Origin of the sequence: Sphingomonas sp. LC-1 (assembly GCF_025371035.1) — a bacterium.
GTDB lineage: Bacteria > Pseudomonadota > Alphaproteobacteria > Sphingomonadales > Sphingomonadaceae > Sphingomonas > Sphingomonas sanguinis_E.
In genome coordinates this window covers 455,806-512,093 of sequence record NZ_JANZXB010000001.1, presented here as the reverse complement: position 1 = coordinate 512,093, position 56,288 = coordinate 455,806, and the positions used below count along the sequence as shown (strand labels likewise).

Below are 56,288 nucleotides of genomic sequence, written 5' to 3'. Positions count from 1 at the left end.
GACGCCGGGGCGTGACGTGGATGCCGCCGTCGAAGGCGACCAGGGCGAGCTGGCGGCTGCTCCGGTCGCGGGCGGACGGGGCGCATCCTTCGTCGCCGCGATGGGCGGCAGCGCCAATCTGACCGAGGTGGCGGCCTGCACCACCCGCCTGCGCCTGATCGTGTCCGATCCCGCCAAGGTCGATGAGCCCGGCCTGAAGCGTCTCGGCGCGCGGGGAATCCTGCGTCCGTCCGCCAATGGCGTCCAGGTGGTGCTGGGCCCGGTGGCCGACACGGTGGCGATGGAGATGCGCGCCGCCATCGATTCCGGACCGATCCCAGCCTCCGCCGACCGCGCCGCGCCGTCGCCGATCGTCACCAGCACGGAGCCTGCCGCCGTTGCGGCATCGGCAACCCTGCCCGATGTCTTGGTCAAGGCGGTTGGCGGCGCGGAGAATATCGTTGCGTCGGCCCATTATGCCGGGCGCTGGCGTGTCGAATTGAGGGACGAGGGCAGGTTGGCGCCCGATCTTCCGCCGGCCGTGCGTGGTCTGGCGCGCGCTGGAAAAAATGTCGTCCATCTTCTGGTCGGTTAATCGTTTAAACTCAAAGGTTAACGATATTGACCCTCTTTGAAAGATCGGAGTAAGCGGCACAAAAAGTCATTTCAGGCGATTCCGACCGATGGTCGTTCCATCGTCGTGGAGAAGTGTAGTTGAGTACGGATACGGTTGGCACCGTCGACGATAAGCGCCTTTACCGCGCGCCAGCGCTGGAAAAGGGACTCGATATCCTCGAACTGCTCTCCGCTGAGGAAAATCCGCTGACGATGAGTGCGATCGTCAATCGGCTGGGGCGCTCGACCGGCGAGTTGTTCCGGATGATTCAGGTGCTCGAACATCGCGGTTACGTGACGCAGGGGCCCGATGGTTATGTCATGACCTCGCGCCTGTTCCATCTCGGCCTGAAGCGGCCGCCGGTCCGCAGCCTGATGGAACAGGCTCTTCCGCCGATGCGGCTGCTGGCCGACCGTATCGGCCAATCCTGCTACCTCGCCATACCCTCGGGGTCTTGTTCGTCGGTGATCGCCCGTATGGAGGCGGACACGGTGGTCGGCGTTTCGGTTCGTGTCGGTTATCGCCGCGCAATGCATGAAACGCCCTCAGGGATCCTGCTTTACGCGTTTCAGCCGGAAGCGACCCGCCGCGAATGGGAAGGCCTTTTCGATCCCCCCCTGTCCGAGCGGGCTCTCGGACAATTGCGCGAGAAAGCGGACACCCTGAAGCGGCAGGGCTTTGCCCAGTCCGAAAGCGGCGAGTTGCTCGGCATGGTCGAGCTGGCCGCGCCGATCATGCGGAGCACGTGCGCCTGTGCCGTGCTGACGGTCCCCTTCGTCCGGATCGTCGATGGTCTCGCCACCCAGGAAGAGGCATTGGCCGAACTGCGCCGTATCGCCGGACAGATTTCGGAACAGCTTGTGGGCGACGACCTGCGCATCTGATCGGCGCTTGTCGCGATCCCCGTTCGCGACGATAGAGCCTCTGCCCGATTGAACCAATCCGGTGGCCCGGACTTTACCGTCCGACCGCTGGATCGCGTTGCGCGTGTCGGAAGCCATGCGGGCCGGGCGATAGATCGGGGCGTCAGCGACAGGGAGCCGTGTGTGCTGCTGAAATATTATAAGGGTTCGTTTCTCTTCACGGGGCTCTGCCTGGCGATAGCCGCCTGGCTGGGGTTCCAGAGTACGGGAAGCCTGCCCGGCACGCTGGGCGTGTTGTGGATCGTGCTGGTGCTGGGCGTGCTGGAAGTCTCGCTGTCCTTCGACAATGCGGTCGTCAACGCCACGGTCCTGCGCGACATGGACGACGAATGGCGTCACCGCTTCCTGACCTGGGGCATTTTGATCGCGGTCTTCGGCATGCGGATCGTCTTTCCGCTCGCCATCGTCGCCATCGCCGCGCATATGGGACCGGTCGAGGCGGTGAAGCTCGCCGCCGGAGACCCGGTTCGTTACGAACAGATCATCACCTCCGCCCATGTCGGCATTTCGGGCTTTGGCGGCAGCTTCCTGGCGATGGTCGGGCTCAACTTCTTCCTCGATGACGAGAAGGAAGAGCATTGGATCGGCCCGATCGAGCGTCCGCTGGCCGCACTTCGCGACATTTCGGGGCTGGCGATGGGCATCGTCCTGCTCGCGCTGTACGGTATCGGCCAATTCATTCCGGCCGAAGACGCGATGACCTTCCTGACCTCCGGTATCTTCGGCCTGCTGACCTATATCGCGGTCCATGCGATCGGCGTGCTGCTGGAAGGGGATGGCGATGCCCTGGCCGGGGCCGCCGCACGTTCGGGCTTCGCCGCCTTCCTGTATCTGGAGGTGCTGGACGCCAGCTTTTCCTTCGACGGCGTGATCGGCGCGTTCGCTCTTTCGAACAACCTGTTCATCATCGCGCTGGGCCTGGGCATCGGGGCGATGTTCGTCCGATCGATGACCATCATGCTGGTCGATAAGGGAACGCTGACCCAGTATCGCTATCTGGAGCATGGCGCCTTCTACGCGATCGTCGCGCTGGCCGCGATCATGCTGCTGTCGGTGCGGTTCCATATCCCCGAGACGATCACCGGGCTGATCGGGGCGACGCTGATCGGCCTGTCCTTCTGGGCATCGGTGCGCAGCAACCGCCATCATCCCGACCAGCCTCTGGAGGAAGCACGGCCGGTTCATCCGACGGGCAGGCCGACCGGCGGGTAATCACTCCGGAAGGGGACGGAACCCTTTGCCCTGGCCGTGGATTTGCTTTCCGTCTGCCACGGGAGGGATCGCGCCATGTCGGTGTCCGCCATCGATACGCTGAGACAGCCAAGGCCAAGTATCGATCGTCCTTCGCTGACCGGCCTGTTCCTGAAGGAACGCGGGCGCGAGGCGATGACGCCCGACGAAGTCGTGACGCTGGAGAATGGCGTCGATGAGGTGCGCGATATTCCTGCGCGCACCATCGTCGTCCGCCGGGACGAGCGGGTTCGCCAGAGCAGCCTGCTGCTCGAAGGCGTGATGTGCCGCTACATGGACGATCGACAGGGCAATCGGCAGATCGTCGCCTTTCATATACCCGGCGATTTTGTCGATCTGCACGGCTTTGCCATGCGCCACTTGGACCATGACGTTGCGACATTGACGCCGGCACGAGTAGCGCTGGTCGGCCATGACCGGCTGGAGCAGATTGTCGCACATCACCCCCGGCTGACGCGGCTATTGTGGTTCTCGACGCTGCTCGACGCGGCGATGCACCGCGAATGGGTGTTCCGGCTCGGCCGGCTGGAGGCCGATGGGCGGGTCGCGCATCTCTTTTGCGAGCTTCATGCTCGGCTCTCGATGGTCGGCTTGGTGAACGATGGTCTGTTTCGTTTTCCGGTCACCCAGATTGATCTGGCGGAGGCGGCGGGCGTGACGCCGGTCCACTTGAACCGCGTGTTGCGGTCGCTGCGCGAGCGTGGGCTAATGATCTTCCGCAGCGGGGAGGTGCATATCCGCGATATCGAGGCGCTGACCGCGTTGGCCGATTTCGATCCTGCCTATCTTTATGGGGGCGGGCCGACCCTGGAAGGGCCGGGGGCATGACGGAGACCTCGGACATGTCCAATGTGCACGAGGATGCCGGGCTGGCGACGGCCGAGTGTGGGATCGTCATGCTCGACGGTCCCAATGGCGTGGCGGTATCGATGACCCCGACGGCGGCGCGCGCGACGGGGGAGGGGCTGGTGGCCGCGGCGCTTCTGGCTGAGAAGCAGGTCAAGCGTTGACGCGCTTAGGACCGTGGCGGACTTTTACCCGACTGTTCCGTGGCTTATGGTGATGACGCGTTTGTCATGACCGGGAGTTCACTTTGCGTCACCTGTCCCTTGCCGCCGCCTTGGCGGCTCTAATGACCACATCCGCCATCGCCCAGCCGCCGCAAGCCACCCAGGCCACCGCTTCCAATCCCCTGATCGCTCCCTGGACCGGCCCCTATGGCGGGGTGCCGCCTTGGGACAAGGTGAAGCCCGAGCTGTTCCCCGCCGCTTTCGAGGCGGCGCTGGCCGAGCGGCGGGCGGAGTACGAACGGATCGCCAACGATCCCGCCAAGCCGAGCTTCGCCAACACCTTCGTGCGGATGCAGAATGCCGGACAGACTCTGAACCGCGTGATGACGCTGTTCGGGGTGATGACCGGCAACATGAACAATCCGGCCTATCAGGCGCTGGACCGCGAATGGTCGCCCAAACTGTCCAAGGCGTCGGACGAGATCACCTTCAACCCCAAGCTGTTCGCGCGGATCGAGGCGATCTACAAGGCGCGCGATACGTCCGGGCTGGACGCGCAGCAGAAGCGGCTGGTCACGCGCACCTATGACAGCTTCGTGCGGCAGGGGGCCAAGCTGACTCCCGTGCAGAAGGCCGAGCTGTCCGCCTTCAACCAGAATCTGGCGATCAATTTCAGCGAGTTCTCGCAGCGGCTGCTGGCGGACGAAGGCACCGCGATCATCGTCACCGACGAGGCGCGCCTTGCGGGCCTGCCCGACAGCGTGAAGGCGGTCGCCAAGGCGGCGGCGGCCGAGCGCGGGCAGCAGGGCTGGGCGATCGTCAACACCCGCTCGGCGGTCGATCCGGTGCTGACCTTCGCCACCGACCGGGCGCTTCGCGAGCAGGTGTGGCGCGCCTTCACCAAGCGCGGCGACAATGGCGACATCAACGATACCAAGGCGACCATCGCCCGCATCGTCCGGCTGCGCGCGAACCGTGCGCACCTGCTGGGCTTCAAGACCCATGCCGACTGGCGGATGCAGGACACCATGGCCAAGACCCCGGCCGCCGCGATGGACCTGATGATGCGCGTCTGGCCCGCCGCCAAGGCGCGCGTCGCCGAGGAAGTCCGCGACATGCAGACGATCGCGGATAAGGAAGGGGCCAAGATCACCATCGAGCCCTGGGACTATCGCTTCTATCAGGAGAAGGTCCGCAAGAGCCGCTACGATCTCGATCAGGCCGAGCTGAAGCCCTATTTCGAGCTGAACAACATCATCCAGGGTTCGCTCTATGCCGCGAACCGGCTCTACGGGCTGGAGTTCAAGGAGATCACCGGCACGGTGCCCGTCTTCGAGCCGAACATGCGTGTCTGGCATGTGACGCGCAACGGCAAGGAAGTCGGCCTGTTCTACCGCGACGATTTCGCGCGGACCGGCAAGCGTTCGGGCGCCTGGGCCAACACCTATCGCGGCCAGCGCAACCTGCCGCCGGTGCAGAATGTCCTGTCGTCCAACAACAATAATTTCGCCAAGGGCGCGCCCGGCGAGCCGGTCCTCATCAGCCTGGACGATGCCGAGACGCTGTTCCACGAATTCGGCCACGCGATCCATGCGATGCTCCAGAACGTCACCTATCCGGGGCTGGCGGGCACGCCGCGCGACTTCGTGGAATATCCCAGCCAGGTGAACGAGCATTGGCTGCTGACCCGCGACGTGCTGGACAAGTACGCCACTACAAGACCGGCCAGCCCATGCCGCAGGCGCTGCTCGACAAGATCAAGGCGTCGGAGACCTTCAACCAGGGCTTTGCGACGACCGAATATCTGTCCTCGGCGATCGTCGACATGAAGCTGCACACCGTGCCCGATGGCGTGGTCGACCCGGCGGCGTTCGAGGCGACGACGCTGCGCGAGATCGGGATGCCGAAGGAGCTGGTGATGCGGCACCGCCTGCCGCAGTTCAACCACCTGTTCTCGTCGGACAGCTATTCGGCGGGCTATTACAGCTATCTCTGGTCGGAGACGATGGACGCCGACACCTTCGCGGCGTTCGAGGAAGCGGGCAGCCCGTGGGACAAGGCGACGGCGGACCGCTTTGCGCGGGTGCTGCTGTCGACGGGGAACGAGACCGACCGCGCCGAGGCCTATCGCGCGTTCCGGGGCCGCGACCCGGATGTGAATGCGCTGCTCAAGCAGCGGGGTTTCCCGACGAAGTAACCGTACCCGTCATCCCAGCGAAGGCTGGGATCTTTTTCGACGTTGGACATCGCATCGAGGAAGGCCCCAGCCTGCGCTGGGGCGACGGTTGAGAAAGGGAGGCCCCTCTATCAAATGATGGAGGGGCCTTGCCGTGTCAAAGCGCCTTCAACCGGATCGCCTGGCCGCCGCCGGGGGCGAGGGAGAGGGTCAGCGTGTCGCCCTTCTTCACCCGCTTGGTCTCGAACGCGATCGAGTGCCGCGCATCGGTTGCATAGGTCGCGCCGGGGCCGTCCTTATAGACCTTTGCCTCATAGGACTTGCCCGGATCGAGGAAGTCGAGCGTGACGGTCAGCTCACGCGCATTCTCGTCGGTGATCGATCCGACATACCAGTCGCGGCTCTTACGATCGCGCCGCGCGAAGGTGACGTAATCGCCGACCTCGCCGTTCAGCACGCGGCTGTCCTCCCAGTCCACCGGCACGTCTGCGATGAAGCGGAACGCCTGCGGATACTTGGCATAATTCTCCGGCGTGTCGGCGGCCATCTGCACCGGCGAGTAGAGCACGACATAGAGCGCCAGCTGCTTGGCGATGGTCGACTGGATCGGGCTGTTGTCGCTGCCCGTCAGGCTCAGCACGCCGGGCGTGAAGTCCATCGGCCCTTCGAGCATCCGGGTGAAGGCCAGGTTCGCCTCATGCTCGGGCGGGTTCTTGCCGGGCCAGGCGTTATATTCCATGCCCCGCGACCCCTCGCGCGCCAGCCAGTTGGGATAGGTGCGGCGCAGACCCGTGTCCTTGACCGGCTCATGGCTGTCGATCGACACCTTGTACTTGGCGGCGGCCTGAAGAACGCGGAGATGGTGGTTCACCATCCACTGGCCCTCATGCCATTCGCGGCTGACCGAGCCGTCCGGGTTCATGCGCTCGATCTGCCCGGCATCGGCGACATAGCCGGTCTTGACGACATGCTCGCCATGATCGGCGGCGAATTTGAAGGCGGGGTCGAACTGGCTCTCATAATGGCTGACCGCGCCGCCCGTCTCGTGATGGCCGATCAGCGAGACACCCTTGGACTTGGCGTATTTTGCCAGCGCGTCCGCATCGAAGTCCTCCGCCGGGATCGCGAACTGCATCGCCGAGCCATTGCCCGCCCAGTCGCCGTCCCAGCCGATATTCCACCCCTCGACCAGCACACCGGGGATGCCGTATTTCGATGCGAAGTCGATATAGGTCTTCACATTCGCGGTCGTGGCACCGTGACGCGGCCCGCGCGCCCAGCTCCATTCGCCCTTAATCATCTTCCACCAGACGCCGACGAACTTGCCCGGCTTCACCCAGGACACGTCGCCCAGCCTGTTGGGCTCGTTCAGGTTGAGCATCAGGTGGCTCATATAGAGGCCGCCCGCATCGGGCGCGATCAGGAAGGTCCGCCACGGCGTCGTCCACGCCCCCGTCTTCACCACCTTCGGCGCGCCCGAGCCGGGGGTGAGGACCGCCTTGAACCCGTTCCCCTCGGTCTTCATCAGCGCCATGCTGGCATAGTCGACCAGCGCCGCCTCATGGATGGCGATATGGGTGCCGTCGTCCAGCTTCATGGTGATCGGCGTCGCCGCCGTGCCGACCGCGCCGATGGCCGTGCGGTTGTAGAGATATTCCTCGCGGTTCCACAGGAAGGCGGGCTTCCACCAGGCGGTACCGGTTTGCGCGATGTTGAACTCGGTCAGCTCCTCGGCGATGTTCGCCTTGGGCAAAGCCTGCTGCTCGGGAAATTCGTAGCGGAAGCCGACGCCGTCATCCTGCACCCGGAACACCACGTCATAGCGGCGATGGAGCGCGCTCGATTCCATCAGGCGGACGCGCATCTCGCGGTGATTGTCACGGATGGTGCGCCACTCGCCCCAGGGCTGGGTCCAGCTGGTGTCGGACTTGGCATGGGTGACGGCCTCGATCTTCAGCCCCCGCTCGATCTTGGGCGCGTCGGTGAACATCATGCCCAGTCGCGAGGGCGCGACGATCGCCTTGCCGTTCCGCGCGATCATATAGACTGCGCGGCCGTCATTGTCGGTCGAGACCTGCACCGTGATCTGGCCGTTCGGCGAGGTTTCGACGGCATCGGGCTGTCCGGCGGGCTTGGCGAATTTGAACGTCTCGTTGACCGCCGGATCGGCGGGGCCATTCTGGGCCTGCGCCGCTCCGGCGATCAGGCCGAGCCCCAAGGCAATGGTCGTCTTCATGCAGTCATCTCCCGGATCGCCGCCCCGAACGCACCCAGGCGTTCGTCGGTGGCGTTATTGATCTGGACCAGCACCCGCCCGCCCCGTGGCAGGGACGGGGGCAGGGCCATGGGCGTGTCGCCCAGGTTGAACAGGCAAAGCAGGCGTTGCGCCCCTTCGCGCCGCTCGAAGGCAAGTAGCTGGTCGTCGGCGTGCAACAGCGTCAAATCACCGACCGCCAGCGCAGGCGTCTTGGCCCGCAGCCGGACCAGACGGCGCGTCAGGTTCAGCAGCGAGTCCGGATCGCCATCCTGTCGGTTGACCGCCAGCGCGGCGTGATCCGGCCCGACCGGCAACCATGGTTCGGCATCCGAGAAGCCGCCGTTGATCGCATTGCTGCTCCACGGCATCGGCGTGCGCACGCCATCGCGCGACAGGGTCAGCGGCCAGTTGGCGATGGCTTCCGGGTCGACCAGCCGCTCGAAGGGGACATCCACCTGAGTCAGCCCCAGCTCCTCGCCCTGATAGACAAAGGCGTTGCCGCGCAGGGACAGGAGCAACAGCATCTTCATCCGCGCGAACGCGTCGCGATGCTCCGGCGTGGTCCAGCGCGACACGGCGCGCGGCGCGTCATGGTTCTCGAACGCCCAGCTCGGCCAGCCCACCCCGGGCTCGGCCGGCCATTTCGCGACCGCCTCGGCGACGATGCGCGGGGTCAGCCGGTCGGCATAGAGGAAGTCGAAGCCATAGGCGGTGTTCAGCCGGTGATCTCCGGCGGTGAACAGCTTCATCTCGAGTTCGGCCTCGTCACCGCCGACCTCGGCCACGGTAAAGCGGTCGCCATAGCCGTCCAGCGTGGCGCGGATCCGCTCCAGGAAGGGCACGATATCGGCATGGCTCTGGTTGTAGAGCTTTAGCTGGAAGTCGAACGGCCGGGTCCGCGTCTTGCCCGTGTCGGGTGCGGGCGGGTTATCCCGCAGGGTCGGCTCGTGCATCATGAAGTTGATCGCATCCAGCCGGAAGCCGTCCACGCCCCGGTCAAGCCAGAAACGCGCGGTTGCCAGCAATTCGGCCTGCACGTCCGGATGGTGGACGTGAAGCTGTGGCTGCTCCTTCAGGAAATTGTGCAGATAATATTGGCCGCGCCGCGCGTCCCAGGTCCAGGCGGGGCCGCCGAACACCGACTGCCAGTTGGACGGCGGCGAGCCGTCGGGCTTCGGATCGGCCCAGACATACCAGTTGGCGCGCGCATTGGTGCGGCTGGACCGGCTTTCGGTGAACCAAGGATGCTCGTCCGAGGTGTGGCTGTACACCTGGTCGATGACGACCTTCAGCTCCAGTTCGTGCGCGCGGGTAACCAGCGCGTCGAAATCGCGAAGCGTGCCGAAGATCGGATCGACGTCGCGATAATCCGCCACGTCATAGCCGAAATCCTTCATCGGCGAGGTGAAGAAGGGCGACAGCCAGATCGCATCGACGCCCAGGCTGGCGACATGGTCCAGCCGCGCGGTGATGCCGGGCAGGTCGCCGATGCCGTCGCCATTGCTGTCGGCAAAGCTGCGGGGGTAGATCTGATAGATCACCGCGCCCTTCCACCAGGGGCGCGGAGCGATGCGGGCAGTCTCGGTCATCAACGGCTCTCCGCCGCGCATACGGCATAGCCGAAGGCGGGCAATTCCAACATCAGGCTGCCGGGCGCGGCGGCCTTGGGGGCGCAGGGGCCAGCCATGGCAGTGAAACGTTGCGATGCCGTTTCGACCTGCACGGCCTGTGCGATGGGCTTGGTCGAGGTGTTGAAGGCGATCACAAATTCGCGGCCCGTATCGGGGTCGAAGCGCGAGACGGCGAACAGCCCCGGCGCATCGCCGCGCGCGCGGACCACCTGCCGCCCGCGCGTGAGGGCGGGGTTGGCGACGCGCAGCCGGGCAAGCGTCGCGATCTCCCGATAGAGCGGGTGGGAGGGGACGAAGCTGTCGGTCGCGGTCGTCTTCATCGTGCCGACCAGCGGATTATCGTTATAGCTGGCGACCTTGCTGGCGAACATGTCCTCGCGCGCGTCCTGGTCGTTGCCGTCGCCCGCGAAACCCTGTTCGTCGCCCGAATAGATGGTCGGCACCCCGCGCAGGGTCAGCAACATCGCATGGCCTAGTTCGACCCGCTTCAGCACTTCCTCGTCCGAGGCATCGGGGTTCGCCTGCCGGACGTCGCGCGCGAAGCGGCCATGATCGTGATTGCCGAGGAAGGTCGGCAATATGTCCGCCGTCGCCTCGCCCTTGGCATAGAGGACGTCGCCCTCGAACAGGCTGGCGAGCGTGCGAGTCGGCTTGTTCTCCGCGACCGTCTGGATCACCGCATTCATGAAGGCGAAGTCGAGGACCGCCGGATAATCGGCGATCTTGGTCCAGCGCGCGAGATAGCCGGGGTCCATCCCCGCCGTGACCTCACCGAAGATGTGGAAGTTCGGAATCCCTTTGGCCTTGGCACGCGCCAGCATGGCGGGGACGAAGCTGCGCCAGAATTCGGGGTTCACATGCTTGGCGGTGTCGATGCGGTAGCCGTCGATGCCGAACCGGTCGATCCAGCTGCCGTAAACGTCGATCATGCCAGCGATGACGCGCGGATTCTCGGTGTAGAGATCGTCCAGTCCTGAGAAATCGCCGGTCGTGGAGCTTTCGTCCTCGAAGGTCGTGTTCCCGCGATTGTGGTAATAGATCGGATCGTTCAGCCAGGCGGGCGTCTTGGCGTTCTTCTCGCCCGCCGGGATATACGGGGTATAGGCGTAGGTCGGGTCGGTCAGCTTCGCAAAGTTCGCCGTCGTCTGCACATCGTCACCGACAAAGCCGGAATTGATCGCCGCCCCCTTCACCCCGCCCCGCCGCTGATAGGGCCAGGTCGCGCGGTCGCGATAGGGGCAGGGCGAGCCTTCCGCACATTCGCGATACTGGATCACGTCGGCCGTGTGGTTGACGATGATATCCATATAGACCTTCATCCCCCGCGCATGCGCGGCATCGACAAAGGCGTGCAGATCGGCTTCGCTTCCCAGGTGCGGATCGACCGTGGTGAAGTCGGTGATCCAGTAGCCGTGATAGCCGGCGCTTTCCCGCCCCTTTGCGCCCTGCACGGCCTTGTTCTTGAAGATCGGCCCGAGCCAGATCGCGGTCGCGCCCAGCCCCTGAATATAGTCGAACCGCCGGGTCAGCCCTTTCAGGTCGCCGCCATGGTAGAAGCCCTTGTGCGTCGGATCGAAACCGGTGGTCAGCGGCCCGCCCCTCAGCCCGCCGCGATCATTGGCGGTGTCGCCATTCTCGAACCGGTCCGGCAGGACGAAATAGATCACTTCGTCCTGTGGCAGACGCTGGCGATAATCCTGTGCCGCCAAGGGCGTGGCGGTGGCGAGCAAGGCGAGCAGCAGCTTTTTCATGGGCAGACCTTTGGGACGGGGGCGGCGCAATGGGCGGCGAGGAAGGCGTTGTGCGCGGGGAGCCTAGCAGCCACCTGCGCGGCATGACGCCGGGTGAGGGTCAGGAAGTCGTCCAGCTCATCGGTGGACAGCGCATCGGCCAGCGCGTGATGGCTGGCGGGCAAAATGCCCTGACCAACCAGCAACTGGACCCAGGCGGGTTCGGCAAACAGCTCTTCGGCATCGCGAAGCACGCGGCCACTGGTTCGGAATAAGGCGATCCGCGCGGCCAGGCCGTCCGGGAGGGGCACCGCCCGCCGCTCGGTCCAGAAGGGCTCGGAGCGGGCATTGGCATGGTAATGGAGGATCAGCATGTCGCGGATCCCCAGCCATTCGGCCTCGGTCAGACGATTATAGGCGTCGATCTCGATGGACTGGAGCGTCGCCCCCGGCCAGAATTCCAGCAGCCGCGCGATCCCCGATTGGACGAGATGGATGCTGGTCGACTCCAGCGGCTCCAGAAATCCCGCCGCCAGCCCGAGCGCGACGCAATTGCCCACCCAGGCGCGCCGCCGCCGTCCGGTCGTAAAGTGAAGCAGGCGCGGCTCTCCCGTCGCCTCGCCGCCAAGCGCGGAGAGCAACTGGGCTGCGGCTTCGTCGTCCGACAGGTGGCGGCTGTCATAGACCAGCCCGTTGCCGGTCCGATGCTGAAGCGGAATGCGCCAGCGCCACCCCGCGCCATGCGCGATGGCACGGGTATAGGGGGGCAGGGGGGAGGCGCGTTCCCCCGCCACCGCCATCGCGCGGTCGCAGGGCAGCAGTTCGGACCAGTCGTCGAACGGCTCGGCCAGCGTCTCGCCGATCAGCAGCGCGCGAAAGCCGGTGCAGTCGACGAACAGGTCGCCCGCCTCCCGCCGGCCGCCCTCCAGAACGACATGGTCGATCCGTCCGCCCGTATCGCGTGCAACCGACCCGATCCTGCCTTCGATCCGCACCACCCCCGCCGCCTCCGCATGACGGCGGAGCAGCGCGGCATAGAGGCTGGCGTCGAAATGATAGGCCCAGGCCAGGCCGCTCGGCAGTTCGGGGCGGCCGGGATCGGGGGCGAAGCGGCCCGCCATTGCGGCTTGCGCGCTTGGCATGTGACCCCAGAGCGAGGCGGGGTTCGCCGCCCCGCCGCCCCGCAGCCAGTAATGATGGAAAGGCACCAGCCCCAGCCCGCGCCCGATGCTGCCAAAGGCATGGAGATAGCCGCTGCCCTCGCCCGACCAGCCTTCGAACCTTATGCCCAGCTTGAAGCTGCCGTTCGTTTCGCGAAGGAAGGCGGCTTCGTCCAGACCCAGCATCTGATTGAACAGGCGGATGCCGGGGATCGTCGCCTCGCCCACGCCGACCGTGCCGATCGCGTCGGATTCGATCAGGGTGATGCGGGTGGAGGCGGGCACGAACCGCGCCAGCGCCGCCGCAGCCATCCATCCGGCGGTGCCGCCGCCGACGATCACGACCCGGCGGGCGATACGGTCTGCGGAAGGGGCGGCGTCCATGGGGCGTCTCACATTCGGGCGTCCCGCGCCGGGCAGTGCCGGCGCGGGGTTCGGGGCATCAGAAGCGATAGGTAAACCCGGCCAGGAACCGGCGACCATAGCTCTGATAGTCGATCACCTGATCGCGCTGTCCGCCATTGGTGGTGACGAACGGCGTGTCGGTCAGGTTCTGGCCCTGCAGGAACAGCGACAGGCCCTTGAACGTCCCCTCCTGGAAGTCATAGCCGATCTGCCCGTCGACGATCGTCTCGTCGATGGCGCGGCGGCGGACGCGGTTGGCGCCGAAGCCCGACAACTCACCCACGAAGGTCGAGCGGTAGCGGACCGACCCACGGATATTCAGGCCCCATTTCTCGAAAAAGGCGGTGCCGTTCGCTACCCAGCGCGAATAGCCGGGAATGTCCTCGGGCTCGCCGCCCGGGGTCGGCACGATCTCCGTCTTGGTATAGGAGCCGCCGCCCGTCAGGCCGAAGCCGTCGAGGAAGCTGGCCACCTGACCCAGCGGCAAGGTGCCCGCCAGTTCGACGCCATAGATGGTGCCGCCCGTGCCGTTGATCGGCCGGGTGATGCGCCCTTGCGTCGGCGTACCGACGGGCACGGCGGCGGGCAGGGGGAGGCCGGCATAGTTGTAGGGCTGCTCAAGATTGTAAACGAAGCTCTTGAGATCCTTGTAGAAGCCCTGTGCCGCCAGATAGCCGCGCGTGCCGAAATACTTCTCGACCGTCACGTCGAACGAGTTGGAACGGATCGGGCGGAGATAGGGATTGCCGCCATTGCCCGAGATGATCCCCTGCGCCGCGTCGAAGCCATAGGACAGGGCGACGCGCATATCGTCGAAGCGCGGCCGCATCATCTGGCGCGCGGCGGCAACGCGGAACACCCAGTCGCTGGGCAAACGGAGCGACAGGTTGGCGCTGGGCAGGATGTCCCAGTAATCGTCGCCCTGGACAATGTTGGTATAGCCCGAGCCGTTATAGATCAGGCCGCGCGACTTCTGCTCGGTCCCGACCGCCTGCACGCCGATATTGCCGGTCAGCTCCGCTGCGCCGATCTGCGCGCGCAGGTCGGTCTGGAGATAGGCGGTCATCAGATGCTCGGTCGTGGTGTACGCCTTGGCGGGCACATCCGCGCTGGTATTGGGGGTCAGCGTGTAGACCCCGCCCGCCAACAGCGCACGCGGATCATAGCTGAGCATCGGTCCCAGACCCAGATAGGTCAGGTCGGTCGGCGTCTGGCGATATTGCTGGGGCAGCGGCGCGATGGTCGCCCCGTTCGGCAGCGTGACGAAGGATTCGTTGGGCGCCAGCGATTTGCTGTGGTCGGTATAGTTCAGGCCGAAGCGGATGGCGTGGATGATCGGCGTTTCGACCTCGCGTTCGATCTCGACCCGGTATTGCTTGATCTCATCGGTGATCTTGCGGTCGTTGAAATAGCCCGCCTGCCGCGTCGTGCCGCCCCAACCCAGCGGATCGGTCAGCTGGATCAGATTGGGGTCGGAATAGTTCAGCGTCGGCTTGAACACCGTGCCGTTGCGTCCGGTGGTGAAGCCGATCGTATCGGTCGCGCCATTGCCCTGGCCGTATCCGGTGCCGCTATAGGTTTCCAGCGTCACCTCGTCGCGATCGGTGCGCGAATAGCTGAGGTCGATGAACGCGCTCCAGCCGTCATCGCCCTTATACTTGCCGTTATAGCCGAAGGAATAGAGCTTGGCGGTACGCTGGAACGAGTCGTTGCGGACCACGCCCTCGACATTGTTGAACGTGCCCGAGGTGACGAGGCCGTTGCTGACGGTCGGATTGGTCAGCGTCGTGCCGCTGCCCCAGGCCAGCGGCAGTTCGATGCCGCGCTTGATCTGATCGTCGTTGAAGTCGGAATAAAAGCCGTCGAGCGTGCTGGTGAAGGTGTCGCTCATTTTCCACTGGAGCGTGCCCGAAAGGCCCAGGCGCTTCAGCGTGGTCGAGGTGACATAGGATTTGGAGCCGCCGATGACATTGGCCGAGGCGCCGTTCACCGTGACCGGCGCATAGCCCCAGGCATTGCCTTCCTGAATCTGGTACGGCTCGTTCAGATAGCTGGCGGACAGCGCCACGCCGATCGTGTCGTCGGCGAACTGGTCGACATAGGTGGCCGAGGCGCGATAGCCGAAGTCCTTCGACCCGGCATTGAGCTTGCCGATATCGGCGTAGGTGCCGCGCGCGCCGACCGAGAAGACGCGCTTGCCATAGTCGAGCGGGCGGATGGTCTTCAGGTCGACCGTGCCGGACAGGCCCTGGCCGATCAGCCCGGCATTGGCGGTCTTGTAGATCAGGACCTGGTTGACGACTTCGGCGGGGTACTGGTCATATTCGACCGCGCGATTGTCGCCGGTCGAGGTCTGCTCGCGGCCGTTGAGCAGGGTGGTCGAGAAATCGGGCGCGAAGCCGCGGATCGAGATGGCGTTGGAGCGGCCATTGACCCGCTGCGACGTGACGCCGGGCAGGCGGGCGATCGACTCCGCGATCGAGGCGTCGGGCAGCTTGCCGATATCTTCCGCCGAGACGGACTCGACGACGAGGTCGCGGTTCTTCTTCTCGGCGACGGCGTTTTCCAGCGCGGCGCGAAAGCCGGTGACGACGATGTCGCCCGAGCCCGCACCATCCTGCGCCTGCGGATCGGCGGCGGCCCCGTCATTGGGATTGGCGGCGGTGGTGCTGGCGGCCGCGTCGGGCAGCGTGGTCGAGGCCTGCGCGAATGCGGGTGCGGCGATGACCATGGCCAACGTGCTGACGCCGAGCTTCAGGAAAGAGCGCGCGGCATCGGCCGGCGCCACAAGGCGAACCGTCATGAAATCCCCTCCAGGAAACCCCGTCTCTGTTCGACGAACGGGTATGGTTGTTGCCCCTCCTGTGAAATCGATGACGGAGAAAGCCAACAAAGCCGCATACGTATTCAATGCGGCCATATCGGCCTGTTGCATTATTACGACAGGGCTCGCGCTTAACCCGGATGGACAAAGCCGGTATGCGGGGGGCGAGGAGGATGCCCTGATCTTGGTCGGCCAGCGAAAGCCCACATCGTTCGATATCGCGCAACTGGCGGGCGTTTCGCAGCCGACGGTCAGCCGTGCGCTGCGCGGCAGCCCCTCGGTCAGCGCCGCCACGCGTGCCCGGATCGAGGCGATCGCCAAGACGCTGAACTATACGGTCGATCGTGCCGCCTCCAATCTGCGCAGCGGGCAGACGCGGACGCTGGCGCTGCTGCTGTTCCGCGATCCTTCGCCGGGGCAGACGCTGATCAATCCCTTTTTCCTCGGCATGTTGGGCTCGATCATGGAGAGCTGTGCAGAGGTCGGTTACGACCTGCTCGTCTCGTTCCAGAATGGCGAGAGCGACTGGCAGGCCGAATATGAGGACAGCCACCGCGCCGACGGGCTGATCCTGCTCGGCTATGGCGACTATGCCGATTATCGCGAGCTGCTTGAGCAATTGGTCGCGCGGGGCACCCATTTCGTGCGCTGGGGCTCGGTCGCGCCGGGGCAGCCGGGGCTGACCATTGGCTGCGACAATCATGCGGGCGCGCTGGCGGCGACGCGGCATCTGGTGGCGCAAGGTCGCAAGCGGATCGCGTTTCTGGGCGATGCGACCGATCATTATCCCGAATTTCATGACCGCTATCGCGGCTATCGCGATGCGCTGGCCGAGGCCGATCTGGTCTGCGATCCCGGTTTGCAGGTCGGCGCAATCTCCAGCGAGGAAGAGGGCGAGCGGGCCGCGCGGCAATTGCTGGCGCGGGGCCACGCGTTCGACGGGATCATGGCGGCCAGCGACCTGATCGCGCTGGCGGCGATGCGGGTGCTGGCGGAGGCGGGATTGCGCGTGCCGGGCGATGTCTCGGTGGTGGGCTTCGACGATATTCCGGCGGCCAGCTTCGCGCATCCGCCGCTGACCACGGTGGTGCAGGACGCCGCGGCCGCCGGGCGGTTGCTGGTCCGCGCGCTACTCGCGGAAATTGCGGGCAAACCGCGCACCGCGATGCTGTTGCCCGCCACGCTGGTCGTACGCGGATCGAGCGTGCGGCCGTAACGACGACAATAATAATCAGAACGACGAGGAGGGGTTATGGAAAAGCCGCGTCAGGGCTTTCGGGGGCTGTGGAACACCTCCTTCGGCTTTTTCGGGATACAGATCGGCTTCGCGCTGCAGAACGCCAATGTCAGCCGCATCTTCCAGTCGCTGGGGACGGCGGAGAAGGACCTGGCGTTCCTGTGGATCGCCGCGCCGCTGACCGGGCTGCTCGTCCAGCCGGTGATCGGCCATTATAGCGACCGGACTTGGGGACGTTTCGGGCGGCGGCGGCCCTATTTTCTGGCGGGCGCGGTGCTGGCGACGCTGGCGCTGCTGGGCATGCCCAATGCGGGCGGGCTGGTCGCGGCGGCGATGCTGCTATGGCTGCTCGACGCTTCGCTCAACGTCTCGATGGAGCCGTTCCGCGCCTTTGTCGGCGATATGCTACCCAGCCGCCAGCGGACGGCGGGCTATGCCTTCCAGACCGGGTTCATCGGCGCAGGCGCGGTGCTGGGGTCGCTGGCGCCGATGGTGCTGACCGATGTCTTCCATGTCGCCAATGTCGCGGCACCGGGGGAGGTGCCGCCTTCTGTTCGCTATGGTTTCTATATCGGCGCGGCGGCGCTGTTCCTAGCGGTGCTGTGGACGGTGCTGACCACGCGCGAATATTCGCCCGAGCAGATCGCCGCCTTTGCCGATCGCGACGAAGGGCAGGCGACGCGGAGCGATGCCGTCCCCTCGGACCGGATCGGTGCTGCGCCTTTATGGATCCTCGCGGGCGTGGCGATCAGCGTGGCAGTAAGCGCGTTCGGGCTGGACAAGCCGGTCTATCTGCTCGGCGGCGGTCTGATCGCATTCGGGCTGGCGCAAATCGTCAGCGCGGCACTCGTCCGGGGTGGGCGGGGCGGCAATGCGCTCAGCCAGATTCTCGCCGATCTCGCCGCCATGCCCGCGACGATGAAGCGACTGGCGCTGGTCCAGTTCTTCACCTGGTCGGCGCTGTTCATCATGTGGATCTACACCACGCCGATCGTCGCGGCGCGGGTGTTCCATACCAGCGACCCGAGCAGCGCGGCGTTCAACGAGGGTGCGAACTGGGTGGGCGTGCTCTTCGCGGTCTATAGCGGGGTAGCGACGCTCTGGGCCTTCGCCTTGCCGCCGCTGGCTCGGGCTGTCGGGCGACGCAATACCCATGTTCTGGGGCTGCTATGCGGCGCGGCGGGGTTCGCCTCGTTCCTGTTCATCGACGATGCTTGGCTGCTGATCGGTTCGATGGTGCTGGTCGGCATCGCCTGGGCCTCGATCCTGACCATGCCCTATGCCATGCTGTCGGCGGCGCTGCCGGCCGAAAAGCTCGGTATTTACATGGGTTTGTTCAATATCTTTATCGTCCTGCCGCAACTGATCGTGTCATCGATCATGGGTGCGGTCGTCGGCCGTTTCTTCCCCGACAATCTGGTTTGGGCGATGGCGATTGCGGCGGCGGTGATGGGGCTGGCGGCGCTTGCCATGCTGCGGGTGGCGCGAGACGCCTGATCAGCGGGGGCCTGATCAACGGGGGAGGGTGATCGTCGCAGCCAGACCACCCTCGGCCCGGTTGGCGAGGCGAACGTCGCCTCCCGCCTCTCGCACGATCGAACGGGCGAGCGCCAGACCCAGCCCGATCCCGCCTGTATCGCGATTGCGCGAGTTTTCCAGGCGGATGAAGGGATCGAACACCGTCTCCAACTGATCGGGCGAAATGCCGGGGCCCTGATCGGCGACGATGATCGCGATATGATCGGCTTGGGCATCGATGCGGACATCGGCGGCATGGCCATATTTGACGGCATTCTCGATCAGGTTGCGCACCGCCCGCCGCATCAGCGACGGACGCAGCTTCAGCCGCAGACGCCCGCCCTCCTCGAAAGTCACATCCTGTCCCAGATCGTGAAAGTCCGCGACCACCGCATCGACCAGCGCGTTCAGGTCGACATCGGTCTCCGCCTCGCTGGGCCGCCCGACGCGGGCGAGCGACAGGATGTCCTCCAGCGTCTTGTTCATCTCGGCGATGGTGTCCGCCATGCGCAGCCGGTCCTGCTCGTCCTCGACCGATTCGATGCGGACGCGCAGCGCGGCGAGCGGCGTGCGCAGGTCATGGCCGATCGCGCCCAGCATCCGGTCCTTTTCCTCCAGCATCGCGCCGATCCGCAGGCGCAGCGCGTTGAACGCGGCGATCAGGCCCGACACGTCGAGCGGCCCCTGTTCGGGGATGGGTTCGCCCGGTTCGCGCGGGTCGAAGCGCTCCGCCGCACGGGTCAGGTCGCGCAACGGGCGGGAGATGCGCCGTCCGATCCACAACACCGGCAATAGGATGACGCCGTAGAGGATCAGCGTCTGCGCGATCAGTCGCCAGACCAGGTAAAGACCATCGCGCGGCCAGAAGGATCGCGTCACCAGCCAGCTACCGTCCTTTCGCTGGACGGCGATCAACAGCTCCTCGGCCGGTATACGCCGCCGGTCGAACTTGCGGCGTGGCCAGTCGAAATCCTCCGGCTTGAAAGGGCGGACGCCGGTGACGACACGGACGACCGGATGCCCGGATTCGGACAGCCCCTCGCGGATCAGCGTCTCCACCTCGGGCACGCGCGGCAACCGGGGGTGGATCGGATTGTTGAGTGACGCCCGCACGCGGCCACGATCGGGGGACAAGGCCTTGCCACTCGCCGCACGCTCGATCGCGTCGTTCAGCCGGGCGATGGCGGGCCCGGATGTCTGTTCGAGCAACAGGCTGCGCCGCTCGCGCAGCAGCAGCGTGAAGCTGATCGCCTGCGCCACGAACAAGGCGATGGCGAGCAGCAGTGCCATCTGCGCGGCCAGCCGACGCGGCCAGAAACGCAGCGTCACGGGGTCGGTCTCATGGACTTGCTCGGCCTCACAGCCGGGTGACCTCCGCGGCGAGCGTATAGCCGCCGCCCCAGACCGTCTTGATGATCTCGGGCGATTTGGGGTCCGCCTCGATCTTGCGGCGCAGACGGCTGACCTGATTGTCGATCGCCCGGTCGAAGGCGGCGGCCTCGCGCCCCTGGGTCAGGTCGAGCAACTGGTCGCGGGTCAGGACCTGGCGCGGGCGGCTGACCAGCGCGAGGAGGAGGTTATATTCGCCGGTCGACAGCATCACCGATACGCCTTCCCGATCGACCAGCGACCGCTCGCCCGATTTCAGCACCCAGCCTGCAAAGGCATAGGAACCGCTATCGGGCGCATGGAGCCGCGCGCCGCCGGCCTGGGTCCGACGCAGCACGACCTTGGCCCGGGTCGCCAGTTCGCGCGGCGAAAAGGGCTTCACGACATAATCGTCCGCGCCCATTTCCAGCCCGACGATGCGATCGGTCTCCTCGGCCCGCGCGGTCAGGAGGATGACGGGCACCTCGCTGGTCGCCGCGATATGGCGGCACAGCGACAGGCCGTCCTCTCCCGGCATCATGATGTCGAGGATGACGAGGTCGATCGCATAGGCGGCCAGCCGGGTACGGGCCGAGGCGGCATCTCCCGCCTGGGTCACGCGGAACCCCTGTTTGGTCAGATAGACGGCGAGCGGCTCGCGGATCGAACGCTCGTCATCGACGAGCAGCAGGTGCGGCGTGTCGGACATGGGGGAAGGGTCTAGCATGGCAGGCGAGCCTCGCAAGCGGGGCGGCCGGTGGGAGGGCCGGTCGCCCCGCCTGTCGGCTCAGTCGTCCTGCGAGGCAGGCTGAGCGCCGGGGGCCATGTCGCCATGATGGCGGCGGCCTCCGAACCGGGGGGCGGCGGCGCGTTCGGCCGCGTCGATACGGCCGTCATGATTGGTGTCGAGACGGTCGAACATTGCGACGGCGCGGGCGCGGAAGGCCTCGGCCGTGATCGGCTGGGGCGCGGGGCGCTCAGGACGGCCCGCCCGGTCGGGACGGTCGCCATCGGGGCGGCGCTGCTGCCACTCGGCGCGACGCTGATCGCGATAGGCCCGCATCTCGTCCGGAGTGACGGTGCCGTCGTGATTGGCATCCATCGCGGCAAAGCGCTGGTCGGCGGCGGCGATGGCGGCGGCGCGGGTGATGTTGCCCGATGCATCGGGGCGCAGTCCCATCATGCCGCCCATATGGCCGCGCGGCGGGGGTGGGGGCGCATCCGTCTGCGCCTGGGCGGCTGTGGCGGTCAGCAACGTGGCGAGGGAAAGGCCGATCAGGGTCTTTCGCATGGTGGCATGTCCTTTGCGAAGGGAAGGGGAAACGCCCTTCCGGTCGATGCCCCTTTTCGCGGATCGCTGTCGCCCGATCATGTCGGCGGTGCGGTCCAATTGTCGCAAATTGTGCGGGCTTTACACCCGGTCAGGTCAGGAAGCGGTCGTCGAACATGCCATAGAGGATGGTCGAGGCGTACAGCGCGATGGCATGGGGCCGCTCCATCGTGCCCGCCCATTTGCGCATGTCGAACGCGGCGTTCTGGATCGCCATCAACGCCTGCGCCGCGATCAGGGCATCGACCGCGCGCATCGATCCTTCCGCCACGCCGTCCATGATCGTGCCCGCATAGCGCCGGGCGATCCGGTTGGAGCGTTCGACCATCGCGGCGCGTACATCGCCCGGCAGGCTGGCGAGCGCGGTGGTGCGCAGCAGCGGCCCCCGCTCGGCGAACTGCACGTCGAGCAGCGTCGCGATGGCGCTGGACAGCCGGTGCCAGTGACTGCCCCCCGCCGCATCGGCAAGCTGCTGCGCGGCGGTGATCGTGTCGAAGCTGCGTCGGTAACAGGCCGCGACCAGATCGTCCTTCGCGTCGAGATGGTGGTAGAAGCTGCCCTTGGTGACGTTCAGTTCGCTGGCGATCCGCTGCACGCTCGCCCCGCGATAGCCGAGCTGGTTGATCAGCCGGGTCGCCGCCAGTAGAAACGCCTCGCGCCCCGGCTCGGTCCGCTGGGCCATCCGCTCGTCCAGGTCGAGCATGGCGGGAGACCAGGTCGATCCCTGGGCCGCGATGCCATGGGTCAACACGTCGAGCAGCCGTTCCTCGACACGCGGGAACTGGTCCAGTTCGTACCGGACCAGCCAAATCGGCAGCCAGAAGGTGTTTTCCAACAGGACATGGGCGCGCGCGCCGTACAGGTCGGTCTGCGCGCGGCTGGCCGCGGGGCCCCATAGGCTCCGGGTCGCGCGGAACACCTTTTGCCAGCCCGCCATCAACCGGCCGCGGATCGGCTCCTCCATGGCGCGCAGGTCGGACAGCACGGCAAAAGGCGCTTCCTCGCCGCGTTCGATCCGGGCGAGCCGTTCCATGTTGATCGCCAGATAGCGTGCGACGCGGGCCTGCGGCGTCGGGGCCTTGGCGGCTTGCCCCAGCATGTCGAGCAGTCGGTCCAGCGTATGTTCGAACGCCGCCGCCGCCAGCTCGTCCTTGCGGCGGAAATAATAGGTGACGCTGGTGGTGTTCAGCCCCACACGCTGCGCGACATCGGCAAAGGTCATGCCCTTGGCCGACTGCTCGTTGATCGCCTGCGCCGCCGCCGCCAGAATGGCGTCCCGCTTTTGCTTATAGCGCTCGGTGCTCTGCCCTTCGTCGACGGACGTCGCCGTCATTCCCGCCACCCTCTCGATACCCGTCCGTCGCATGCTCCATCGGCGAGGGACCGGCAGAGCTTAAAGCGAAAAGCGCCCCCGGTCATCGCCCTTTTGCGACATTCGGATCCGGTGCGGCCCATTGCCCCTGCGCAATCCAATTCGGGGTATGGCCGGACTGGAGTCGATTGCGCCTTGGATCGCGTCACCGTCGTTACGAAGGTCGACAAACCCCATTTCTTCCTTTGCCCCGGAGGAGGGGATGAGCGCCGTCGACCGGACGGCATGCAAGTTGCTGCGCGGTTAATCGCCGGTCTTGGGCGAGCGGAGGCGGATCAATCCTTCCTGCGCGACGCTGGCGACCAATCGGCCGTCGGCCGCAAAGATGCGTCCGCGGTTGAACCCACGCGCATGCCCCGCCCAAGGGCTGTCGGTCGTGTAGAGCAGCCATTCGTCCGCACGGAACGGTTCGTGCAGCCACAGCGCGTGATCGAGGCTGGCCGTCTGCATGTCGTCGATCAGCCAGTGGACGCCGTGCGGCAGGGTCGAGGTGCCCAGCAGCGCGAAGTCGCTGGCATAGGCCAGGATCGCCCGGTGCAGTGTCGGATCGTCGCTGATCGGGGCGACCACCCGGAACCAGATCGACTGACGGGGGGCTCGCGGCTCGGGCTGGAGCAATTGGCGCGGGTCGACGGGGCGGAGTTCGATCGGGCGAGGACGCGACAGAAAGGCGCGAAGCGGGGCGGGTATCCGGTCCCCGAGTTCATCAAGCAACGCCGCTTCGGGCGTCAAGGTGTCGGGCGCGGGCACATCGGGCATCGCGTCCTGATGATGCAGCCCGTCCTCCGGCGTCTGGAAGGAACAGGCCATGTTGAGGATCGGCTTGCCCTTCTGCATCGCGATCACGCGCCGCGTCGCAAAGCTGCGCCCCTCGAAATCGCGCTCCACGCGGTAGATGATCGGATAGCGCTCGTCGCCCGGCCGCATGAAATAGGCATGGAGCGAATGGGCGGTGCGCGGGGCATCCGTCGAACGCTGCGCCGCCTGAAGCGCCTGCGCGATCACCTGCCCCCCGAACACCCGCCCTTCGCCACCGGGGCGGCGAGCGCCGCGGTACAGGTCGGTATCGATCTCCTCGACATCCAGAAGCGCGACCAGGCCCTGGGCGAGCCTTTCGGGGGAGGGGGGCGTTCGATGATCCATCCGGCGGTGATGGTTATCCTTGACGTAAACGTCAACCGCTCATGCCTCTTGCCGAAAAGATACTTTGACGGTCGCGGGCGCGCGGTTACACAGTCCCCGACGATCGGATCCGGGAGTTGGTGATGGACGCATTGAACGAAGATGGGGCGTCGGAGCGCGCGGAGCTGCACTTTTTGGCGGCGTTGACCGAGGAACTGATGCGTCATTTGATGGAGGCGGGCGTGCTGACCCGCACACAGCTTCAGTCCATCGAAAATGCGGTGGCGGAGCGGACCGGCGGGATCCCCCGCGCCTGGTAAGCCCCTGCGCATCGGCCATGATGCCCCACATGACACAAACGTCATCTCGCTTGGGCGTTAGCGGCTTTTCTGGAAGGGGAAAGCCGCTAACGTGACGTCATGAGTGACGTTCACGATGACGCGACCGCCAAGGGCCCGATCGCCGGCGATTCGATCCTGGGAACCCCCGCAGGCATGGGCTCGCGCGAGGCGATGCGGATCGCGATGCGTCGTGATCGCCTGCTTGCCGGGCTGACCTTGACCGCGGGGGCGGGGTTCACGCTGGCACTGCCCTTCGCGTTGAAGGAAGGGGCGGAATTCTTCCTGCCGCTGACCACCGCACTGGTCATCGCGATCGCGCTCGTCCCCATTCTCGAATGGCTGGAGCGGCGGCGGGTGCCGTCGCCGCTGGCCGCGCTGATGTGCGTCCTGCTGTTCCTGATCGTCGCCAATATCGCGCTTGCGGCGATCATCGTGCCCGCGACCGACTTCTTCCGCCTGCTGCCCAGCCGGATCGGGCGCATCCAGGACAATCTGGCGCCGCTGCTCGACCTCTATTCCAATCTCGAGCGCTATGTGAACAAGGCGCTGCGGCAGGTCGCCTCGACCCCGATCCGCCAGCCCCAGACCAGCGCGGTATCGCCGCCCAGTTCGATCCTAGAGCTTGCCGCGACCTCGGCCCCGACGCTGATCGTCCAGTTCCTGTTCGGCGTCCTCGTCGTCTTCTTCGTCCTGTCAGGCTGGACGCGGATGCGGCGCGAGACGATTCGCGGGCGGACCAGCTTCGACGGCGCGATGGCAACCGCGCGGGTGATTCAGGACGTGGTGGACGATGTGTCGGCCTATCTGGGCACCATCACCATTATCAACCTCGCACTGGGCGGCGCGGTGGCGGGCGCCTTGTCGCTGTTCGGCATGCCCTATCCCCTGATGTGGGGCGGTATCGTCGCGCTGCTCAACTACATCCCCTATTTCGGACCGGTAATCGGTGCGCTGTTGCTGGCGGTCGGGGGGCTGATGACGTTCAGCGACATCTGGGTCGCGCTGGCGCCGCCCGCGATCATGTATGGCATGCATCTGGTCGAGGCGAATCTGATCACCCCGCTGGTCGTCGGGCATCGCCTGACCATCAGCCCGATCCTGATCCTGGTCTCGCTCAGCTTCTGGGGATGGGTGTGGGGAACGGCAGGGGCATTGCTGGCCGTGCCGCTGCTGATCATCCTGCAGACCGTGCTCAAGGCGGCGGGCAAGCCCGATATTGCGGGCTTCCTGTTCGAGCACGGCACGCTGACCTATCTCGACCGCGACAGCGACCCGGAAGACGTTCCGCAAGAAAGTTGAAAATGAGGCGTTGACAGGTTCGGGAGGCTCGCCTAGTTGGCGCGCCTCGACGCTTTCAGCGGGTGTAGCTCAGTTGGTTAGAGCGCCGGCCTGTCACGCCGGAGGTCGCGGGTTCGAGCCCCGTCACTCGCGCCATTCCCTCACCGGAATGGCTGAAAATGTCGAAATCCCCGAAAGGGCCGATGCTAATCTGGTTAGCGTCATATGGCTTTCAAGCGGGTGTAGCTCAGTTGGTTAGAGCGCCGGCCTGTCACGCCGGAGGTCGCGGGTTCGAGCCCCGTCACTCGCGCCATCCTTCGGGATGGCGTTTTTGTTTTCAGCCTGCATATTTGGCGATGGCTCGTGGCCTTTTGGCCAGCGATGGGGCATGGCCTTCGACTTCGCTCAGGCTGAGCGGAGTCTGGGACCAGCCATGCCAAAGCAGCCGTTCAGCCCGAGCGCACTCGAAGGCCCAGGGAAAAGCTAACCTCGGCCCCCCTCCATCCAACGCAGCAGCGGCTTCATCGGCGTGATCCAGACGATCCCGGCGACGATATAAAAGGCCAGTTGCAGCACCCAATGCCACTGGCCGACCACCGCCGACAGGCTGGCGACCAGCATCGCCCAGACGATGATGATCGCGACGATCAGCAGCATTCCGGCGGGTTTACGCCAACTGGGGGTCATGGGACGATCCATTCCGACTCTGTCGCGATGGCGTGCAGCGGCACGTCCCAGGGATCGGGCGTCAGCGCATCGACCTCCTGCACGCTCCACGCGATGCCGACCCTCCAGGCACCCGGATGGGCGGCGAAGGCGCGATCATAATGGCCGGCGCCCTGGCCTAGCCGGTTGCCACGCCGATCGAACCCGACCAGCGGCGTCAGGATGATGTCGGGGGCGCATTCCGGGGCATCAGGGGAGGGCTGGTGAAGGCCGAAGGCGCCGACGCTCAAATCCTCCCCGTCCGCCCATCGCAGGAAGCGGATCGGGCTGTCCCGGTCGGTCACATGTGGAAGAGCGATCGTCGCTCCGGCATGCAGCGCCGCCTCGACCCACAGCGCCGGGTCCGCCTCCGCCCCCAGGGGGCGATAGGCCGCGACGATCTGATGGGGGAGAATGCGGTCCAGAAATGGCCGCGCCACCGGCAGCAGGCCGGGGCCGTGCGCATCGCGTATCGCCCGCATCCGGGCGCGGAGGGCGCGTTTGTCGGTCATGTCGAAAAGGGGCGGGTGGCGGGACCGCCATGGCCGTTTGCCGTAATATCCACTGACGCCCAATACGTCAGGTGGGGACCATGTACGTCGGACCAGGATCCGGGCAGGGACAGCCCCCTTGGATGAAGAATAGCCTCAGGGATTATCGTGGCTCGTACCGGGCAGAGCCCGCCGCCGACCCATGTAGTCGCTGGCGACGCGTTACTCAAGGGCGTCCCCGCGTCCTTCGGGATCCAGCGCATCGGCCAGCCCTTCCAACCGTTCGGCAATGCGGGCGAGGGCGGCCTCGCTGACGGCGGCGCCGGCGGGGGGGCGGCGCTCCGCCTCTTCCAGCGCGTCGGCCAGCATCAGCGCGACGAACAGCAGCGCGCGCTCGCCATTATGGCCCCCCGACGCGCGCAGTGCCGCCGGCCAGCGCTGGTCGAGCATCTGGCCCAGCATATGGACACGCGCCTCGCCGCCGTCCTGGCAATAGACGGTGTGGGGACGGTCGCCGATCATGATCGTGACTTCGGCCATCAGGCGGCGCTCCCCCGGCTGATCACGTCGTCGAGTGCGGACACGGCGTCGGCCATGCGCGCCTTGAGGGCGGCGTGGCGGCGGGCAAGGGCATCCTCCTTGGCCGCGCGCGTACGGATCGCCTGTTCGATGCGGGCGATCGCGCGGTCGATCCGCTCGACGGAGGAGAGGACATCGTCGGCAATGGGTTCGGGCATAAGAGCGGCTTAGCAGGATGGCTTGACGCGGCAACCCGCAATTGGACGATCGGAGGTCGCCGGGCGGTTGACAGCGAACCCATCGGCTCCGAAAGGCGTGGCGTGAACGATGGAATCGCGGGATGTGCCCGTTTTCACCATCCAACCGGGGGCGGTGCCGTCCAGGCAGTGCCCGTATGAGACAGGAGCTTGCTGGCATGACGGTCAAGGTTGCAATCAATGGTTTCGGCCGCATCGGTCGACTGGTCGCGCGCGCCATCCTGGAGCGTGGTAGCGACGCCCTGGAACTCGTCGCGATCAACGATCTCGCCGACGCCAAGTCCAACGCCTGGCTTTTCAGCCGCGACAGCGTCCATGGCCGCTATCCGGGTGAAGTGTCGGCCGACGGCAACGACATCGTGATCGACGGCAAGCGCATCCGCGTCACCGCCGAGCGCGATCCGGTGAACCTGCCGCACAAGGAACTGGGCGTCGACCTGGTCCTGGAGTGCACCGGCTTCTTCACCGACAAGGCGTCGTGCGAGAAGCATATCGCGGCGGGCGCGAAGAAGGTGCTGATCTCGGCCCCCGGCAAGAATGTCGACCTGACCGTCGTCTACGGCGTCAACCATGACAAGCTGACCGCCGACCACACCATCGTCTCGAACGCTTCGTGCACCACCAACTGCCTGGCGCCGGTCGCCAAGGTGCTGAACGATGCGATCGGGATCGAGCGTGGCCTGATGACGACGGTCCACGCCTATACCAACGACCAGAAGATCCTCGACCAGATCCACCCCGATCTGCGTCGCGCCCGCGCCGCCGCCATGTCGATGATCCCGACCACCACGGGCGCGGCCCGCGCGGTGGGTGAGGTTCTGCCGGAACTGAAGGGCAAGCTGGACGGCTCGGCCATCCGCGTGCCGGTGCCCGACGTCAGCCTGGTCGACCTGACCTTCACCCCGGCGCGCGACACGACGAAGGAAGAGGTCAACGCGATTCTGAAGGCGGCGTCGGAAGACGGTCCGCTCAAGGGCGTGCTGGTCTTCTCGGACGAGCCGCTGGTGTCGATCGACCTGATGCACTCGCCGCAGTCCTCGACCGTCGACAGCCTGGAGACGGCGGTGATCGACGGCAAGCTGGTGCGCGTTGTGTCGTGGTACGACAATGAATGGGGCTTCTCGAACCGCATGGTCGACACCGCGACCGCGATGGCGAAGTTCCTCTAATGACCGACGGGCGGGCGATGACCGGGCGTCTGGCCGGCATCGCCCGCCATGCCGTGCCGAAGGGGCCGATGGAGGTGATCGACACCGCCATCGTCACCCTGTCGGGCGGCATCGAAGGCGATTGTCGCGGCCGGGTGAAGCCCGGCGGGCGCGGGCGGCGGCAGGTGACGTTGATGGAGCGCATCGACTGGGACGCCGCGCTCGCCGCCATCGATCGCGATCTGCCGTGGCAGGAGCGCCGCGCGAACCTGTTGGTCGAGGATTTCGACCTTCCCCAAATTCCGGGCACCCGGTTGCGTATCGGGCCCGTCCTTCTGGAAATCACCATGGAATGCGATCCGTGCCACCGCATGGACGCGATCGCCGACGGATTGCAGACGGCCCTCAAGCCCGACTGGCGCGGTGGCGTATGCACCCGCGTGATCGAGGGCGGCACGATCCGCATCGGCGATAACATCAGGATCGAGGAATCATGACCAAGGCCTTCAAGACGCTCGACGATATGGGCGATGTCCAGGGCAAGCGCGTGCTGGTCCGCGAGGATCTGAACGTCCCGATGGCCGATGGCCGAGTCACCGACGACACCCGCCTGCGCGCGACGATCGCGACCGTGACCGAACTGGCCGATAAGGGCGCGATCGTCCTGGTTCTCGCCCATTTCGGCCGCCCCAAGGGGCAGCGTAACCCCGACTATTCGTTGGCGATGCTGACCCAGCCCTATAGCGACGTGCTGGGTCGTCCGGTTCGCTTCATCGACGATGTGGTGGGCGAGGCGGCGGAAGCGGCGGTCGCGACGCTGAACCCCGGCGATATCGCGATCCTGGAAAACACCCGCTTCCATGCCGGTGAGGAAAAGAACGACCCCGAACTGGCGGCGCGGATCGCCAGGCTGGGCGACTTCTACGTCAACGACGCCTTTTCGGCGGCGCACCGCGCCCACGTCTCGACCGAGGGTCTGGCGCGTCAGCTTCCGGCGTTCGCGGGACGCGCGATGGAGGCCGAACTCGACGCACTGGAAAAGGCGCTGGGCAATCCGCAGCATCCGGTCGCGGCGGTGGTCGGCGGGGCCAAGGTCTCGACCAAGCTCGCCGTGCTCAAGCATCTGGTCGGCAAGGTCGACCACCTCATCATCGGCGGCGGCATGGCCAACACCTTCCTCGCCGCGCGCGGGGTCGATGTGGGCAAGTCGCTGTGCGAGCATGACCTGACCGGCACCGCCGAGGAGATCCTCGACGCCGCCGACAAGGCGGGCTGCACCGTCCACCTGCCTTATGACGTGGTGGTCGCCAAGGAGTTCAAGCCGAACCCCGCGACGCGCACCGTCAACGTGCACGAGGTCGCCGCCGACGAGATGATCCTCGACCTCGGCCCCAATGCGGTCGAGGCGCTGGGCGATGTGCTCAAGAATTGCCGCACGCTCGTCTGGAACGGCCCGCTCGGCGCGTTCGAGACGCCGCCCTTCGACATGGCGACCGTCGCGCTCGCCAAGACGGCGGCGGCGCTGACCCAGGACGGCAGCCTCGTCTCGGTCGCGGGCGGTGGCGACACCGTCGCCGCGCTCAATCAGGCGGGCGTGGGGGCGCAGTTCAGCTTCGTCTCGACCGCGGGCGGCGCGTTCCTCGAATGGATGGAAGGTCAGGACCTGCCGGGCGTCGCCGCGCTGATCGCGTAACTGCAATTCTCCCCTGCAAGGGGAGGTAGCAGGCCGAACGCCTGACGGAGGGGTGTCACCATCGGCGAGGGTGGACTTTCCCGGTAAACGGGGACACCCCTCCACCAGCTTCGCTGGTCCTCTCCCCTTGCAGGGGAGGAAGATTAAAGGGCTACGACCCCGTCGCCGCCGGCGACGGGGTTTCTTTTAGAAGCGGCACCAGCAACTGGTTGAGGTCGCTCAGTCCGAACGCGGCGGCCTTGGCGTAACGGACCCGCCCGCTGCAATCGATGATGTAATTGGTCGGCACCGCGCCCAGCGTGGCATAGGGCCCCTTGATCCGCCGCGCCGATGGCATCCTCATCGCGGCGAACAACGGCTTCAGCTTGTAAAGCGGCAGCGAATCCTCGGTCGCGATCGCAAAAACCTTCAGGCCATGCGGCGCCTGGATGCGATAATATTGGTCGAGCAGCGGCAGTTCCGCCCGACACGGCCCACACCATGTCGCCCAGAAGTTCAGCACCACCACCTGTCCGCGCAGATCCGCCAGCCGGACATGGCTGCCGTCGATCAGCGTCAGGTCGAAATCGGGTGCCATTTCGCCGACCTGGGGTGCGGATTTGGCGAAGACCGGGGACGCGGCGGGCGTCACGGCCAGCATGGCGGCCAGCACCCAGCGAAATCCGTTCATCCCGATCTTCCCCCCAATCTGCCCCGCATCAGAATGATCCCGAGCACTTTGTGCCGTCAAGGGCGCTTGATCCGACTTGTCGGACTTGCTACGTTGAACGTGTTAAACGAAGGAGTGGCGATGCTCGGCGTCCGTCTCGACACCGAATTGGAAGAACGGCTGGCGGCCGTGGCGCGGACGCAGGGCCGCAGCAAGAGCGACATCGCGCGCGAAGCGGTGCGGCGCTATGTCGACCTGCATGACGAGGCGTATCGCCGCGAGGCCCGTCGCCAGTCGACCCGCGCGTCGAAGCGCGACACGCCGGAGGATTTCGCCTTCTGGAACGCGCTGGCGCAGGAGGTGGAGGCGTGAAGATTTCGCACGCCGCCATCGTGCTCGCGACGACGGGAGAAGGGGGCGATCACCGCCCGTTTCTGGTCGTTCAGTCCGACCTTTACAACGAAACCCACAACACGATCACCGTCTGTCCGATGACCTCGGTCGTGGGGGGCGAGGCGCTGTTCCGCGTCGCCTTTTCCCCGCGCGAGCATACCGGCCTGACCGTCGAGTGCGAAGTGCAGGTCGACAAGATCCTGTCCATCCCGCGCAATCATATCGTCAAACTGCTCGGCCATGCCTCGCCCACCCGGATGGAGCAGGTCGATCAGGCCCTGCGCCGCTGGCTGATGCTCTGATCTATTCCCCGAACCCAATCTGGAGAGAATCGATGACCCCGACCGTGAAGGCCATTCTCGACAAATATGAAGCCACGCCCGCGGCCGTGAAGGCCAATCTGGCGCGCATCCTGATGCAGGGACGGCTGGGGGGCACCGGCAAGCTGATCATTCTGCCGGTCGACCAGGGTTTCGAGCATGGCCCGGCGCGCAGCTTTGCGATCAACCCGCCCGCCTATGACCCGCACTACCATTTCCAACTGGCGATCGACGCCGGGCTGTCGGCCTATGCCGCGCCGCTGGGGATGCTGGAGGCCGGGGCGGACACGTTCGCGGGCCAGATTCCGACCATCCTGAAGATCAACAGCTCGAACAGTTGGGGCACTTCGATCACGCAAGCCGTGACGGGCAGCGTGCAGGACGCGGTGCGGCTGGGCTGCGCGGCGATCGGCTTTACCATCTATCCCGGCTCGGACGGCATTTTCGACGCGATGGACCAGATCGCGATCCTGTCGGCCGAAGCGCGCGAGGCGGGTCTGGCCACCGTCATCTGGAGCTATCCGCGCGGCGGCAAGCTGACCAAGGACGGTGAACTGGCACTCGATGTCGGGGCCTATGCCGCGCACATGGCGGCGCAACTCGGCGCGCATATCATCAAGGTAAAGCTGCCCACCGCCCATATCGAACAGGCCGAGGCAAAGTCCGCCTATGAAGGCACCGATTGGTCCAATCAGGCCGACCGCGTGCGCCATGTCGTCGAGTCGAGCTTTGCGGGCCGTCGCATCGTCGTCTTCTCGGGCGGTGCGGCGAAGGGGGCTGACGCCGTCTATCAGGATGCGCGCGACATTCGCGACGGCGGCGGCAACGGCTCGATCATCGGCCGCAATACCTTCCAGCGCCCGCGCGACGAGGCGCTGGCGATGCTCGACAAGCTGGTCGCGATCTACAAGAACGAAGAATAAGTTCTTGGCAGGTTTGGGCGTTCCGGTTGGGGAACCGGGACGCCCATTCCCTCCGTTCGTCACAGGTGACGGCGGGGGCGACAGGCGCTAGGGAGAGCGCCATGACGCTTGATGATGATCCCCTGGGCCCGCTCGATCCCAATTTTGCCGCGGCCTTCACCCGCGATGTGCGGCGGCCCCCTTGCCAGCTTTACCTGATCTCGCCGCTCGACGTGACCGGCGGTTTCGCCGACCGTCTCGCACGCGCGCTCGACGCCGGCCCGGTCGCGGCCTTTCAGTTCCGCGTGAAGGATGTGGATCAGCATAGCGCCGCCAAGCTGGCCGAACCGCTTCAGCGCATTTGTGCCGATCGCGAGGTGGCGTTCATCGTCAATGACAGCATCAGCCTCGCCAAGCGGCTGGGTGCGGATGGGGTGCATCTTGGCCAGGAGGATGGCGACGCGCGGGAAGCCCGCGATGTGCTGGGCCCCTCAGTCCAGATCGGCGTGACCTGCCATGACAGTCGCCATTTGGCGATGGAGGCGGGCGAGGCCGGAGCGGACTATGTCGCCTTCGGGGCCTTTTACCAGACCACGACCAAGGAAACGAAGCATCGCCCCGAACCGGTGGTGCTGTCCTGGTGGTCCGCGCTGTTCGAGCTGCCCTGCGTCGCGATCGGCGGGATTACGCCCGCCAATGCGGCGCCGTTGGTCAAGGCGGGGGCGGATTTCCTCGCCGTATCGGGCGCGGTGTGGAACGGCGACGAAGCGGCGGCGATCAAGGCCTTTGACGAGGTCTTGCGCTGACGTCCGAGGCGTCATCCGTTGCGCAACGGAAACAAGCGGCCATGGCCTGCGTTTACTTCGGGATCGATCCACTGACCTGAGGAGCGGGCGTGAAGAGACTGGCAATCGCGATGGGCGGCGGCGTGTTGATGGCGTTGGTCGCGGTTGCAACCCACCCGTCGCCCGCCCCGGCGGCGCAGGCATCCTCCGACGGCCCGGCGACCCTAGCACGATGAGGCGTGGCGGGGGCAGGGGGCCGCTGTCGCGTTTTGGCTGGGTGATGCTGGCCCTGATCGTGATCGGGGTCGGTGGCTTTATGTCGATGCTGTCCTTCGGTTCGGGCGACGTGGTCGTACCCGAGGTCGCAGCGCCCGAAAAACAGGCGGCGGCGGGAAGCGCGGCGGCGCTCGCCATGCCGATCGCCGATTATCCCGTGGCCTCGTTGCGTCAGGACTGGGGCGACCCGCGCGAGGGTGGGGCGCGGAAGCATCAAGGGCTGGATCTGATGGCCCCTGCGGGCACTCCGGTCGTCGCCGCCTTGCCGGGAACGATCGAGAAGCTGTTCGACAGCGACCGTGGCGGTCACACCCTCTATATCCGCTCGCTCGATCGCCGCTGGAGCCTCTATTATGCGCATCTGCAAGGCTATGCGGCGGACATCGCCGAGGGGCAGCGTGTGCGGCAGGGGCAGGTCGTCGGCTATGTCGGGGACAGCGGCAATGCGGGGGCGGGCAACACCCATCTGCATTTCGGAGTGAGCTGGATGCGCGCCGGCGATGCGTGGTACCAGGGGGAGCCGGTCGATCCCTATCCGCTGCTTGCCGGAAAGACCGCTTCGAGCTAAAGCGGCCGACACGGACCGCCGGGCTGCGTTTTCGCCCCGGCATCCTTCGCTCTTTCCAGCAGGTTGAAGACCCATGAAGATCAGCGGCGTGGACATTCGTCCCGGCAACATCATCGAGTATGAAGGCGGCATCTGGCGCGCCGTGAAGATTCAGCACACCCAGCCCGGCAAGGGCGGTGCGTATATGCAGGTCGAGATGAAGAACCTCATCGACGGCCGCAAGACGAACGTCCGCTTTCGCTCCGCCGAGACGGTCGAGCGCGTCCGTCTGGACACCAAGGACTTCCAGTTCCTGTTCGCCGAGGGTGACGACCTGACCTTCATGGACAAGGAAAGCTATGAGCAGATCACGCTGCCGCGCGACCTGCTGGGCGATGCCGCCGCGTTCCTGCAGGATGGCATGGATGTCGTGATGGAACTGCACGAAGAGAAGCCGATCTCGGTCCAGCTTCCCGACCAGATCGAAGCGACGATCGTCGAGGCCGACGCCGTGGTGAAGGGGCAGACCGCCTCCTCGTCGTACAAGCCCGCCATCCTCGACAATGGCGTCCGCGTGATGGTGCCGCCGCACATCGCCAGCGGCACGCGTATCGTCGTCGACGTGTACGAACAGACCTACGTCCGCCGCGCGGACTAATCGGTATCGGTGGATGACCGGCGCGGCTTGAGCGCGACCCCGTCATCCGCCGTCCCGGCCCGTCGTTCGCGGCGGGCCTTTTCACTTGCAGCGCCCGAGATGCAGCGGCGCGACCGAAAGGACGATCATGGCCTCGCACTCCGGGCTTCTCACCATCATGGAACGCGCCGCGCGCAAGGCCGCCCCGCGTCTCCGCCGCGACTTCAACGAGGTCCAGCACCTCCAGGTCAGCCGCAAGGGCCCTGCCGACTTCGTGTCGATGGCCGACAAGCGCGCCGAGGAAACCGTCTTCGAAGAGCTGAAGAAGGCGCGCCCCGATTGGAACTTCCTGATGGAAGAGGGCGGCGAGGTCAAAGGCGATCCGTCCAAGCCGCGCTTCATCATCGATCCGCTCGACGGCACCTCGAATTTCCTGCACGGCATCCCGCATTTCGCCATCTCGATCGCGGTCGAGGAGCCGCTGGCAAACGGCAAGCGTGAGGTCACGACGGGCCTGATCTATCAGCCGCTGACCGATGAGAGCTTCTGGGCCGAGAAGGGCCGGGGCGCGTGGTTGCAGGACGGTCGCCTGCGCGTGTCGTCGCGCCGCGATCTGTCCGAGGCCCTGATCTCCACCGGCATCCCGTTCCTGGGGCATGGCGATTTCGTCCAGTGGAGCCGCATTTTCGGTGCGATCGCGCCGCAGGTCGCCGGCATCCGCCGCTTCGGCTCAGCCGCGCTCGACCTCGCCTGGGTTGCTGCGGGCCGTTATGACGGTTTCTGGGAATCGGGCCTGAAGCCCTGGGACGCGGCGGCTGGCATGCTGCTGGTGCGAGAAGCGGGCGGTTTCGTCAGCGACTTCCGGGGCAGCGACAAGTCGCTCGAACGTGGCGAGTATCTGGCGGCCAATGAGGGGCTGCATTCCAAGCTCCACAAGCTTCTGGCGAACGCGCTGCGTTGACAAACGAAGGGATTTTAAGCGCAATCGCTTGCAGCTATTGCGCTTAAACCTCTCAATTCCCATGTAAAAATCTGTCGAATGGGGTGAATGGCACCGTTAAGTTGCGATTCATTCTCATGCCTCCGCTGGCTTGCTCCGGCCGGTTCATCGGCCTAAAGCCATCCGCATCCAGTTCCGCATCTGCGAGAGAAAACTTGGTCGATCTGTCGCAATATCTGCCGATCCTCCTGTTCCTGGGCGTTGCCCTGGCACTGTCGACGGCCTTTGTGTTTCTGCCGATGCTCGTGGCGCGCCTCACCGGTGCGCATAAGCCCAACGAGCAGAAGCTGTCCGAATATGAATGCGGCTTCCCCGCGTTCGAAGACCCGCGCAGCCAGTTCGACGTGCGTTTCTACCTCGTCGCGATCCTGTTCATCATCTTCGATCTGGAAGCGGCGTTTCTGTACCCCTGGGCGGTGAGCGTCTTCAGCCTCGGCTGGACCGCCTGGTTTTCGATGATGATCTTCATCGGCGAGCTCTCGCTGGGTCTCGTCTATGCGTGGAAGAAGGGAGCGTTGGATTGGGAGTAAATCTTCACTCCGGTCCGGTTGAGTTCAAGCCGCAGGCCCATGGCGGAGTCGTCCATGATGGCCAGGCCGTCATTCAGCCCGATCAGGGCTTTTTCGACGGGCTGAACGGCGAACTGACCGACAAGGGCTTCCTCGTCACCTCGACCGAGGAGCTTTTCCAATGGGCGCGCACCGGCTCGCTCTGGTGGATGACCTTCGGTCTGGCATGCTGCGCGGTGGAGATGATCCACGTCAACATGCCGCGTTACGACATGGAGCGCTTCGGTGCCGCGCCGCGTGCGTCTCCGCGCCAGTCGGACGTGATGATCGTCGCGGGTACGCTGTGCAACAAGATGGCCCCGGCGCTGCGTCGTGTGTACGACCAGATGTCGAACCCGAAATATGTCATCTCGATGGGAAGCTGCGCCAATGGCGGCGGCTATTACCATTACAGCTATTCGGTGGTGCGCGGCTGTGACCGGATCGTGCCCGTGGACATCTATGTCCCCGGCTGCCCGCCGACCGCCGAAGCGCTGCTGTACGGCGTGATGCAGTTGCAGCGGAAGATCCGCCGCGCCGGGAGCATCGAACGGTGAGGGCGCCTGCTCCCCGTTTCGCCTCGAACGATGGCGTGATCGATGCGGCCCGCTCTGCTCTCGGGCCATGGTTGCTCGATGCGCGCGATCATGTCGGCGAAGTCGCGCTGGTCGTGGACCGTGCGAACCTCGTTTCGGCGATGACCGCGCTTCGCGACACCAAGGGGCTGGAATATCAGCAGCTCATGGAGATTGCGGGCGTCGACTATCCGGAACGCGACGAGCGTTTCGAGGTGGTCTATTGCCTGTTGTCGCTGACCCGCAATCACCGCCTGCACGTCCATGTCTCGACCGACGAGGACAAGCCAGTGCCGTCGGTGACGGGCCTGTGGCCGGTCGCGGGCTGGCTGGAGCGTGAGGTCTATGACCTGTACGGCGTGCTGTTCTCGGGCAATAGCGACCTGCGTCGCATCCTGACCGATTACGGCTTCCGCGGCCATCCGCTGCGCAAGGACTTCCCGCTGACCGGCTATACCGAGCTGCGTTACTCGGAAGAGGAAAAGCGCGTCGTCTATGAGCCGGTGAAGCTGGCCCAGGACTTCCGCAATTTCGACTTCCAGAGCCCGTGGGAAGGCGCCGAATACGTCCTGCCGGGCGACGAGAAGGGCGCCCAGCCGCAGGGCAAGGGCGCGCAGACCCCGGCGAGTGCGGATGCGGTGAAGAAGGCCGATGCTGCGCCGGACAAGACCGCCGCCGCGAACGCGCCCGAAACCAAGACCACCGAAAGCCCCAAGCAGACGGGCGCGGGTCAGCCGCATCCGGGCAACAAGGCCGAGGACAAGCCCCAGGATCCGGACGTCGTTCCGAGCAAGGGCGGAGGACAGAACCAGTGAGCGACTATGTCGACGAACTGCTCCACAAGACCGATGCGGTCGACCCGACCACGGGCGACGTGTCGATCCAGAACTATACGATCAACTTCGGCCCGCAGCATCCGGCGGCGCACGGCGTGCTTCGCCTCGTCATGGAGCTGGACGGCGAGATCGTCGAACGGGTCGATCCGCATGTCGGCCTGCTGCATCGCGGCACCGAGAAGCTGATCGAGTACAAGACCTATTCGCAGGCGCTGCCCTATTTCGACCGCCTCGATTACTGCTCGCCCATGTGCATGGAGCACAGCTATGTGCTCGCGGTCGAGAAGCTGCTCGACCTCGAAGTGCCGCTGCGCGCGCAATATCTGCGGACGTTCTTTGCCGAGCTGACGCGTATTTCGAACCACATGCTCAATCTGGGCAGCCATGTGATGGACGTCGGCGCGATGACGCCGAACCTGTGGATGTTCGAGATCCGCGAAGACTGCATGAACTTCTATGAGCGGGCCTCGGGCGCGCGCATGCATGCAAATTACTTCCGCGTCGGCGGCGTCCACCAGGACGTGCCGCTCAAGCTGCTGACCGATATCGCCGACTGGCTCGATACGCGTCTGCCGCAGCTGTTCGAGGATGCGATCGGCTTGGTCGCCAACAACCGCATCTTCAAGCAGCGCAACGTCGACATCGCGGTGGTGAACCGCGAAGACGCGATCAAGTGGGGCTTCTCCGGCCCGATGATCCGTGGCTCGGGCATTCCGTGGGACCTGCGCAAGTCGCAGCCCTATGACGCCTATGACAAGGTGGACTTCGACGTGCCGGTGGGTACCAGCGGCGACTGCTATGACCGGTTCATGGTGCGCGTCGAGGAAGTGCGCCAGTCGGCCCGGATCATGAAGCAGTGCCTGGCGCAGATGCCCGAGGGTCCGGTGCTTGCCACCGACCGGAAGGTCACGCCGCCCAAGCGCGGTGAGATGAAGCGCTCGATGGAAGCGCTGATCCACCACTTCAAGCTCTATACCGAAGGGTATCACGTCCCCGCCGGTGAGGTGTATGTCGCGACCGAAAGCCCCAAGGGGGAGTTCGGCGTGTATCTCGTCTCCGACGGATCGAACAAACCCTATCGCTGCAAGATCCGGCCGACCGCGTTCAGCCATCTCCAGGCCATGGAGTTCATGTCCAAGGGGCATATGCTGGCCGACACGACCGCGATCCTGGGCGCGATGGACATCGTGTTCGGGGAGTGCGACCGTTGAGCGCGATCGACATGCCTGCGCGCATCGCGATCGCCCGCCAGATGGTCGCGCATTACAATGCGCAGGACGCCGACGCCTATGTCGCGCTGATGACCGAAGATGCCTGCGAAGCGGGCTATCGCGGTGCCGTCCTGCGCGACGGTCGCGAGGGCGTGCGTTCGGGGCTGAAGGCGATGTTCGCGCAGTTCCCGCAGAACCGCGCCGAGATCGTCGCCGGCCAGGCGTTCGGCGAGACCGTGCTGCTGCATGAAAAGGTCGAACGCGCGCCAGGTGGCGAGGCGTTTGAGGTCATGTCCATCTATTCCTTCGAGAACGACAAGGTGTCGCGCGTGGAGTTCATTCGCTAATGGCCGACGCAGCCATCATTCCCGACGAGGCCGAAGTCCGCGCCCGCTGGGGCAATTTCGCCTGGACGGACGAGAACCAGAAGAAGGCGAACGAGATCCTCGCGCGCTATCCCAAGGGCCGCGAACAGTCCTGCTCGATCCCGTTCCTCGATCTGGCGCAGCGCCAGGTGGGCGCGGAGACGCATACCCAGGGCTGGCTGCCCGTGCCGGTGATCGAGTTCGTCGCGCGCCAACTGGGTGTCGCCTATATGCGGATCTATGAGGTCGCGACCTTCTACACGATGTTCAACCTGGCGCCGGTCGGCCGCTATCATGTGCAGGTGTGCGGCACGACGCCGTGCATGCTGCGCGGGTCGGACGACGTGCTGGCGGCGTGCAAGAACAAGGGGCTGATCAAGGGCAAGACCACGCCCGACGGCCTGTTCACGCTGACCGAGGTCGAGTGCATGGGCAATTGCGCCTCCGCGCCGATGGTCCAGATCAATGACGACAATTTCGAGGATCTGGATTACGACCGCACGGTCTCGATCCTGGAAGCGCTGGCACGCGGCGAGAGCCCCAAGACCGGCACGCAGGAGCCAGGTCGCCACACGGTCGAGCCGATCGGCGGTCCGACCACGCTGACCGCCATGGTCGGCGACAATCACGACTATCGCGGGGAGTGGGGCGCATAATGCTCGCTGACAAGGACCGCATTTTCACCAATCTCTACGGCTATCAGCCGTGGAACGTCGACGCGGCGATGAAGCGCGGCGATTGGGACAATACCAAGGCGCTGCTCGAGCTGGGCCAGGACAAGATCATCGACGTCATCAAGGCCTCGGGTCTGCGCGGGCGCGGCGGTGCGGGCTTCCCGACCGGCATGAAGTGGAGCTTCATGCCCAAGGAACCGCGTCCCGACCGGCCGAGCTTCCTGGTCATCAACGCCGACGAGTCCGAGCCGGGTTCGTGCAAGGACCGCGAAATCATCCGCCACGATCCGCACAAGCTGATCGAGGGCGCGCTGGTCGCGGGCTTCGCGATGCGCGCGCGGGCGGCCTATATCTATATCCGCGGCGAATATATCCGCGAGGCCGAGACGCTGTTTGCGGCGGTCGCCGAAGCCTATGACCGGGGCTTCCTTGGCAAGAATGCCTGTGGCTCGGGTTACGACTTCGACGTCTTCGTTCATCGTGGTGCGGGCGCGTACATCTGCGGCGAAGAGACCGCGATGATCGAAAGCCTGGAAGGCAAGAAGGGCCAGCCGCGCCTGAAGCCGCCTTTCCCGGCCGGTGCGGGCCTTTATGGCTGCCCGACGACGGTCAACAATGTCGAGTCGATCGCGGTCGCGCCGACGATCCTGCGCCGCGGCGCCGAGTGGTTCTCCTCTTTCGGACGTGAGAACAACAAGGGCACGAAGCTCTTCCAGATCTCCGGCCATGTCGATCGTCCCTGCGTGGTCGAGGAAAGCATGTCGATCAGCTTCCGCGAGCTGATCGAGCGCCATTGCGGCGGCATTCGCGGCGGCTGGGACAATCTGCTCGCGGTGATCCCGGGTGGTTCGTCGGTGCCGCTGGTGCCCGCCGCCGAGATCATGGACGCGCCGATGGACTTCGACGGCCTGAAGGCGGTCGGATCGGGTCTCGGCACGGCGGCCGTCATCGTCATGGACAAGTCGACCGACATCGTCCGCGCGATCAGCCGCCTGTCCTATTTCTACAAGCATGAGAGCTGCGGCCAGTGCACCCCGTGCCGTGAAGGCACCGGCTGGATGTGGCGCGTGATGGAGCGGATGCGCACCGGCGATGCCGATGTGTCCGAGATCGACACGCTGTTCCAGGTGACGAAGCAGGTCGAAGGCCATACCATCTGCGCGCTGGGCGACGCGGCGGCCTGGCCGATCCAGGGCCTGATCCGCCACTTCCGCCCGGAGATGGAACGCCGGATCCGCGAACGCAAAGGCGAGACGGGCGGCAACGCCCCGATGATGGAAGCTGCCGAATAATGCCTAAGGTCAAAGTCGACGGCGTCGAGATCGAGGTGCCCCAGGGCGCCACCGTGCTGCAGGCCTGCGAGCTTGCGGGCAAGGAAATCCCGCGCTTCTGCTATCATGAGCGGCTGTCCATCGCGGGCAATTGCCGCATGTGCCTGGTCGAGGTGAAGCCCGGGCCCCCCAAGCCGCAGGCGTCGTGTGCGCTTCCGGCAGCGGAAAATCAGGAAATCTTCACCACCACCCCGATGGTGAAGGCCGCGCGCGAAGGCGTGATGGAATTCCTGCTGATCAACCATCCGCTGGACTGCCCGATCTGCGATCAGGGCGGCGAGTGCGACCTGCAGGACCAGTCCATGGCCTATGGCAAGGGCCATAGCCGCTATGACGAGAACAAGCGGGCCGTCACCGAGAAGTACATGGGTCCGATCGTCAAGACGGTCATGACCCGCTGCATCCAGTGCACCCGCTGCGTCCGCTTCGCCGAAGAGGTCGCGGGCGTGGAGGAAATCGGCGCGATCTATCGCGGCGAGAACATGCAGATCACTTCGTATCTCGAACAGGCCGTGTCGAGCGAGCTGTCAGGCAATGTCGTCGACCTGTGCCCGGTGGGCGCGCTGACGTCCAAGCCCTATGCGTTCGAGGCGCGTCCGTGGGAGCTGAAGAAGACGCTCGCCATCGACGTGATGGACGCGGTCGGCACCAATATCCGCCTCGACAGCCGGGGCCGTCAGGTGCTGCGCTGCGTGCCGCGCATCAATGACGAGGTGAACGAGGAGTGGGCGAGCGACAAGACGCGTCACGCGATCGACGGCCTGGTCCGTCGTCGTCTCGACCGTCCGTTCATCCGCCGCGACGGCAAGCTGGTGCCCGCCACCTGGGACGAGGCCTTCGCCGCGATCCGTGACGTGAATGCCGGTTCCAGCGTCGCCGCGATCGCCGGCGATCAGGTCGATTGCGAGACGATGTTCGCCGCCAAGGCGTTGCTGGCCAAGATGGGTTCGAGCCTGCTCGAAGGCCGTCAGACCGGCATGGATTACGACACGTCGAGCCTGGCCGCGGTGAACTTCAACACGACCATCGCGGGCGTCGAGCGCGCCGATGCGATCCTGCTGATCGGCACCAACCTGCGCTGGGAAGCGCCGCTGGTGAACACCCGTATCCGCAAGGCGATCAAGAAGGGCGCCAAGGTCTTCGCGATCGGCCCCGAAACCGACCTGACCTACAAGGTTGAGTGGCTGGGCGCCAACCTGTCGGTGCTGGGCAACCTGCCCGAGGCGGTGACCGAGCTGTTCGGCAAGGCCGCGCGTCCGATGGTCATCCTCGGTGGCGGTGCGATCAAGGGCGCGCATGGCGCGAGCCTGAAGCTGGTCGACCAGTTCAATCTGGTGCGCACGCTGGAAGACGGTTCGGCCTGGAACGGCTATAACGTCATTCATATGGCGGCCGCGCGCATGGGCGGGCTGATGCTCGGCTATGCGCAGAAGGGCGGCATCGCCGACGTCGTCGCGGCCGCGCCGAAGCTCGCCTTCTTCCTGGGCGCCGACGAGGTGGATTTCGCCAAGTTCGGCAGCAGCTTCAAGGTGTTCGTCGGCCATCATGGCGACAAGGGTGCGCATCACGCCGATGTCATCCTGCCGGGCGCGACCTATGCCGAGAAGTCGGGCACCTGGGTCAACCTCGAGGGCCGGGTGCAGCGCGGCGAGCGGGCGGTGTTCGCACCGGGCGACGCGCGCGACGACTGGACGATCTTCCGCGCGCTGTCCGAGGTTCTGGGCCAGACCCTGAAGTTCGACACGCTGGACGAACTCCGCGCCGCCATGGCCGCCGAGGTTCCTGCGCTGGGCCGGGTCGGCCTCGTGACCTTCGACTGGGCCGCGCCGTCGCTGAACGCGACCGCGTCGGGCACGATCGAGGGCTATCCGATCAAGGACTTCTACCTCACCAACGCGATCTGCCGCGCCAGCCCGACGATGCAGCGCTGCTCGGCCGAACTGGTCCATGGTGAGAGCTATGCGGAGGCAGCGGAGTGACCGCGTTTTTCAACACGACGCTCGGCCTTCCTTATGGCTGGGCATGGACGGTCGCGACTTTGGTCGGGATCCTGGCGATCGCGCTGCCGCTGATGCTGGCGGTCGCGATGGTCATCTATGTCGACCGCAAGATCTGGGCGGCGATGGCGCTGCGCCGTGGGCCGAACGTGGTCGGCCCCTTCGGTCTGCTCCAGTCCTTCGCCGACGGTCTGAAGGTCTTCCTTCAGGAAACCATCGTTCCGGCCGCCGCCAATCGCGGGCTGTTCCTGCTGGCGCCGATCATCACCTTCACGGTCGCGCTGATCGTCTGGGCGGTGGTGCCGTTCCAGCCGGGCGTGGTCGTCGCCAACATCAATGTCGGCCTGCTCTACGTTCTCGCCGCCTCGTCGCTGGGCGTGTATGGCGTGATCCTGTCGGGCTGGGCATCGAACTCGAAATATCCCTTCTACTCGGCGCTTCGTGCGGCCGCCCAGATGGTGTCCTATGAAGTCGCGATCGGCTTCATCCTGATTTCGGTCGTGATGTGGTCGGGCAGCTTTAACCTGACGGACATCGTCGAGGCGCAGAAGAGCGTGTTGGGGATTCCGGTCAACGGCTTCTTCCTCAACCCGCTGCTCTTCCCGATGGCGGTGATGTTCTTCATCTCGGCGCTGGCCGAGACGCAGCGCGCGCCGTTCGATCTGACCGAAGCGGAGTCGGAACTCGTCGCGGGTTACCAGACCGAGTATAGCTCGATGTCGTTCGCGCTGTTCTGGCTGGGTGAGTATGCCAACGTCATCCTGATGTGCGCGCTGAACGCGATCCTGTTCTGGGGTGGCTATCTGCCGCCGCTCGACTGGGCGCCGCTTTATGCCGTGCCGGGGATCGTCTGGCTGCTCTTGAAGATGTGCTTCTTCTTCTTCGTCTTTTCATGGGTGAAGGCGACCGTACCGCGCTATCGGTACGACCAGCTGATGCGGCTGGGCTGGAAGGTGTTCCTGCCGGTATCGCTGTTCTGGGTATTCTTGGTGTCTGGCGTGCTGATGTATGCGCGCGTGGGAGTTCCGGCATGAGCGTCGCTCAGTACGTCAAGGCTTTTACGCTGTGGGAGTTCGTGAAGGGGCATGCGCTGACCCTTCGCTACTTCTTCAAGCCGAAGGCGACGATCAACTATCCGTTCGAGAAGAACCCCATCTCTCCGCGCTTCCGGGGCGAGCACGCGCTGCGTCGCTACCCCAATGGCGAGGAGCGGTGCATCGCGTGCAAGCTGTGCGAGGCGATCTGCCCTGCCCAGGCGATCACGATCGAGGCGGAACCCCGCGACGACGGCAGCCGCCGCACGACGCGCTACGACATCGACATGACCAAGTGCATCTATTGCGGGCTGTGCCAGGAGGCTTGCCCCGTGGACGCCATTGTCGAGGGTCCGAACTTCGAATTTTCGACCGAGACCCGCGAAGAGCTGATCTACGACAAGTCGAAGTTGCTCGATAACGGTGACCGCTGGGAAAGCGCGATCGCGGCGAACCTTGCCGCCGATGCGCCGTACCGTTAAAGCCCGCGACCAACGGTTCGGGGCGGACAGAAAAGGGGCCTGACAGGCAGTGATACAGGCTATCGCCTTCTATATTTTCGCGACCGTGGTGATCGTGTCCGCAGGGCTCACGATCGCGTCGCGCAATCCGGTGCACTCGGTCATGTGGCTGATCCTGGCGTTCTTCAACGCCGCGGGCCTCATGGTGCTGTGCGGGGCCGAGTTCATCGCGATGCTGCTCGTCATCGTCTATGTGGGCGCGGTCGCGGTGTTGTTCCTCTTCGTCGTCATGATGCTCGATATCGAGGTCGCGGCGATGCGGGCGGGCTTTGCGCGCTATCTGCCGCTGGGCCTGGCACTCGCCGTTGCCCTGCTGGCCGAGGTCATCATCGCCTTCCAGGCGTGGAGCGTCGGCGGCGTGCAGCTGGCGGCCCGTGCGGCCCCGATCGCGCCCGAGGTGTCCAACATCCAGGCGATCGGCAACCTGCTATACACGCGCTATCTTTTCATCTTCGAGGGAGCAGGGCTCGTCCTGCTCGTCGCGATGATCGGTGCGATCGTGCTCACGCATCGCAAGCGTGGCGGCGTCCGTCCGCAGAACATCGCCAAGCAGAATGCGCGTCAGCCGCATGAGGCGATCCGCAACATCAATCAGCCCATCGGGCAGGGGGTGGAACTGTGACGATCGGTCTCGTCCATTATCTGGTCGTTGCAGCGATCCTGTTCACCATGGGGGTGCTGGGTATCTTCCTCAATCGGAAGAACCTGATCGTCATCCTCATGGCGATCGAGCTCATCCTGCTCGCCGTGAACCTGAACCTCGTCGCCTTCTCGGCCGCGCTTCAGGATCTGGTGGGTCAGGTCTTCGCCATGTTCGTGCTGACCGTGGCCGCCGGTGAATCGGCGATCGGTCTGGCGATCCTGGTCATCTATTTCCGTGGCCGCGGCACCATCGCGGTCGACGACGTCAACCGGATGAAGGGGTAATCGGGTTGATCCTCGCTATCGTCTTCCTGCCGTTGCTGGCCGCCGCCATTGCGGGGTTCGGCAACAAGGCCATCGGGAACGTGCCCGCCAAGGTCGTCACGACCGGCGCGCTGTTCATTTCCTGTGCGCTGTCCTGGCCGATCTTCATCGGCTATCTGTCGGGCGCCAATGTGGCGACCGTGACGCCGGTGCTCCACTGGATCACCAGCGGCACCATGTCGGTCGACTGGGCGCTGCGCGTCGACTCGCTGACCGCGATCATGCTGGTGGTCATCACCAGCGTCTCGGCGCTCGTCCACCTCTATAGCTGGGGCTATATGAGCGAGGAGCCGGATCAGCCGCGCTTCTTCGCCTATCTCTGCCTCTTCACCTTCGCGATGCTGATGCTCGTGACGGCGGACAATCTGGTCCAGATGTTCTTCGGCTGGGAAGGCGTGGGTCTCGCGTCCTACCTGCTGATCGGCTTCTGGTTCCGCAAGCCCTCGGCCAATGCGGCCGCAATCAAGGCGTTCGTCGTCAACCGCGTCGGCGACCTGGGCTTCATGCTCGGCATCTTCGGCACGTTCCTGGTGTTCGGGACCGTCTCGATCCCGGCGATCCTGGCGGCGGCCCCCGGCATGGCGGGCTCGACCATCGGCTTCCTGGGCTATCGTTTCGATACGATGACGGTGCTCTGCCTGCTGCTGTTCGTCGGCGCGATGGGCAAGTCGGCGCAGCTCGGCCTCCACACCTGGCTGCCGGACGCGATGGAAGGTCCGACCCCGGTGTCGGCGCTGATCCACGCGGCGACCATGGTCACCGCGGGCGTGTTCATGGTGTGCCGCCTGTCGCCGATGTTCGAAACGTCGCCGACCGCATTGGCTGTCATCACCGTGATTGGCGCCTGCACCTGCTTCTTTGCCGCCACCGTCGGCACGGTGCAGACCGACATCAAGCGCGTCATCGCCTATTCGACCTGTTCGCAGCTCGGTTATATGTTCTTCGCGGCCGGCGTCGGCGCCTATGGCGCGGCGATGTTCCACCTGTTCACCCACGCCTTCTTCAAGGCGCTGCTGTTCCTAGGTGCGGGCTCGGTGATCCATGCGATGCACCACGAGCAGGACATGCGTTACTATGGCGGCCTGCGTCGCCACATCCCGGTCACCTTCTGGGCGATGATGATGGGTACGCTGGCGATCACCGGCGTCGGTATCCCGGCTCTGTTCGGCAATCCGATGGCGTTCGGTTTCGCGGGCTTCCATTCGAAGGACGCGATCATCGAGGTCGCCTATGCGGGTGGTTCGGGCTTCGCCTTCTGGGCGGGCGTGATCGCCGCGCTGCTGACCAGCTTCTATTCGTGGCGCCTGATGTTCCTGACCTTCTGGGGCAAGCCGCGCTGGGTCGCGTCGGAGCATATCCAGCACGCGCTGCACGACGCGCACGGGCATGGCGATCATGGGCTTACCCATGATCCGCACCCTGCGAACGAGGATGCCGGCGACGAGCCGCACGTCCATGGTCCGTCGCAGGAGGAACTGCCCGAGGGCACCGGTGGCTATCATCCGCATGAGAGCCCGCTGGTCATGCTGATCCCGCTGATCGTGCTGTCGATCGGCGCGATTGCGGCGGGCTTCGTCTTCCACGGCTGGTTCATCGAGCCGGAGTCGGGCGAGAGCTATTGGAAGGGCGCGATCGCCTTCAACGAGCACCTCATGCACTCGATGCACGGCGTGCCGGTGTGGGTGAAGCTGTCGGCGACGGTGGTGATGCTGCTCGGTCTGCTGACCGCGTATCTGACCTATATCCGTGCGCCGGAATTCCCGGCCAAGTTCGCGGACCAGTTCCGCATCCTGTACCGCTTCCTCCTCAACAAATGGTATTTCGACGAGATCTACCATTTCCTCTTCGTGCGCCCCGCCTTCGCGATCGGCCGGTTCCTTTGGCACCGTGGTGACGAGAAGACGATCGACCGCTTCGGCCCCAACGGCGTTGCCTGGCTTATCCAGCAAGGCAGCAAGGGTGCGGCGCGCTTCCAGACGGGATACCTCTACAGCTATGCCTTCGTCATGTTGATCGGCCTGACCGCGGCCGTCACCTGGGCCATTTTGGGTTGATCGCGTGATGCAGGGCTTCCCGATCCTCTCCGTCATGCTGGCGGTCCCGGCTATTGCCGCGATCGCCTGCCTCTTCCTCAAGGCGCAAGGCGCGCGCATGCTGGCGCTCGCCGCCACGCTGATCGACTTCGTGCTGGGCATCGTGCTCTGGACGCAGTTCGATGTGGGCGGCGCGCAGTGGCAGTTCGTCGAACATGCCCCCGGCATCTTCGGCCCGTTCGGCTGGTCGCTCGGCATCGACGGCTTCGCGCTGCTGCTGATCATGCTCAGCGTGTTCCTGATGCCGATCTGCATCGGCGCGAGCTGGCGCGCGATCGACAAGCGCGTTCCCGAATATATGGGGCTGTTCCTGTTCACCGAGGTGCTGATGATCGGCACCTTCGCGGCGCAGGACCTGTTCCTCTTCTACGTCTTCTTCGAAGCCGGCCTGATCCCGATGTATCTGATCATCGGTATCTGGGGCGGGGCGAACCGCATCTACGCGTCGTACAAGTTCTTCCTGTACACGCTGCTCGGCTCGCTGCTGATGTTCGTCGCGATGCTTTATATGGCGCGCACGGCGGGCACGACCTCGATCCCGGCGCTGCTGGCCTATGACTTCCCGGCCTCGGTGCAGACCTGGCTGTGGGTCGCCTTCTTCGCCTCGTTCGCGGTCAAGATGCCGATGTGGCCGGTCCACACCTGGCTTCCCGACGCGCACGTCCAGGCGCCGACGGCGGGTTCGGTCATCCTGGCGGGCGTCCTGCTGAAGCTGGGCGGCTATGGCTTCCTGCGCTTCCTGCTGCCGATGTTCCCGGAGGCGAGCGGACAGCTGACCTGGCTGATCTTCGCGCTGTCGGCGGTGGCGGTGATCTATGCCTCGCTGGTCGCGCTGGTGCAGTCCGACATGAAGAAGCTGATCGCCTACTCGTCGGTCGCGCACATGGCGATCGTGACCATCGGTCTCTATGCCTTCAACCAGCAGGGCATCGAAGGCGCGATGATCATGATGCTCAGCCACGGCCTGGTGTCGGGCGCGCTGTTCCTATGCGTCGGCGTCATCTATGACCGGCTGCACACCCGTGAGATCGCGCGCTATGGCGGGCTGTCGATCAACATGCCGAAATATGCCGTGTTCTTCCTGTTCTTCACCATGGCGTCGATCGGTCTGCCGGGCACCAGCGGCTTCGTCGCCGAATTCCTGTCGCTGATGGGCACCTATCAGGTGTCGACCTGGACCGCGCTGCTCTGCACCACCGGCATCATCCTGGGTGCGGCGTATATGCTCTATCTCTACCGGCGGATCGCTTATGGCGAGGTCAAGTCGGACGAGGTTGCGGCGATGCCCGACATGTCGGCACGCGAGCTCTGGCTGCTGGCCCCGATCGCGGCGGTGACTTTGTGGATGGGTGTCTATCCGGAAAGCTTCCTGGCGCCGATGCGCAAGGACGTGACGATCCTGCTCCAGCGGATCGACCGCGCGAACCCCGGTTCGGACAGCCGTCCCACTGCCGGTAACCCGGCACTGGCCACCACCCATGCCCCTGAGCACCAAGCTGCGCACGGGGAGGCGCACTGATGAGCTATTCGTTGAACCTCTTGATGGTCCTGCCCGAGCTGGTGCTGACCCTCGGCGCGATCGCGCTGATGCTCGTCGCCGCCTGGGGCGGAACCGCCTCGACGCGCGGAATCTCCATTGCGGCGGTGTTCGTGCTGGCGGGGGCGATGGTCGCGCTCGCCGGTCCGGCGACCACGGGCGGGCTGGCCTTTGGCGGCCTGTACCGCGCGGATGCCTTTGCCGGTTTCGCCAAGGTCCTGATCTATCTGGCGACCGCAGTTGCGATCATCATGGCGCCGCGCTTCTTCGCCCGCTCGCCGGGCGAGGATCTGCGTCCCGAATATCCAATCCTGATGCTGCTCTCCTCAGTCGGCATGGGCATGATGGTGTCGGCGGGCGATCTGTTGACCCTCTATGTCGGTCTCGAGCTGCAGAGCCTGTCGGCCTATGTGCTGGCGAGCTTCATGCGTCGCGATGGCCGCTCGGCCGAAGCGGGTCTGAAATATTTCGTGCTGGGCGCGCTGGCGTCGGGCATCCTGCTCTACGGCATTTCGCTGGTCTATGGCTTCACCGGCTCGACCGACTTCGCCCAGATCGCGGGTGCCTATGGCCGTGACGCGGCGATGGGCACGCGCTCGCTGGGCCTGATGTTCGGCCTGGTGTTCGTGTTCGCAGGGCTCGCGTTCAAGATGTCGGCGGTGCCGTTCCACATGTGGACCCCGGACGTCTATGAGGGCGCGCCGACCCCGGTGACCGCCTTCTTCGCTTCGGCCCCCAAGGTTGCGGCGATGGCGCTGGCGATCCGCGTCGCGGTCGAGGCCATGGGCTCGGCGGTGCAGCAGTGGCAGCAGATCGTGACCTTCGCCGCACTGGCGTCGATCATCCTCGGCGCCGTGGCGGCGATCGGGCAGACCAACATCAAGCGGCTGCTGGCCTATTCGTCGATCAACAATGTCGGCTTCGCGCTGATCGGTCTGGCGGCCGGCACGGCGCAGGGCGTCGCGGCGGTGCTGACCTATCTGACCATCTACGTCATCATGACGCTGGGTGCGTTCCTCATCGTCATCCGCATGCGTGACGAGCAGGGCAATCCGATGGAGTCGATCGCCAGCCTGTCGGGCCTGTCCCGCACGCGTCCGGCGCTCGCCTGGGCGATGGCCTTTTTCATGTTCTCGGTCGCGGGCATCCCGCCGCTGCTTGGCTTCTATGCCAAGTTCGCGGTGTTCAACGCGGCGGTCGCGGCGGGGCTTTTCCCGCTGGCGGTGATCGGTGTCGTTGCGTCGGTGATCGGTGCCTATTATTATCTCCGCATCGTCAAGACGATGTTCTTCGACGAGCCCGTCGGGGCCTGGGACAATAGCGATGCGCAGCCGGTCGAGAACGGCCTTATCGCGCTGTCGGCGCTGTTCGTCTCGCCGGTCGGCTATCTGGCGATCCCGCTTCTGGGTGCCTGGTCGCTGGCGGCCGCTCGGGCGCTGTTCTGAGCCGATTGCTGCACCTCCCGGAAACGGGATCGACCAATGCCGATCTTCGCCAGCTCGCGGATGCGGGCGGCGAAGACGGTCTCTGGCTCCGGGCCGACCGCCAGACGGCGGGGCGCGGACGCCAGGGGCGGGATTGGTCCTCGCCCTCCGGCAATTTTTACGGATCGACCCTGGTGCGTTTGCATCCGGGCGATCCGATGCCCGCCACGCTGGCGCTGGTCGCCGCCGTGGCGATCGAGGAGGCGGTCCGCGCCTGCCTGCCCGAAATGGGGGGGCGGCTCTGTCTGAAATGGCCCAATGACCTGCTGATCGACGGCGCCAAGCTGTCGGGCATACTTCTGGAGCGTAGCGGCGATGCGGTCGTCATCGGCATGGGGATCAACCTGGCGTCGGCCCCGGACCTACCCGACCGCGCCACGGCCGCGCTCCGCGATCATGGCGTCGATGTCCCGCCCGCGACGATGCAGGCGTTGCTCGCCGAGGCGATGACGCGTTGGGTCGCGATCTGGCGCGCGTCCGGCTTGTCCGCGGTCATCGCGCGTTGGGAGGAAAGGGCGCATCCCCGTGGTGCCGCGTTGACCGCTCGACTGCCCGATGGTCGGGTGCTGAACGGCGTGTTCGAGGGGCTGGCGGGCGATGGCGCGCTCCGGCTCGGCTTGGCGGATGGCGCCACCCATGTCATCCATGCCGGTGATATTTTCCTGCTTTGAAGGATCCCCATGCTGCTTGCGATCGATGCCGGGAACACGAACGTGGTCTTCGCGCTGCTCGAAGGGCGGACGATCAAGGGCCGCTGGCGGATCGCGACCGACCCGCGCCGTACGGGTGACGAATATGCCGTATGGATCAGCCAGTTGCTGGCACTGGAAGGCTATGCGCGCGAGGATGTGACCGGCGTCATCATCGCCACCGTGGTGCCACGCGCGCTCCACAATCTGGAAGTGTTGGCGCAGAAATATTTCAAGGTCGATCCCCTGATCGCGGGGCGTGGCGCCGCCGAATGGGGTATCGCGATCGACGTCAACGAACCGGCCTCGTTGGGGGCGGACAGGGCGGTGAATACGATCGCCGCGCATGCTCTTTATCCCGGCGACCTGATCACCATCGATTTCGGCACCGCGACGACCTTCGATGTCAGCGATTATCAGGGCGCGTATAAGGGCGGGATCATCGCACCCGGCATCAACCTGTCGCTCGACGCGCTGGTCACCGCCGCCGCCAAGCTGCCCCGCATCGCAATCGAAGCGCCGCAAAGCCGCAACGTCGTCGGCCGCAACACGGTCGACCAGATGCATATCGGCATCTTCTGGGGCTATATCGCCATGATCGAAGGGCTGGTCGCGCGGTTGAAGGCGCAGGTCGGTCGCCCGGTCAAGGTGCTGGCGACCGGCGGTTTGGCGGCACTGCTCAGCCCGCATACGGATGTATTCGATCACATCGAGCCCGATCTGACCATTCAGGGGCTGGCGATCCTGTGGGATCGGGCCCATATTCAATGAACGAGTTTCGGTGATGGATAGCCCGCGAACGACCGCAGGGCGTCCCGATCCGCGAAAACAGATGACCGCGCCCTGACCGGCGCACCCCTATCGCCCCGGACCCGCTTTCAGCGGGATGGGCGTCCATTGTCAGGAAGTGAATGACTCCCAAGAAAGAATTGCTGTTCTGCGCGCTCGGTGGATCGGGCGAAATCGGCATGAACGTGAACCTGTACGGCACCGAAGGTAAGTGGGTGATGGTCGATTGCGGCATCACCTTCGCCGATCCGGCCTATCCCGGCATCGACGTGATCCTGCCCGATCTGAGCTTCATCGAGGATCGGCTGGACGATCTGGTCGGCATCGTGCTGACCCATGGTCACGAAGACCATATCGGCGCGCTGCCCTATCTCGCCGAGGATCTGGGCGTGCCGATCTATGCCACGGCTTTCACCGCCGGGCTTGTCCGCGGCAAGCTGGAGGAGGAGGGCAGCGCCAATCGCGTCAAGTTGCGCGTCATGGAGACGGGCAAGGCGTTCGAGGTCGGCCCGTTCGACTTCACCTTCGTGCCGCTGTCGCACTCGATTCCCGAGGCGAATGCACTGCTGATCGAGACGGCGGTGGGCCGCGTCTTCCACACCGGCGACTGGAAGCTCGACCAGACGCCGGTGATCGGCAAGCCCGCCAGCCCCGCGCAATTGTCGTCGATCGGTGACCGGGGCGTGGACATTCTGGTCTGCGATTCGACCAACGCCTTCAACACGGAAGCCTCTGGTTCGGAAGCCAGCGTGCGTCCCGGCATCGCCGAGACGGTCGCTAAGGCCAAGGGCCGGGTGGTCGTCACCACCTTTGCCTCCAACGCCGCGCGTCTGGTGACACTGGGGGAGGTGGCCAAGGAGACGGGGCGCAAGCTGTGTGTCACCGGGCGTTCGCTCGACCGGATTTTGAAGGTCGGCAAGGCTTGCGGTTACTTCAAGGGCTTCCCGGAGACGGTCGATCCCGAAACCGCGATGCGCCTGCCGAAGGACCGCGTCCTGATCGTCGCAACCGGCGGTCAGGGCGAGCCGCGCGCGGCGCTGTCGCGCATCGCCGAGGGCAGCCATACGATCCGGCTCGACACCGGCGATACGGTGATCTTCTCGGCGCGGCAGATTCCGGGCAACGAGACGGCGGTCGGCCGCATCCAGAACATCCTGGCGGGCAAGGGCGTCCGCATGGTCACCGAGCGTCAGGCGCATGTCCATGTCTCGGGCCATCCCGGCCAGCCCGAACTGGCGCAGATGTACAAGTGGCTGCGTCCCCGCACCTTGATGCCGGTGCATGGCGAGATGCGGCACATGATGGAGCATGCCCGCTTCGCCACCACGCAGGGCGTTCCCGCGACCCTGGTCCAGTCGGACGGCGATATGGTCCGACTGCTGCCGGGCAATGCGACCAAGATCGGCAATGTTCCGGTCGGCCGGCTTGTGCTCGACGGCGACGTGATCCTGCCCTCGGACGGATCGACGATGAACGAGCGGCGCAAGCTGGCGATCAATGGCCAGATTTCGGTCGGCGTCGCGGTCGCGAAAGGCCGGCTGGTCGGCAGCCCGCAAATCCGCGTTCAGGGTGTGCCGGTCGAGGATGAGCGCGACGCGTTCATTGCGGAGGCGGTCGCCGCCGCGGCCAAGGCGGTGGACGGCCCGCGCCGCGCCACGGACAAGCTGCGCGAGGATATCCGCCTGTCGGTGCGCAAGGTGGCGACGCGCTGGACCGGCAAGAAGCCGATCGTCGATGTCCTGTTGATCGAGGGGTAAGCCATGCACTGGACGTCGGCCCTTGCGATCTACGTCCTGTTCTGGTTCCTCGCCGTGTTCCTGGTCCTGCCCTTCGGGGTGAGGACCAGCCATGAGGCAGGGGCGACGCATGTTCCCGGCACCGCCGAAAGCGCGCCCCATGTCTTTCAGCCCGGCCGTTTCATCTGGCGCACGACGATCGTCGCGACGCTGATGTTCGCGACCTTTTATCTCAACTACGTCAATGGCTGGATCACCGCCGACATGCTCGACTGGAGCGGGGTGACCAAGGCCTAGCGCTATGGCTCGCGCTTCGCGTCTGTTCGATCTGCTTCATCTGCTCCACCGCCAGAGCCGGGCGGTCAGCGGACGGCATCTGGCCGAGCAACTCGGCATTTCGCTGCGCACCTTGTACCGCGACATCGCGACGCTTCAGGCGATGGGCGCGGACATCGAAGGAGAGGCGGGGCTGGGCTATCGCCTGCGGCCCGGGTTCATGCTTCCGTCGATGAGCTTCCCGATCGAGGAGGTCGAGGCGCTGGTCCTCGGCGCGCGCTGGGTGGCCGAGCGTGCGGACCCCGCGATGGGGCAGGCCGCGCGCAGTGCCGCCGCCCGGATCATGCGGGCCATGACCCCTGAACAGGCCGAGGCGATGCGCTCGACCGCGCTTTATATAGGAATGCGCTCCGAGGCCTATGGTGCGGAAATCGACCCCGCACCGCTGCGCGGCGCGATCCGGGCGGAACGGCGTTTGTCGCTGGTCTATCGCGATGCAGAGGGACTGGCGTCGGAGCGGATCATCTGGCCCTTTGCCATTGCCTTGTTCGACCGGGCGGATGTGCTGCTGGGCTGGTGCGAATTGCGGGGCGATTACCGGACGTTCCGCATCGACCGCATCGTCACCGCACGCGTCTTGCCCGAGCGTTATCCGCGTCGTCGCGTGGCGCTTCTCCGCGAATGGCGCGAGGCAAACGGCATTCCACCGGAACGTTTCCTGCTGACAGAAACTGACGCAGCAGACGGTTAGGCAAGGCTCCTTGATTACCAAGGAGCCTTTGACATGACCTGTCCCGAAACCACCATTTTGTTGCACGTTGCCGATCCGGCCGCCAGCGCCGCTTTCTATCGCCGCATGTTGGGCAGCGAGCCGGTGGACGCCAGCGATGCCTTCGCGCTGTTTGCCCTGTCGCCTGGAAATGCCCTGGGCTTATGGTGTCGCGACGTGATCGATCCGCCGGCGACCGGGGTGACCGGAAGCATCGAGATAGGCTTCAAGCAAAGCCTGGACGGGGTCGATGCCTGTCATGCCGATTGGGCGGCGCGAGGTATCGAAATTCTGATGCCGCCGACCGACCGGCCTTTCGGGCGCAGTTTCGTCGCGCTTGATCCCGATGGACATCGGTTGCGGGTCTATGCCCTGAACGGGTGAGCATCTGGCGTGGCCCCCTGCCGTCGCTCAGGCGGAACGGGGCAGGGGGCGTCGCATGGCGTCATGCACTACGGGGCCCCTTCAAAGGCCGAAGGGCCTATCGCAACCGTTCGATCGCTTGGGCAAGCGCGACATAGAGCTTGCCCATGTCCGACGACAGCAAGGTCACCCCCAACGGGGACCCATCGCGCTGGGCGAGCACGCCGCGCAGCATCGCCTCGAAATCGTGGATGTAGCGGTTCACATGATCGCGGAACTTCGTATCGTCGTCGTATAGATCGGCAATATCGCGGGCCTGGTGCGAATCCAGGATGCGGACCGCGCGCCGGGTGAAGACACCGCGATCCCCCTTCAGATAGGCGGCCCATGCGCTGTCGGTGACCTCCGGCGCATAGATTTTGGCGATGTCGATCGACGCGGAGTTGAGCGATTCAACCAGAAGCGAGGCGCGGCGCGCGAAATTGTCGCGATCGGCTTCCTCCCGCTCGGTGCGGGCTTCGTCCAGCCGGGTTTCCACGATCGCAGTTTTCTCGGCGATCAGATCGGCCTGTCGCGCCAGTCTTTCGGTCGCGCGGGTCGCGGCTTCGACCGCACTCTGGGTCGCGTCGACGATCGCATGAACC

General features: G+C 65.4%; 57 protein-coding genes, 2 tRNA genes and 1 pseudogene (2 of these 60 only partly in view). 44 read left to right on the top strand and 16 right to left on the bottom strand.

Going from position 1 to position 56,288, the window contains the following annotated elements:
- The 6 genes and pseudogenes from nagE to NZL82_RS02420 all read left to right on the top strand — a co-directional run.
- Positions 1–574, top strand: partial view of an N-acetylglucosamine-specific PTS transporter subunit IIBC gene (nagE, locus tag NZL82_RS02445; RefSeq protein ID WP_261268176.1) — the 3' end only. Its footprint begins 1,148 nt before the window's first position; only the last 574 of its 1,722 coding nucleotides appear in the window; the start codon falls outside the window, past its left edge; it ends in the stop codon at positions 572–574.
- 119 nt (positions 575–693) lie between these two features.
- Entirely contained in the window at positions 694–1,479 is a 786-nt protein-coding gene (locus NZL82_RS02440; protein WP_261268175.1) for an IclR family transcriptional regulator, read from the top strand.
- 165 nt (positions 1,480–1,644) lie between these two features.
- A complete protein-coding gene (locus NZL82_RS02435; RefSeq protein ID WP_261268238.1) occupies positions 1,645–2,730 on the top strand; it encodes a DUF475 domain-containing protein in 1,086 nt (361 codons plus the stop codon).
- A gap of 75 nt (positions 2,731–2,805) precedes the next feature.
- Positions 2,806–3,597 (top strand): Crp/Fnr family transcriptional regulator, encoded by a 792-nt coding sequence (locus tag NZL82_RS02430; protein ID WP_261268174.1) that lies wholly within the window; start codon positions 2,806–2,808, stop codon positions 3,595–3,597.
- Entirely contained in the window at positions 3,594–3,779 is a 186-nt protein-coding gene (locus tag NZL82_RS02425) for a hypothetical protein (RefSeq protein ID WP_261268173.1), read from the top strand. Before NZL82_RS02430 ends, NZL82_RS02425 begins: the two co-directional genes overlap by 4 nt.
- Before the next feature lie 122 nt (positions 3,780–3,901).
- A pseudogene (locus tag NZL82_RS02420) lies at positions 3,902–5,976 on the top strand (M3 family metallopeptidase).
- A gap of 136 nt (positions 5,977–6,112) precedes the next feature.
- Here the strand turns inward: NZL82_RS02420 and NZL82_RS02410 are convergent.
- Genes NZL82_RS02410 through NZL82_RS02390 form a run of 5 tightly spaced genes read right to left on the bottom strand, consistent with a single transcriptional unit; the run spans position 6,113 to position 15,941 of the window.
- Positions 6,113–8,191 carry a glycoside hydrolase family 97 protein gene (locus NZL82_RS02410; protein WP_261268170.1) on the bottom strand — a complete coding sequence of 693 codons (2,079 nt, stop codon included), beginning with the start codon at positions 8,189–8,191 and terminating at the stop codon, positions 6,113–6,115.
- Positions 8,188–9,801 carry an alpha-amylase family glycosyl hydrolase gene (locus NZL82_RS02405; protein WP_261268169.1) on the bottom strand — a complete coding sequence of 538 codons (1,614 nt, stop codon included), beginning with the start codon at positions 9,799–9,801 and terminating at the stop codon, positions 8,188–8,190. Before NZL82_RS02405 ends, NZL82_RS02410 begins: the two co-directional genes overlap by 4 nt.
- Entirely contained in the window at positions 9,801–11,594 is a 1,794-nt protein-coding gene (locus tag NZL82_RS02400) for an alpha-amylase family glycosyl hydrolase (protein WP_261268168.1), read from the bottom strand. The genes NZL82_RS02405 and NZL82_RS02400 overlap by 1 nt, the downstream gene beginning before the upstream one ends.
- Positions 11,591–13,117 carry a tryptophan halogenase family protein gene (locus NZL82_RS02395; RefSeq protein WP_261268167.1) on the bottom strand — a complete coding sequence of 509 codons (1,527 nt, stop codon included), beginning with the start codon at positions 13,115–13,117 and terminating at the stop codon, positions 11,591–11,593. Before NZL82_RS02395 ends, NZL82_RS02400 begins: the two co-directional genes overlap by 4 nt.
- A 58-nt stretch (positions 13,118–13,175) precedes the next feature.
- Positions 13,176–15,941, bottom strand: a complete 2,766-nt coding sequence (locus tag NZL82_RS02390; RefSeq protein ID WP_261268166.1) for a TonB-dependent receptor — start codon at positions 15,939–15,941, stop codon at positions 13,176–13,178.
- Between the two features lie 205 nt (positions 15,942–16,146).
- Between NZL82_RS02390 and NZL82_RS02385 the strand changes: the two genes are divergently transcribed.
- Both NZL82_RS02385 and NZL82_RS02380 read left to right on the top strand, forming a co-directional pair.
- Positions 16,147–17,178 carry a LacI family DNA-binding transcriptional regulator gene (locus tag NZL82_RS02385; RefSeq protein WP_261268165.1) on the top strand — a complete coding sequence of 344 codons (1,032 nt, stop codon included), beginning with the start codon at positions 16,147–16,149 and terminating at the stop codon, positions 17,176–17,178.
- A gap of 36 nt (positions 17,179–17,214) precedes the next feature.
- On the top strand, positions 17,215–18,696 hold the full coding sequence (locus NZL82_RS02380) for an MFS transporter (protein ID WP_261268164.1): 1,482 nt from the start codon (positions 17,215–17,217) through the stop codon (positions 18,694–18,696).
- A gap of 15 nt (positions 18,697–18,711) precedes the next feature.
- Here the strand turns inward: NZL82_RS02380 and NZL82_RS02375 are convergent, their stop codons facing one another.
- From NZL82_RS02375 to NZL82_RS02355, 5 genes are all read right to left on the bottom strand, one after another.
- On the bottom strand, positions 18,712–20,007 hold the full coding sequence (locus tag NZL82_RS02375) for a HAMP domain-containing sensor histidine kinase (protein WP_261268237.1): 1,296 nt from the start codon (positions 20,005–20,007) through the stop codon (positions 18,712–18,714).
- A 67-nt stretch (positions 20,008–20,074) separates the two neighbouring features.
- Positions 20,075–20,794, bottom strand: a complete 720-nt coding sequence (locus NZL82_RS02370) for a response regulator (RefSeq protein ID WP_261268163.1) — start codon at positions 20,792–20,794, stop codon at positions 20,075–20,077.
- 78 nt (positions 20,795–20,872) lie between these two features.
- Positions 20,873–21,376 (bottom strand): EF-hand domain-containing protein, encoded by a 504-nt coding sequence (locus tag NZL82_RS02365; protein WP_261268162.1) that lies wholly within the window; start codon positions 21,374–21,376, stop codon positions 20,873–20,875.
- A gap of 130 nt (positions 21,377–21,506) precedes the next feature.
- Positions 21,507–22,748 (bottom strand): TetR/AcrR family transcriptional regulator, encoded by a 1,242-nt coding sequence (locus NZL82_RS02360; protein WP_261268161.1) that lies wholly within the window; start codon positions 22,746–22,748, stop codon positions 21,507–21,509.
- A gap of 282 nt (positions 22,749–23,030) precedes the next feature.
- A complete protein-coding gene (locus tag NZL82_RS02355) occupies positions 23,031–23,930 on the bottom strand; it encodes an acyl-CoA thioesterase II (RefSeq protein WP_261268160.1) in 900 nt (299 codons plus the stop codon).
- 122 nt (positions 23,931–24,052) lie between these two features.
- Between NZL82_RS02355 and NZL82_RS02350 the strand changes: the two genes are divergently transcribed.
- The 4 genes from NZL82_RS02350 (at position 24,053) to NZL82_RS02335 (ending at position 25,841) form a co-directional block, all read left to right on the top strand.
- Positions 24,053–24,229, top strand: a complete 177-nt coding sequence (locus NZL82_RS02350; protein ID WP_261268159.1) for a hypothetical protein — start codon at positions 24,053–24,055, stop codon at positions 24,227–24,229.
- A gap of 99 nt (positions 24,230–24,328) precedes the next feature.
- Complete coding sequence (locus NZL82_RS02345) at positions 24,329–25,549, top strand: AI-2E family transporter (RefSeq protein ID WP_405051334.1); 1,221 nt, start codon at positions 24,329–24,331, stop codon at positions 25,547–25,549.
- 58 nt (positions 25,550–25,607) lie between these two features.
- Positions 25,608–25,684 (top strand) — tRNA-Asp (locus NZL82_RS02340).
- An 80-nt stretch (positions 25,685–25,764) separates the two neighbouring features.
- Positions 25,765–25,841, top strand: a tRNA-Asp gene (locus NZL82_RS02335).
- Between the two features lie 170 nt (positions 25,842–26,011).
- On the opposite strand, the gene NZL82_RS02330 is transcribed toward NZL82_RS02335, so the two are convergent.
- From NZL82_RS02330 to NZL82_RS02315, 4 genes are all read right to left on the bottom strand, one after another.
- A complete protein-coding gene (locus NZL82_RS02330) occupies positions 26,012–26,215 on the bottom strand; it encodes a DUF2842 domain-containing protein (protein ID WP_261268158.1) in 204 nt (67 codons plus the stop codon).
- Positions 26,212–26,745: a 5-formyltetrahydrofolate cyclo-ligase gene (locus tag NZL82_RS02325; protein WP_261268157.1), complete on the bottom strand. Its 534-nt coding sequence runs from the start codon at positions 26,743–26,745 to the stop codon at positions 26,212–26,214. Before NZL82_RS02325 ends, NZL82_RS02330 begins: the two co-directional genes overlap by 4 nt.
- A 201-nt stretch (positions 26,746–26,946) precedes the next feature.
- Positions 26,947–27,264: a cell division protein ZapA gene (locus tag NZL82_RS02320; RefSeq protein WP_261268156.1), complete on the bottom strand. Its 318-nt coding sequence runs from the start codon at positions 27,262–27,264 to the stop codon at positions 26,947–26,949.
- Positions 27,264–27,461: a hypothetical protein gene (locus tag NZL82_RS02315; protein WP_261268155.1), complete on the bottom strand. Its 198-nt coding sequence runs from the start codon at positions 27,459–27,461 to the stop codon at positions 27,264–27,266. Before NZL82_RS02315 ends, NZL82_RS02320 begins: the two co-directional genes overlap by 1 nt.
- 197 nt (positions 27,462–27,658) lie before the next feature.
- On the opposite strand from NZL82_RS02315, the gene gap reads away from it, so the two are divergent.
- The 3 genes from gap to NZL82_RS02300 are packed head-to-tail and all read left to right on the top strand — an operon-like array spanning position 27,659 to position 30,341.
- A complete protein-coding gene (gene gap / locus NZL82_RS02310) occupies positions 27,659–28,669 on the top strand; it encodes a type I glyceraldehyde-3-phosphate dehydrogenase (RefSeq protein WP_261268154.1) in 1,011 nt (336 codons plus the stop codon).
- On the top strand, positions 28,669–29,145 hold the full coding sequence (locus tag NZL82_RS02305; RefSeq protein ID WP_261268153.1) for an MOSC domain-containing protein: 477 nt from the start codon (positions 28,669–28,671) through the stop codon (positions 29,143–29,145). The genes gap and NZL82_RS02305 overlap by 1 nt, the downstream gene beginning before the upstream one ends.
- A complete protein-coding gene (locus tag NZL82_RS02300) occupies positions 29,142–30,341 on the top strand; it encodes a phosphoglycerate kinase (protein ID WP_261268152.1) in 1,200 nt (399 codons plus the stop codon). The genes NZL82_RS02305 and NZL82_RS02300 overlap by 4 nt, the downstream gene beginning before the upstream one ends.
- Before the next feature lie 151 nt (positions 30,342–30,492).
- Here the strand turns inward: NZL82_RS02300 and NZL82_RS02295 are convergent, their stop codons facing one another.
- Complete coding sequence (locus NZL82_RS02295; protein WP_405051333.1) at positions 30,493–31,011, bottom strand: TlpA family protein disulfide reductase; 519 nt, start codon at positions 31,009–31,011, stop codon at positions 30,493–30,495.
- A gap of 120 nt (positions 31,012–31,131) precedes the next feature.
- On the opposite strand from NZL82_RS02295, the gene NZL82_RS02290 reads away from it, so the two are divergent.
- From NZL82_RS02290 to NZL82_RS02150, 29 genes are all read left to right on the top strand, one after another.
- Positions 31,132–31,362, top strand: a complete 231-nt coding sequence (locus tag NZL82_RS02290) for a ribbon-helix-helix domain-containing protein (protein ID WP_261268151.1) — start codon at positions 31,132–31,134, stop codon at positions 31,360–31,362.
- Positions 31,359–31,685, top strand: coding sequence for a type II toxin-antitoxin system PemK/MazF family toxin (locus tag NZL82_RS02285; RefSeq protein WP_261268150.1), 327 nt, complete (start codon positions 31,359–31,361; stop codon positions 31,683–31,685). The genes NZL82_RS02290 and NZL82_RS02285 overlap by 4 nt, the downstream gene beginning before the upstream one ends.
- A gap of 32 nt (positions 31,686–31,717) precedes the next feature.
- Entirely contained in the window at positions 31,718–32,626 is a 909-nt protein-coding gene (locus tag NZL82_RS02280) for a class I fructose-bisphosphate aldolase (protein WP_261268149.1), read from the top strand.
- A 101-nt stretch (positions 32,627–32,727) separates the two neighbouring features.
- Complete coding sequence (gene thiE / locus NZL82_RS02275; RefSeq protein ID WP_261268148.1) at positions 32,728–33,411, top strand: thiamine phosphate synthase; 684 nt, start codon at positions 32,728–32,730, stop codon at positions 33,409–33,411.
- 89 nt (positions 33,412–33,500) lie between these two features.
- A complete protein-coding gene (locus tag NZL82_RS02270) occupies positions 33,501–33,626 on the top strand; it encodes a hypothetical protein (protein WP_261268147.1) in 126 nt (41 codons plus the stop codon).
- 44 nt (positions 33,627–33,670) lie between these two features.
- Positions 33,671–34,234: a M23 family metallopeptidase gene (locus NZL82_RS02265; protein WP_261268146.1), complete on the top strand. Its 564-nt coding sequence runs from the start codon at positions 33,671–33,673 to the stop codon at positions 34,232–34,234.
- Positions 34,235–34,307: 73 nt separating this feature from the next.
- Positions 34,308–34,871: an elongation factor P gene (efp, locus tag NZL82_RS02260; RefSeq protein WP_007403968.1), complete on the top strand. Its 564-nt coding sequence runs from the start codon at positions 34,308–34,310 to the stop codon at positions 34,869–34,871.
- A 127-nt stretch (positions 34,872–34,998) separates the two neighbouring features.
- Positions 34,999–35,811 carry an inositol monophosphatase family protein gene (locus tag NZL82_RS02255; protein ID WP_261268145.1) on the top strand — a complete coding sequence of 271 codons (813 nt, stop codon included), beginning with the start codon at positions 34,999–35,001 and terminating at the stop codon, positions 35,809–35,811.
- Between the two features lie 194 nt (positions 35,812–36,005).
- Entirely contained in the window at positions 36,006–36,380 is a 375-nt protein-coding gene (gene ndhC / locus NZL82_RS02250; protein WP_261268144.1) for an NADH-quinone oxidoreductase subunit A, read from the top strand.
- The gene (locus tag NZL82_RS02245) at positions 36,371–36,955 is read left to right on the top strand and encodes an NADH-quinone oxidoreductase subunit B family protein (RefSeq protein ID WP_373461756.1); all 585 of its coding nucleotides are present in this window, start codon (positions 36,371–36,373) and stop codon (positions 36,953–36,955) included. Before ndhC ends, NZL82_RS02245 begins: the two co-directional genes overlap by 10 nt.
- Positions 36,952–37,788 carry an NADH-quinone oxidoreductase subunit C gene (locus NZL82_RS02240; protein ID WP_261268143.1) on the top strand — a complete coding sequence of 279 codons (837 nt, stop codon included), beginning with the start codon at positions 36,952–36,954 and terminating at the stop codon, positions 37,786–37,788. The genes NZL82_RS02245 and NZL82_RS02240 overlap by 4 nt, the downstream gene beginning before the upstream one ends.
- Positions 37,785–39,020, top strand: a complete 1,236-nt coding sequence (locus tag NZL82_RS02235) for an NADH-quinone oxidoreductase subunit D (protein ID WP_261268142.1) — start codon at positions 37,785–37,787, stop codon at positions 39,018–39,020. Before NZL82_RS02240 ends, NZL82_RS02235 begins: the two co-directional genes overlap by 4 nt.
- Positions 39,021–39,031: 11 nt before the next feature.
- The gene (locus NZL82_RS02230) at positions 39,032–39,367 is read left to right on the top strand and encodes a nuclear transport factor 2 family protein (RefSeq protein WP_261268234.1); all 336 of its coding nucleotides are present in this window, start codon (positions 39,032–39,034) and stop codon (positions 39,365–39,367) included.
- Complete coding sequence (locus tag NZL82_RS02225; RefSeq protein ID WP_261268141.1) at positions 39,367–40,041, top strand: NAD(P)H-dependent oxidoreductase subunit E; 675 nt, start codon at positions 39,367–39,369, stop codon at positions 40,039–40,041. Before NZL82_RS02230 ends, NZL82_RS02225 begins: the two co-directional genes overlap by 1 nt.
- Positions 40,041–41,351, top strand: coding sequence for an NADH-quinone oxidoreductase subunit NuoF (gene nuoF / locus NZL82_RS02220; protein WP_007404054.1), 1,311 nt, complete (start codon positions 40,041–40,043; stop codon positions 41,349–41,351). The genes NZL82_RS02225 and nuoF overlap by 1 nt, the downstream gene beginning before the upstream one ends.
- Complete coding sequence (gene nuoG, locus NZL82_RS02215; RefSeq protein WP_261268140.1) at positions 41,351–43,369, top strand: NADH-quinone oxidoreductase subunit NuoG; 2,019 nt, start codon at positions 41,351–41,353, stop codon at positions 43,367–43,369. The genes nuoF and nuoG overlap by 1 nt, the downstream gene beginning before the upstream one ends.
- The gene (nuoH, locus tag NZL82_RS02210; protein WP_261268139.1) at positions 43,366–44,421 is read left to right on the top strand and encodes an NADH-quinone oxidoreductase subunit NuoH; all 1,056 of its coding nucleotides are present in this window, start codon (positions 43,366–43,368) and stop codon (positions 44,419–44,421) included. The genes nuoG and nuoH overlap by 4 nt, the downstream gene beginning before the upstream one ends.
- Positions 44,418–44,903 (top strand): NADH-quinone oxidoreductase subunit NuoI, encoded by a 486-nt coding sequence (gene nuoI, locus NZL82_RS02205; protein ID WP_042483186.1) that lies wholly within the window; start codon positions 44,418–44,420, stop codon positions 44,901–44,903. The genes nuoH and nuoI overlap by 4 nt, the downstream gene beginning before the upstream one ends.
- A gap of 49 nt (positions 44,904–44,952) precedes the next feature.
- Positions 44,953–45,564 carry an NADH-quinone oxidoreductase subunit J gene (locus NZL82_RS02200; protein WP_007404217.1) on the top strand — a complete coding sequence of 204 codons (612 nt, stop codon included), beginning with the start codon at positions 44,953–44,955 and terminating at the stop codon, positions 45,562–45,564.
- Positions 45,561–45,869, top strand: coding sequence for an NADH-quinone oxidoreductase subunit NuoK (gene nuoK / locus NZL82_RS02195; protein WP_007404079.1), 309 nt, complete (start codon positions 45,561–45,563; stop codon positions 45,867–45,869). The genes NZL82_RS02200 and nuoK overlap by 4 nt, the downstream gene beginning before the upstream one ends.
- Before the next feature lie 5 nt (positions 45,870–45,874).
- Entirely contained in the window at positions 45,875–47,962 is a 2,088-nt protein-coding gene (nuoL, locus tag NZL82_RS02190; protein WP_405051332.1) for an NADH-quinone oxidoreductase subunit L, read from the top strand.
- Between the two features lie 7 nt (positions 47,963–47,969).
- The gene (locus NZL82_RS02185) at positions 47,970–49,520 is read left to right on the top strand and encodes an NADH-quinone oxidoreductase subunit M (protein ID WP_261268138.1); all 1,551 of its coding nucleotides are present in this window, start codon (positions 47,970–47,972) and stop codon (positions 49,518–49,520) included.
- Positions 49,520–50,983: an NADH-quinone oxidoreductase subunit NuoN gene (gene nuoN / locus NZL82_RS02180; RefSeq protein ID WP_261268137.1), complete on the top strand. Its 1,464-nt coding sequence runs from the start codon at positions 49,520–49,522 to the stop codon at positions 50,981–50,983. The genes NZL82_RS02185 and nuoN overlap by 1 nt, the downstream gene beginning before the upstream one ends.
- Positions 50,984–50,988: 5 nt before the next feature.
- Positions 50,989–51,693, top strand: a complete 705-nt coding sequence (locus tag NZL82_RS02175; RefSeq protein WP_261268136.1) for a biotin--[acetyl-CoA-carboxylase] ligase — start codon at positions 50,989–50,991, stop codon at positions 51,691–51,693.
- A 9-nt stretch (positions 51,694–51,702) separates the two neighbouring features.
- A complete protein-coding gene (locus tag NZL82_RS02170; protein ID WP_261268135.1) occupies positions 51,703–52,482 on the top strand; it encodes a type III pantothenate kinase in 780 nt (259 codons plus the stop codon).
- 140 nt (positions 52,483–52,622) lie between these two features.
- Positions 52,623–54,257, top strand: coding sequence for a ribonuclease J (locus tag NZL82_RS02165; protein WP_261268134.1), 1,635 nt, complete (start codon positions 52,623–52,625; stop codon positions 54,255–54,257).
- 3 nt (positions 54,258–54,260) lie between these two features.
- Positions 54,261–54,533: a DUF1467 family protein gene (locus NZL82_RS02160; RefSeq protein WP_261268133.1), complete on the top strand. Its 273-nt coding sequence runs from the start codon at positions 54,261–54,263 to the stop codon at positions 54,531–54,533.
- A 4-nt stretch (positions 54,534–54,537) separates the two neighbouring features.
- On the top strand, positions 54,538–55,263 hold the full coding sequence (locus NZL82_RS02155; protein ID WP_261268132.1) for a YafY family protein: 726 nt from the start codon (positions 54,538–54,540) through the stop codon (positions 55,261–55,263).
- 33 nt (positions 55,264–55,296) lie between these two features.
- On the top strand, positions 55,297–55,665 hold the full coding sequence (locus NZL82_RS02150; RefSeq protein ID WP_261268131.1) for a VOC family protein: 369 nt from the start codon (positions 55,297–55,299) through the stop codon (positions 55,663–55,665).
- A gap of 97 nt (positions 55,666–55,762) precedes the next feature.
- Here NZL82_RS02150 and NZL82_RS02145 read toward each other — a convergent pair whose 3' ends face one another.
- Positions 55,763–56,288, bottom strand: the end of a protein-coding gene (locus NZL82_RS02145; protein WP_261268130.1) for a hypothetical protein. Its footprint extends 1,778 nt past the window's final position; only the last 526 of its 2,304 coding nucleotides appear in the window; its start codon lies off the right edge, out of view — the gene reads right to left on this strand; the stop codon is at positions 55,763–55,765.

Bases quoted from the DNA above. Each gene is read 5' to 3' on its own strand.
- nuoN (WP_261268137.1), top strand. From the start codon at position 49,520: ATGAGCTATTCGTTGAACCTCTTGATGGTCCTGCCCGAGCTGGTGCTG.
- NZL82_RS02305 (WP_261268153.1), top strand. From the start codon at position 28,669: ATGACCGACGGGCGGGCGATGACCGGGCGTCTGGCCGGCATCGCCCGC.
- NZL82_RS02185 (WP_261268138.1), top strand. From the start codon at position 47,970: ATGCAGGGCTTCCCGATCCTCTCCGTCATGCTGGCGGTCCCGGCTATT.
- NZL82_RS02315 (WP_261268155.1), bottom strand. From the start codon at position 27,461: ATGCCCGAACCCATTGCCGACGATGTCCTCTCCTCCGTCGAGCGGATC.
- NZL82_RS02380 (WP_261268164.1), top strand. From the start codon at position 17,215: ATGGAAAAGCCGCGTCAGGGCTTTCGGGGGCTGTGGAACACCTCCTTC.
- NZL82_RS02410 (WP_261268170.1), bottom strand. From the start codon at position 8,191: ATGAAGACGACCATTGCCTTGGGGCTCGGCCTGATCGCCGGAGCGGCG.
- NZL82_RS02280 (WP_261268149.1), top strand. From the start codon at position 31,718: ATGACCCCGACCGTGAAGGCCATTCTCGACAAATATGAAGCCACGCCC.
- NZL82_RS02300 (WP_261268152.1), top strand. From the start codon at position 29,142: ATGACCAAGGCCTTCAAGACGCTCGACGATATGGGCGATGTCCAGGGC.
- NZL82_RS02425 (WP_261268173.1), top strand. From the start codon at position 3,594: ATGACGGAGACCTCGGACATGTCCAATGTGCACGAGGATGCCGGGCTG.
- NZL82_RS02325 (WP_261268157.1), bottom strand. From the start codon at position 26,745: ATGACCGACAAACGCGCCCTCCGCGCCCGGATGCGGGCGATACGCGAT.
- NZL82_RS02150 (WP_261268131.1), top strand. From the start codon at position 55,297: ATGACCTGTCCCGAAACCACCATTTTGTTGCACGTTGCCGATCCGGCC.
- NZL82_RS02170 (WP_261268135.1), top strand. From the start codon at position 51,703: ATGCTGCTTGCGATCGATGCCGGGAACACGAACGTGGTCTTCGCGCTG.
- NZL82_RS02230 (WP_261268234.1), top strand. From the start codon at position 39,032: ATGCCTGCGCGCATCGCGATCGCCCGCCAGATGGTCGCGCATTACAAT.
- NZL82_RS02360 (WP_261268161.1), bottom strand. From the start codon at position 22,748: ATGACGGCGACGTCCGTCGACGAAGGGCAGAGCACCGAGCGCTATAAG.
- NZL82_RS02160 (WP_261268133.1), top strand. From the start codon at position 54,261: ATGCACTGGACGTCGGCCCTTGCGATCTACGTCCTGTTCTGGTTCCTC.
- NZL82_RS02330 (WP_261268158.1), bottom strand. From the start codon at position 26,215: ATGACCCCCAGTTGGCGTAAACCCGCCGGAATGCTGCTGATCGTCGCG.
- thiE (WP_261268148.1), top strand. From the start codon at position 32,728: ATGACGCTTGATGATGATCCCCTGGGCCCGCTCGATCCCAATTTTGCC.
- NZL82_RS02225 (WP_261268141.1), top strand. From the start codon at position 39,367: ATGGCCGACGCAGCCATCATTCCCGACGAGGCCGAAGTCCGCGCCCGC.
- NZL82_RS02400 (WP_261268168.1), bottom strand. From the start codon at position 11,594: ATGAAAAAGCTGCTGCTCGCCTTGCTCGCCACCGCCACGCCCTTGGCG.
- efp (WP_007403968.1), top strand. From the start codon at position 34,308: ATGAAGATCAGCGGCGTGGACATTCGTCCCGGCAACATCATCGAGTAT.
- NZL82_RS02345 (WP_405051334.1), top strand. From the start codon at position 24,329: ATGAGTGACGTTCACGATGACGCGACCGCCAAGGGCCCGATCGCCGGC.
- NZL82_RS02405 (WP_261268169.1), bottom strand. From the start codon at position 9,801: ATGACCGAGACTGCCCGCATCGCTCCGCGCCCCTGGTGGAAGGGCGCG.
- nuoI (WP_042483186.1), top strand. From the start codon at position 44,418: ATGAGCGTCGCTCAGTACGTCAAGGCTTTTACGCTGTGGGAGTTCGTG.
- NZL82_RS02265 (WP_261268146.1), top strand. From the start codon at position 33,671: ATGCTGGCCCTGATCGTGATCGGGGTCGGTGGCTTTATGTCGATGCTG.
- NZL82_RS02395 (WP_261268167.1), bottom strand. From the start codon at position 13,117: ATGGACGCCGCCCCTTCCGCAGACCGTATCGCCCGCCGGGTCGTGATC.
- NZL82_RS02370 (WP_261268163.1), bottom strand. From the start codon at position 20,794: ATGTCCGACACGCCGCACCTGCTGCTCGTCGATGACGAGCGTTCGATC.
- NZL82_RS02155 (WP_261268132.1), top strand. From the start codon at position 54,538: ATGGCTCGCGCTTCGCGTCTGTTCGATCTGCTTCATCTGCTCCACCGC.
- NZL82_RS02355 (WP_261268160.1), bottom strand. From the start codon at position 23,930: ATGGATCATCGAACGCCCCCCTCCCCCGAAAGGCTCGCCCAGGGCCTG.
- NZL82_RS02165 (WP_261268134.1), top strand. From the start codon at position 52,623: ATGACTCCCAAGAAAGAATTGCTGTTCTGCGCGCTCGGTGGATCGGGC.
- NZL82_RS02430 (WP_261268174.1), top strand. From the start codon at position 2,806: ATGTCGGTGTCCGCCATCGATACGCTGAGACAGCCAAGGCCAAGTATC.
- nuoG (WP_261268140.1), top strand. From the start codon at position 41,351: ATGCCTAAGGTCAAAGTCGACGGCGTCGAGATCGAGGTGCCCCAGGGC.
- gap (WP_261268154.1), top strand. From the start codon at position 27,659: ATGACGGTCAAGGTTGCAATCAATGGTTTCGGCCGCATCGGTCGACTG.
- NZL82_RS02320 (WP_261268156.1), bottom strand. From the start codon at position 27,264: ATGGCCGAAGTCACGATCATGATCGGCGACCGTCCCCACACCGTCTAT.
- NZL82_RS02290 (WP_261268151.1), top strand. From the start codon at position 31,132: ATGCTCGGCGTCCGTCTCGACACCGAATTGGAAGAACGGCTGGCGGCC.
- nuoF (WP_007404054.1), top strand. From the start codon at position 40,041: ATGCTCGCTGACAAGGACCGCATTTTCACCAATCTCTACGGCTATCAG.
- NZL82_RS02375 (WP_261268237.1), bottom strand. From the start codon at position 20,007: ATGGCACTGCTGCTCGCCATCGCCTTGTTCGTGGCGCAGGCGATCAGC.
- NZL82_RS02255 (WP_261268145.1), top strand. From the start codon at position 34,999: ATGGCCTCGCACTCCGGGCTTCTCACCATCATGGAACGCGCCGCGCGC.
- NZL82_RS02390 (WP_261268166.1), bottom strand. From the start codon at position 15,941: ATGACGGTTCGCCTTGTGGCGCCGGCCGATGCCGCGCGCTCTTTCCTG.
- NZL82_RS02295 (WP_405051333.1), bottom strand. From the start codon at position 31,011: ATGAACGGATTTCGCTGGGTGCTGGCCGCCATGCTGGCCGTGACGCCC.
- NZL82_RS02365 (WP_261268162.1), bottom strand. From the start codon at position 21,376: ATGCGAAAGACCCTGATCGGCCTTTCCCTCGCCACGTTGCTGACCGCC.
- NZL82_RS02350 (WP_261268159.1), top strand. From the start codon at position 24,053: ATGGACGCATTGAACGAAGATGGGGCGTCGGAGCGCGCGGAGCTGCAC.